The sequence below is a fragment of the Streptomyces sp. NPDC002144 genome, from assembly GCF_053593695.1.
This window is the reverse complement of the sequence record NZ_JBSFDB010000050.1, coordinates 1-54,565: the sequence shown is the minus strand read 5'-3', so window position 1 is coordinate 54,565 and position 54,565 is coordinate 1. Positions and strand designations below refer to the sequence as shown.

Below are 54,565 nucleotides of genomic sequence, written 5' to 3'. Positions count from 1 at the left end.
GCGAGCTTCCAGACCACCCTGTCCAACTTCGCCGCGCTCGGCGTCGACGTACAGATCACCGAACTCGACATCGCCCAGGCACCCGCCACCGCCTACGCGAACACGGTCAAGGCCTGCATGAACGTGGCCCGCTGCACCGGTATCACCGTGTGGGGCATCCGGGACAGCGACTCCTGGCGGAGTGGGGACAACCCCCTGTTGTTCGACGGCGGAGGCAACAAGAAGCCCGCCTACGACTCGGTCCTGACCGCGCTGGGCGGCAGCGGGGGCGGCAACTCGGGCGGCATCGTCTCGGGGACGGTGTACTCCTTGACCGACGTCGCCGCGGGACGGGCGCTGGATGTTCCCGGCGGGCAGACGGCGAACGGCACGTCTGTGCAGGTCTGGGACACCCATGGCGGTGCGAACCAGCAGTGGCGGGCCAGCCAGAACAGTGATGGCTCGTACACGCTGACGAATGTCGGCAGCGGGCGGGTTCTGGACGAGCCGGGTGGTCAGACGGGCAACGGCACGCGGATGGAGATCTGGGACACCAACGGCGGGGCGAACCAGCACTGGCGGGCGAGCCTGAACGGCGACGGTTCGTACACCCTTACCAATGTCGCTTCCGGCAGGGCGCTCGAGGTGCCGGCGGGACAGACAGCCAATGGGAGCCCCGTCCAGGTCTGGGACTCCAACGGTGGCTCGAACCAGCACTGGCGTCTCGGGTGAGGTGATCGGCGCCCGGTAGGGCCCTCGGAGCGGACACCCGCGCCCGGTACGGCGGTCGTAGCGGACGCGGGTTCCGGCATGCCCTCAGACAGTGCGAACAGGCGCTATACATGGGATGTATCAAGTGATGAATCGCCAAGTGCTGTCTATTGACAGTGTGTTGGGCCTGTGAGATCACTATGCGACATGGGATGTATGACTGTTCCCTGTGCGTGCTTGCGGGCGCGCCGACAGGAGCGGTCGACACCCCTTCCCAACGCTCTCGGACAGGCACGGCACTCTCCGTCCCCTTCCCCCGCAGACGCGAGGACACAGAATGCAGCCTTCATCCGCTCCGCCTTGTCACCCCACCGCTCGCGCGTCGCGCTTATCGGCGGCCGCCGCCGTATGCGTGATGGGACTGCTGGCCGTGCTGCTGGTGAACGGGCCGACATGGTCCGCGCCGGCGTCGCCGGCCCCCCTGGTCGGTTCGGCGTCGGGCCGGTGCCTGGACGTCAAGGGCAACGTCGACACACCGGGCACGACCTTGGACATCTGGGACTGCAACGGCCAGGCCAACCAGGCATTCCAGCCGACCTCGGCCGGCGAGCTGAGGACGATGAACGGCACCCGGTGCGTGGACGTCCTGGACGGGCGGACGACGCCCGGAGCCCCCGCGGTCATCCGCTCGTGCGACGGCCGGGCGACCCAGGTGTGGCGGCAGAACCCCGACGGGTCCGTCACTGCTGCCGCGTCCGGTTTCTGCCTCGATGCCGACGGAGCGGGCACGGCCAACGGCACCGCGGTCATCCTGTGGACCTGCAACGGCCAGGGCAACCAGAAGTGGACCACGCCCGCCGCCCCGCCCCCGCCCGGTGGGTCGGGTCCGTGCGACATCTACGCCGCGGGCGGTACCCCGTGCGTCGCCGCGCACAGCACGGTGCGCGCCCTCTACGGCTCGTACAACGGCCCGCTGTACCAGGTGAGGCGTAGTTCGGACAGTGCGACCCGGGACATCGGCGTGCTGGCGCCGGGCGGCTTCGCCGACGCCGCGGCCCAGGACGCGTTCTGCGCAGGCACCAGTTGCGTGATCACGGTCGTCCGCGACCAGTCCGGGCACGGCAACGACCTGTGGTACCAGGGCTCCGCCCAGGTCCCGGGATCGAGCCAGAGCAGCCCCGCGAAGGCGACCTCCGAGTCGCTGACCGCCGGGGGCACCAAGGCGTACTCGCTGTACATCAACCCCGGGAACAGCTACTGGCGCGACGGCCACCTGACGGGCGTGCCGACCGGTGCGGCACCCGAAGGGGCGTACATGGTGACCAGCGGCACCCACGTCAACGGCGGCTGCTGCTTCGACTACGGCAACAGCGAGACGACCCGGAAGGCCGACGCCGCCGGGGCGATGGACGCCATCAACTTCGGCACCGAGTGCTGGTTCGGCGGCTGCTCGGGAAGTGGCCCCTGGGTGCAGGCCGACATCGAATGGGGGCTGTACTCCGGTGGGAGCCAGTCCTGGAACCCCGGTCAGCGGGCGTTCACCGGCAGGTTCGTGACCGCGATGCTGAAGAACAACGGCACGTCGAGGTTCGCTCTCAAGGGTGGCAACGCCCAGTCGGGCGGTCTGACCACCCTGTGGGACGGCGCGCTGCCCGGCGGATACAGCCCCATGAAGAAGCAGGGGGCCATCGTCCTCGGCAGCGGCGGCGACTGCTGCAAGCCCGGTGGTGGCGCCAACCTGAGCGCCGGCACCTTCTACGAGGGAGCCATCGTCGCGGGCTATCCCTCCGACGCGACCGACAACGCGGTGCAGGCCAACGTCACGGCCGCCGGCTACCGCTGAACGCCTGTCAGTTTCCGCCCTCCGGTCCAGGAGTAGATGCCCCATGCCCACTTCCCCTCCGCTGCCCCCATTGCCGTCCCTGCGCAGAATCCTGGCGCTCACCTTCGCGGCCGTGCTGCTCGCCGTGGCAGCACCCCTGCTCGCCCTCGGCACGGCACACCCCGCCGCCGCCCTCGGCAACGGACTCGCGCCGACCCCGCAGATGGGCTTCAACGACTGGAACGCGTACGGCTGCAATGTCTCCGAGTCGCTCATCAAGTCCACCGCCCAGGCGATGCACACCAACGGCATGCAGGCCGCGGGCTATGCGTACGTCAACATCGACGACTGCTGGATGACCCACAACCGTGACTCCGGCGGCCACCTGGTGCCGGACCCGGCCAAGTTCCCCGACGGCATCAAGGGCACCGCCGACTACGTCCACTCCCTGGGCCTGAAGCTGGGAATCTACGAGGACGCGGGCACCGCCACCTGTGCCGGATACCCGGGCAGCCTCGGCCACGAGAGCACGGACGCGCAGTCGTTCGCGTCGTGGGGTGTGGACTACCTGAAGTACGACAACTGCAACAACACCGGAGTGCCGGCCCGGACCCGGTACACCGCGATGCGGGACGCGCTCGCGGCCACCGGCCGACCGATCCTGTACAGCCTGTGCAACTGGGGCCAGGAGAACGTGTGGACCTGGGGCGCCGACGTCGGCAACAGCTGGCGCACCACGGGAGACATCAGCCCGACCTTCTCCAGCATGCTGTCGATCTTCCACAGCAACGTCGGGCTGGCCTCCTACGCAGGCCCCGGCCACTGGAACGACCCGGACATGCTGGAGGTCGGCAACGGCTCGATGACGGCGACCGAGAACCGCAGCGAGTTCAGCCTCTGGGCGGAGATGGCCGCGCCGCTCATCGCCGGCACCAACATCCCCCAGGCGAGCGCCGCGACCCTGGCCACGCTGACCAACTCCCGGGTGATCGCGGTCGACCAGGACCCCCTCGGCAAGCAGGGCACCATGGTGTCGTCCGCCGGCGGACTGGACGTGCTGGCCAAGCCGCTGGCGAACGGGGACGTGTCCGTCGCGCTGTTCAACGAGACCGGCTCCACGGCGACCATCACCACCACCGCGGCCGCGATCGGGAAGACCGGCGCGTCCTCCTACACCCTCACCGACCTCTGGTCGGGCGGATCGTCCACGACCTCCGGCACCATCAGCGCCTCGGTACCGGCCCACGGCACCGTCATGTACCGGGTCGCGGGCGGCACCAGCGGCGGCGGGGGCACCGCCGTGACAGGGGCGCTGCACGCGGTCGGCGCGGGCAAGTGCCTGGACGTACCCAACTCCACCACGACCGCCGGCACCCAGGTGGAGATCTGGAGCTGCAACGGCGGCGCCAACCAGACCTGGACGCACACCGCCTCCGGTCAGCTCACCGTCTACTCCGGCACCGGTCAGATGTGCCTGGACGCCTACAACAACCAGACCACGCCGGGCACGAAGGTGGAGATCTGGCAGTGCAACGGCCAGAGCAACCAGCAGTGGACGCTGAACTCCGACGGCACGATCACCGGTGTCCAGTCCGGCCTGTGTCTGGACGTGACCGGAGGGGCCACGACCGACGGAAGTCTCGTAGAGCTCAGGACCTGCACCGGTAGCAGCAGCCAGCGATGGACGCTGGCATGAACCGCCTCCCGGCCGCCATTCTGATCGCCCTGGTGCTGGCGCTGGCCGCGCTCGGCACACCGGCGTTCGCGACGTCCCCGCGAACCATCGTGCCCGCCGCCGCGGAGCTTCCGTGCGACCTCTACGCCGCGGGCGGCACACCGTGCGTGACCGCGCATTCCACCACCAGGGCGCTCTTCGCCTCGTACAACGGGCCGCTGTACCAGATCCAGCGGTCCTCCGACCACGCCTACCGCGACATCGGGCTGCTCTCCGCCGGCGGGTACGCCGACGCCGCGTCCCAGGTCTCGTTCTGCGCCGGCACCTCGTGCACGATCACGAAGATCTACGACCAGACCACCCGCCACAACGACCTGCCGATCTCGTGGGGCGGCTACTGGAAGGGACCCGGCCCAGGCGGATCCGACGTGGGAGCCGATGCCATGGCCCTGCCGGTGACCGTGGCCGGCCACCAGGTCTTCGGCGTCAAGGTCACACCCGGGGTCGGCTACCGCATCGACCACGCGAGCGGCGTCGCCACCGGCTCCCAGCCCGAGGGCATCTACATGGTGACGTCGTCGAACTACACCAACCAGTGGTGCTGCTTCGACTACGGCAGCGGCGAGAACTCCCACACCGACACCGGCAACGCCACCATGAACGCCATCTACTGGGGCAACGCCTGCTGGTTCAACGGCTGCACGGGTACCGGTCCCTGGGTCGAGGCCGACCTGGAGAACGGCATGTTCCACACCAACACCGGCTCCAACAAGGACCCGAACAACCAGGGCGTGCACTACCCGTTCGTCAGCGCGTGGCTGAAGAACAACGGCACCAGCAACTTCACCCTGAAGTACGGCAACGGCGCCGCCGGAGGCCTGACCACCACCTTCTCCGGCCCCCTTCCCAACGGCTACTCACCCATGAAGGTCGACAGCTCCGTCCTCCTGGGTACCGGCGGGGACAACAGCGTGTCGGGGCAGGGCGAGTTCTTCGAGGGCGCGATGACGGCGGGTTACCCCTCCGACGCCACCGAGAACGCCGTCCAGGCCGGCATCACCGCCGCCGGGTACGGGACGTCGGGCGGCGGGAGCGGTACCACCGGTGCGCTGCATGCGGTGGGCGCGGGCAAGTGCCTGGAGGTACCGGGCAGTTCGACGACACCGGGCACGCAGACGCAGATCCGGGACTGCTCCGGCGGGGCCAACCAGACCTGGTCCGAGAGCACCTCCGGTGAGCTGACCGTCTCCCTCGCAGGCAACCGCCTGTGCCTGGACGCCTCCGGGCAGGGCACCAGCCCCGGCACGAAGGTCATCACCTGGACCTGCAACGGCCAGAGCAACCAGCAATGGACGCTCAACGCGGGCGGCACCGTCACCAGCGCCCTGTCCGGGCTGTGCCTGGACGTGTCGGGCGCCGCCACCGCCAACGGAACGCCCGTGCAGCTGTGGACCTGCAACGGCCAGTCCAACCAGAAATGGACGCTGAACTGACCCCGTGCGCCCATGCGCCCGACTCCGGGGCGGCGGCCTGCCATCGTCGCCCCGACCCAGGAGGACCCGATGAGGATGAGAGCGAGATCCGGCCTTGCGGCACTGGTGAGCGGCATCGTCTTGGCACTCGTCATGGCGCTGCTGGCGACGGCCCCGAGCCAGGCCGCCGCCGGCACGTCGCTGCGCGTCGACCTGGCCTCGCCCCGGGGACCGTCGACCGGCGTGGGGGAGGGGTTCCTCTACGGCATCAGCCAGGACGGCACCCAGCCCGTCGACCAGTTCCTCCAACCGCTGGGCATCAACGCGTTCCGCGGCGGCGGATGGTTCTCCGGCGGCTGGATCAGGGACGGCTACCAGTACGGGTCCGCGACCCGGGCCGACCTCGACTCGATCACCGCCCAGGCCCGGCGACTCACCCGGCCGCCCTACCACGCGCAGTACCAGGTGCTGGTCAGCGACATCTACGGCGTCAACGGCGGCCAGCCCTCGAACACCAGATACCCGTGCGACAACGGCGACTGCTCGAACTGGATCAGCTTCATCGACGCCACGGTGGGGGCCCTTCAGACGTCAGGGCTCACGTTCTCCTACGACATCTGGAACGAGCCGGACATCTCCGTGTTCTGGACCCGGGGTGTCAACAGCGCCCAGTACTTCCAGATGTGGGACACCGCCTACCGGGAGATCCGGCGCATCGCCCCCGGGGCGCGGATCGTGGGGCCGTCGCTGGCGTTCACCCCGCAGCGCAACCCGGCGCAGTGGCAGACCTGGCTCGCGCACGTCAAAGCCGCCGGCACCGTTCCCGACATGATCAGCAACCACAACGAGGGTGACGTCGACGACCCCGTCACCGTCGCCCAGAGTCTGCGCAACGCCCTGAGCTCGGCGGGCATCGGCCCGCTGCCTCTGTCCTCGAACGAGTACCAGCCCGCCGACCGGCAGACCGCCGGTGTGACGGCCTGGTACCTGGCCCGGTTCGCGCAGTCCGGATACACCAACGCCATGCGCGGCAACTGGGTCTGCTGCGTCACGCCGAACCTGACCGGAGTGCTGACCCAGAGCGGAGGCACCTGGCAGCCGACCGGCAACTGGTGGGCGCTTCGGGACTACGCCGACATGACGGGAACCCTGGTCGACACCTCCGGGCAGATCGGCTCCACGGCCGTGGCCGCCTCCGAGGACTCCACCGCCAAACGCGCCGTGGCGCTCATCGGCGACTCCAACGGGTACACCGGCGCCGCGTCCGTGACCTTCGACGGACTGTCCTCGGTGCCCTGGCTGGCGAACGCGGGCAACGTCCACGTCACCGTGCACCGCATCCCGGACCAGGCTCCGCTGAGTGCGCCGCAGACCGTGTACGACCAGACCGTGAGCGCCTCCGGCGGCTCGCTCACCGTGCCGCTCACCTTCCAGGCAACGCACGACGCGTTCGCCGTCTACCTGACCCCGGCCTCCTCCGGCGGCACGGGCTTCCCGGACGGCTACCACCAACTCGTCGTCGCCGACGACAACCTGTGCCTGGACGTCTACGGCAACTCCACCGCCGTGGGCGCCGTGATCGACCAGTGGACCTGCAACGGGCAGGACAACCAGCGGTTCCTGTTCGTGCCGGCCTCCGACGGCTACGGCGAACTGCGTGCCCAGCACTCCGGCCAGGACGTGGCGGTCGCGGCCAGTTCCACGACGGCCGGCACCCCGGACATCGTGCAGCAGGCCCCCGGCACCGCCGCCAACGCCCTCTGGCTGCCCGTGCGCCAGTCGGACGGCTCGTACACCTTCCAGAACCGCAACAGCGGCCTGTGCCTGGACGTCTACGGCGCCGGCAGCACCGCGGGACAGCAACTGGACCAGTGGCAGTGCAAGAACGCGCCGGGCACCAATCAGGACTTCCTCGTCCGCTGATACCGCACCCGACGCGGATCCCACCGACCTGCGAAAGGAACCCCCACCGTGTCAGCACTCAGACGGCTGCTGCGTCGCCTGCGCGCCTCGACGGCCGTGGTCACCGGCCTGCTCCTGGCCGTCGGCGGCCTGGTCGGCACCGTCGCCTCTCCGGCCCACGCCGCCACCTCGATCACCATCAACGGCGCGTCCACGGGGCGGACCTTCGACGGCGTCGGCGCGATCAGCGGAGGCGGAGGCAACAGCAGACTCCTGATCGACTACCCCGAGCCCCAGCGCGGCCAGATCCTCGACTACCTCTTCAGGCCCGGCTACGGGGCCTCGCTGCAGATCCTCAAGGCCGAGATCGGCGGGGACACCAACTCCACCTCCGGCGCCGAGCCGAGCCACCAGCACACCCGTTCCGACCTGAACTGCGACCGGGGCTACGAATGGTGGCTCATGGAGCAGGCCAAGGCCCGCAACCCGGACATCAAGCTCTACGGCCTGGCCTGGGGCGCGCCGGGCTGGATCGGCGGCGGGAACTTCTGGTCCAGCGACATGGTCAACTACCTGGTCTCCTGGCTGGGTTGTGCCAGACAGCACGGCCTCGCCATCGACTACCTCGGTGGCTGGAACGAGCGCGGCTACAACGTGTCCTGGTACGAGCAACTGCGCAGCGCGCTCGACTCCAACGGCTACGGCAGCGTCAAGATCGTCGCGGCCGACTCGGACTGGACCGTCGCCAACGACGTCAACTCCAACTCGGCGTTCGCCGCCGCGGTGAGCGTCATCGGCACGCACTACCCCTGCGGTTACCGCTCCTCCCAGTCCAACTGCTCGGTGCCGTCGGCCGCCACGACGTCCGGCAAGCCCCTGTGGGCCAGTGAGAACGGCTCGGACGACTACAACGCGGGAGCCCCCGCCATGGCCCGCGGCATCAACCGCGGCTACATCGACGGCAGGATGACCGCATACCTCAACTGGCCGGTCGTCGCGGCCATCACACCGAACCTGCCGTACCCCACCATGGGCCTCGCCCTGGCCGCACAGCCCTGGTCCGGACACTACGCGATCGGCAAGAACACCTGGGTCATGGCGCACACCAGCCAGTTCACCGCCCCGGGCTGGAAGTACCTCGACTCCTCCAGCGGCTACATCGGCGGCAACCGGAACAACGGCAGCTACGTCTCGCTGAAGTCCCCGAACAGCTCCGACTACTCCACCGTCATCGAGACGATGGACGCCGGCAACGCCCAGACCCTCGACTTCAACGTCACCGGTGGCCTGTCCGGCGCAACCGTCCACGTCTGGTCGACCGACGTCAACTCCTCCAACCCGGCCGACTACTTCGTGCACACCGCCGACATCACGCCCTCCGGCGGAGGCTTCAGCCTGACCGTGCAGCCCCATCGCCTCTACACCCTGACCACCACCACCGGGCAGGGCAAGGGCACCGCCACCGGCCCCGCCCAGGGCGCCATGAGCCTGCCGTACGGCGACACCTTCGACGGCTACACGGCCGGCACCGAGGCGAAGTACCTCATGGACTGGCAGGGCGCCTTCGAGGTGACGGCCTGCGGCGGCGGCCGCGGCGGCAGGTGCGTGCGCCAGATGAGCCCGCAGAAGCCGATCACCTGGGACGCGCTGTCCGATCCGCACGCCCTGCTCGGTGACGTGGGCTGGAGCAACTACACCGTCTCGTCCGACGTGCTGCTGGAGCAGCCGGGATACGCCGAGCTGATCGGCCGTGCGAACGGCCAGGACTACAGCAGCACCGGCGGTCTGAACGCCTACCACCTGAGGGTGAGCGACACCGGTGCCTGGTCGATCCTGAACTCGGGCGCCAACGGCACCGTCTCCACCCTCGCCCGCGGGACGACCACGGCGCTGGGCACCAACCGGTGGCACACTCTCGCGCTCACCTTCTCCGGAACCACCATCAGCGCGGTCGTGGACGGCTCCACGGTCGGCTCCGCCAACGACCGCACCTGGGCCGGCGGACAGATCGGCTACGCGACCAGCCAGGGGGAGACGGCACAGTTCGACAACCTCTCGCTCACCCCCGGAAGCGGCGGTGCAGGAGGCGGTACGACCGGCCCGATCGTCGGGGCCGCCTCCGGCCGGTGTGTGGACGTGCCCAACCAGTCGCAGACCTCCGGAACCCAGGTGGAGCTGTGGGACTGCAACGGCGGCAGCAACCAGCAGTGGACCAGCACACCGGCCCGTGAACTGCGGGTCTACGGCAACGCCTGCCTGGACGCGGCGGCCAGCGGTACCAGCCCCGGCACCAAGGTCGACATCTCGGGCTGCACCGGCGCCGCCAACCAGCAGTGGACCCTCAACGCCGACGGCACGATCACCGGCGCCCAGTCGGGCCTGTGCCTGGACGCCACCGGCGCGGGAACGGCCAACGGCACCCTGCTGGAGCTGTGGACATGCACCGGCGCCGGCAACCAGAAGTGGACACGCGAGTGACCGGCGCCGGCCGAGACCGCCCACCTCGTCACCTGCCCCTGAAGGACCCCCACATGACTGCCTCCCCCCGCCCGATCGGCCGACGCCGCCTGCTCGCGGCGACCGGCGCGGCCACGGCCGTAGGACTGCTGCGGTTCGCACCCCAGGCGGCCGCCACCGACGGCCCCGCGAGCTACACCGCGAGCTGGTCCTCCGTGGACCAGCACCCCCCGGCACCTGCCTGGTTCAAGGACGCCAAGTTCGGCATCTACTACCACTGGGGCGCCTTCAGCGTCCCCGCCTTCGGCAACGAGTGGTACCCGCGCAACATGTACATCGGCGGCTCGAACGAGAACAAGCACCACATCGCCACCTACGGCGACCCCTCGGTGTGGCCATACCACAACTTCATCGACGGCGCCCGCGACAAGGCCGGCAACTTCGTGCAGTTCGCGCCCAGACCGGCCTCCCAGGGCGGCAGTTGGGACCCCGACGCCTGGGCCCGGCTGTTCAAGTCCGCGGGCGCCAGGTTCGCCGGGCCGGTCGCCGAACACCACGACGGCTTCTCGATGTGGAACAGCCGTGCCAACCCGTGGAACTCCGTCCAGCACGGCCCCCGGCTCGACCTGGTCGCCCTGCACGCCAGGGCCATCCGTGCCCAGGGCCTGAAGTTCATGGCCTCCCTCCACCACGCCTACCACTTCAACGGCTACTACGACCACGTGCCGTCCCAGTCCGACCCGGCCCTGCGCATCCTCTACGGCCAACAGGGAACGGCGGCCGAGAACAAGCTCTGGTACGACAAGCTGATCGAGGTCATCGACGGCTACCAGCCCGACCTGCTCTGGCAGGACTTCGACCTGAACCTGGTACAGGAGTCCTACCGGCTGCAGTTCCTCGCGCACTACTACAACCAGGCGGTCGCCTGGAACACTGATGTGGCCGCGACCTACAAGGACGGCCTCGACAACAAGGGCGAGGTCTTCGACTTCGAACGCGGCGGCCCGGCAGATCTGCTCACGCCCTACTGGCTGACGGACGACAGCATCTCCTCCTCCAGCTGGTGCTACACGGTGGGCATCGGCTACTACTCGACGCAGGCGCTGCTGCACTCGCTGATCGACCGGGTCAGCAAGGGCGGCACCATGCTGCTGAACATCGCCCCCATGGCCGACGGCACCATCCCCTCCGGGCAGCAGTCGATCCTGCTCGCCATGGGGGACTGGCTCGGCCGCTTCGGCGAGGCGGTCTACGGCACCCGCTCCTGGTCCAGCTACGGCGAGGGCCCCACGAAGATGGGCGGCGGCTCCTTCAGCGGACCGGTGGCCGGCAAACCGCAGGACATCCGCTTCACCCGCAGCCAGGACAACAAGGTCCTCTACGCCACCGCGCTGGGCTGGCAGGGCGCCACCATGACCGTCACCACGCTGAACTCCAACCGGATCAACCTCACCACCCTGACCGGCGCGCAGCTGTTGAACAACGCCACCGGCACCTACGTCAACCTGCCGGCACCCACCCAGGACGCCTCCGGCCTGCATCTGACCATGCCCTCGACGAACCCGCCGTTCAACGCCCTCGCCTACACGGTCAAGCTCACCTTCTCCGGCGAGATCCCCGTCCTGGACGCACCCGGCGGTTCCACCACCTGGATGAAGATCGCCAACGTGACCAGCGGTCTGGTCCTGGACAGCGGGGGCAACGTCGCCTCCGGCTCCAACCTCAAGCAGTGGAACTACGACGGCAGCGCCAATCTGCAGTGGCAGCTGATCGACCTCGGTAACGGTTACCACCGGATCATGAACCGCGCCAACGGCCTGGCCGCCGACAGCTGGGGCAACTCCGCCAACGGCGCACCCGCCCGGCAGGAGGCGTGGAACGGCGGCAACAACCAGCAGTGGTCGTTGAACAGCCTCGGCGGCAACCGCTACCAGATCATCAACCGCGGCACCGGCACCGCCCTCGACGGCAGCGGCAGTACCGCGGTGGGGTCGACCACGGTGCTGTGGGCGCCGAACTCCAGCACCAACAACCAATGGACCGTCACTGGCGTGTGAACCACGCCGAGAACCGACGCGCACAGTCATCCCTCGAGAACGGAAGAAGGAGCGCATGAAACCCAAACCGCTCTTACTGCCCGTCGTGGCGGCGATGCTTCTCGTCCTGTCAGTCGCCGGGACCTCGTTCGGCAGAAGCGCCGCCGCACCCCCGTCGGTCACTGCGGCCGCCGGGTCGACGGCGGGCTGCGGGAAGGCCCCGGCCCTGACGAGTGGCAACCACACCATCCAGAGCGGTGGGCAGACCCGTAGCTATATCCTCCGGATCCCCGCCGGCTACGACCCCAACCACCCCTACCGGCTGATCTTCGGCTTCCACTGGCGCGGCGGCACGGCGGGCGACGTCGACTCCGGCGGAACCGACGGATACAACTGGTCCTACTACGGCCTGCGGCGCCTCGCGGACAACGCGAACAACAGCACGATCTTCGTCGCCCCTCAGGGCATCGGCAACGGCTGGGCCAATTCCGGCGGTCAGGACGTGGCCTTCGTCGACGCGATGGTCAGCCAGATCGAAGCGGGCCTGTGCGTCGACACCACCCAGGTGTTCTCCGCGGGCTTCAGCTACGGCGGTGCGATGTCCTATGCCCTCGCCTGCGCACGGGCGACCGTCTTCCGCGCGGTCGCGGTCTACTCCGGCGCGAACCTGAGCGGCTGCAACGGCGGCACCCAGCCCATCGCCTACATGGGCCTGCACGGCCTTCGGGACAACGTGCTGCCCATCCAGTCGGGACGGGACCTGCGCGACACCTTCGTCCGGACGAACGGCTGCACCCCGCAGAACCCGCCCGAACCGGCCTACGGAAGCCTGACCCACATCATCACCACCTACTCCGGATGCCGGTCCGGCTACCCCGTCGTGTGGGCGGCGTTCGACGGAGCGGGCCACGACCCCGGCCCGATAGACGGTTCCACCGGTGACGGCTGGCGCACCTGGACGTCGGCCGCGGTGTGGCAGTTCTTCACCCAGTTCGGCTCCAGCACGCCACCGCCTCCGCCTCCGCCGTCCGGCAGCCAGGAGATCGTCGGCCAGCAGTCGGGGCGCTGCCTCGACATCAACAACTCCACCACCGCCAACGGCACCCAGGCACAGCTGTGGGACTGCAACGGTGGCTCCAACCAGCGGTGGACCTATACCGCCGCCAAGCAATTGATGGTCTACGGCACCAAGTGCCTGGGAGTGGGCCAGTCCGCGGGCAGCGGCACCCCGGCGGCGATCTGGGACTGCAGCGGGCAGGCGGACCAGCAGTGGAACGTCAATGCCGACGGCACGATCACAGCGGCGCAATCGGGACTCTGCCTGGACGCCGGCGGCCAGGCGACCGGCAACGGGACGAAGGTCCAGCTGTGGACCTGCACGGGCGGCGCGAACCAGCACTGGCGCCTGCAGAACTGACAGAAGGGGCCGGGCACGGCACAATCCGGCCCGGCCCCGGCTTCGAACCACTGGGGTGTCACCCTGGTGCGAGCGCGGCTGGAGCGCGGTTTCCTGTGGACATGCCGGGTCAGCACATCCACAGAAGAGAGGCCCAGCCATGACCGTCCCGCTTCCCGTGGTCTTCGTCCACGGGCTCTGGCTGCACAGCACCTCCTGGCAACCCTGGATCGACCTGTTCCGCGAGGAGGGCTACGACCCCTCGGCGCCCGGGTGGCCCGGCGACCCCGACACCGTGGAGGAGGCCCGCCAGAACCCCGAGAGCGTCGCCGGCTACGGCATCGACGACGTCGTGGAACACTACGCGGCCCTGATCGAGACCCTGCCCGCGCGGCCCATCCTGATCGGTCACTCCTTCGGCGGGATGATCGCGCAGAAGCTGCTCGGCCAGGACCGCGCCGCGGCGGCCGTCGCGATCGACGCCGCGCAGATCAAGGGCGTTCTGCCGCTGCCGCTGTCCGCGCTCAAGGCGACGTTCCCGGTCTTCAGGAATCCGACCAACAAGCGCCGGTCGGTCTCCCTGACCCCGGAGCAGTTCCGGTTCGCCTTCGGCAACGCCATCCCGGACGAGGAATCGGCGGCCCTGTACGAGCGCTGGACCATTCCCGCGCCGGGCAAGCCGCTCTACGAGGCCGCCTCCGCCAACTTCAACCCCCACTCGCCCGCGAAGGTCGACACGAAGAACAGCGGACGCGGCCCGCTGCTGCTCATCTCCGGCGGCAAGGATCACACCGTGCCCGAGGTCGTCACCCGGGCCACCCTCAAGCAGTACCGGCACTCCGAGGCCGTCACCGACATCATCAACTTCCCCGACCGCGGGCACTCCCTGACGATCGACGGCGGCTGGCGCGAGGTCGCGGACACCGTGCTGAACTGGCTGCGGAAGCAGAGCCTGGGGACCGGCCGATGACGTCGACCTCCCGGGGCACAGCGAACCCCGGTTCAGACGCCGGCGTGGCCGGGCGGACCGTGGTGGTCACCGGCGCCGGGCGCGGCATCGGACTGGCCGTCGTCGAGGCCTTCCTCGCGGCCGGCTCCCGCGTCGTGGCCGGATCGAGGGAACGTACCGAAGCCCTCGACGCACTCGTGAAGCAGGGCGCCGAGCTCACCGTCGTGGAAGTCGACCTCGCGACCCCCGACGGACCGGCCGCGCTGGTCGCCGAAGCCGTAGCGGTCCACGGCGGTGTCGACGTCCTGGTCAACAACGTCGGCGCGGTACGGCCGCGGATCGACGGCTTCCTGGCCGTGACGGACGAGGACTGGGAGTGGACGTTCACGGTCAACCTCATGGCCGCCGTCCGCACCACCCGGGCCGCCCTGCCGCACCTGCTCGCCACCGGCGAGGGGCGTATCGTCACCGTCTCCTCCGTCAACGCCAGACTGCCGGACCCGCTGGTCATCGACTACGGCGCGGCCAAGGCGGCGTTGACCAACTTCTGCAAGGCCCTGTCCAAGGAGGTGGGGCCGCAGGGCGTGCGGGTGAACACCATCGGCCCCGGCCCGGTGGAGACGGCGCTGTGGCAGGGCGCGGGCGGAGTCGCCGCCACCGTCGGCGAGTCCCGGGGCGTGGACCCCAGTGAGGTGGCGCGCGGCGCGGCGGACCAGTCGGTGACCGGCCGTTTCACCCGCCCGGAAGAGGTGGCCGATCTCGTCCTCTACCTCGCCGGTCCGGCGGCGGCGAACATCACCGGCGCCGACTTCGTCATCGACGGCGGGCTCGTCGAGTCCCTCTGATCCGCCGTCACGGGACGGCCGTCAGCGACATCTCCACTCCTCGCTCACCCCCCACCTCCTCTGGAGTGATCAGTGAGATTACGCCTGCCCCGATCCCGCCGTCTGGCGGCCGGGGTCATCGCCCTGGCCGTCGGCCTCGGCGCGACCACCCTCACGTCCGCGGCCTCCGCCAAGCCGGCACCGTCGGCAGGTGAACGGATGCCCGCCGGCTTCAGCGAGCACAGGACCCGCGTCGCCGGAACCGGCATCAACTACGTGATCGGCGGCCACGGACCGACTCTGGTCCTGATCCACGGCTATCCCCAGACCTGGTACGAGTGGCACGGCGTCATGCCCGCGCTCGCCCGGCACTACACCGTCATCGCCCCGGACCTGCCCGGCGCGGGCCACAGCGACGCCCCGGCGTCCGGATACGACAAGAAGACCATGGCCGCGAAGCTGCACGCACTGCTGGTGTCGCTCGGCAAGGACCATGACGTGAACGTCGTCGGCCACGACATCGGCACGATGGTCGCCTACTCCTACGCCGCGCAGTACCCGCGCAGCGTCAGGAAACTCGTACTCAGCGAGGCACCCATCCCGGACCAGGCCATCTACCAGCACCCCGCGCTGACGGCCCAGGGCCCCGGCGCATGGCACTTCGGCTTCTTCTCCTTGCGAACCGGCCTACCGGAGAGCCTGATCCGGGGCCGGGAGCTGGCCTGGACGACCGGCTTCATGCGCGGCATCGCCGTACACAAGGACGCCCTGGCCCCGGACGACCTCAAGGTCTTCGCCTCCTACCTCCGCGACCACGCGCGCCTCGAAGCGAGCTTCGCGTGGTTCAGGACCTTCCCGCAGGACATCGCCGACAACGCGCGGTTCCGGAAGAAGCCCCTCACCATGCCGGTCCTCGCGATCGGCGCCTCCGCCAGCCTCGGTTCGTCCGTCGCGCACCAGGCAGGCCAGTACGCCACCCATGTCACCCCGGCCGTCGTCCCCGACTCCGGCCACTGGATCTACGAGGAGCACCCGAAAGAGATGACCGAGATACTGCTGCAATTCCTGGGGGAGCACCGATGACGTCAGGAGCGCGAGTGACGGGGTTCTTCCCCACCTTCGCCCCCACGGCCGAACGCGAACCCTTCTGGTTCCTCGGCGGCCAGGCCAGGATCCTGCTTCCCGGCACCGCGACCGACAACCGGCTCAGCCTGATGGAGTTCGCCGACCCGGTCGGCCACGCACCGCCGCACCACGTCCACGAGGACGAGGAGGAGGTCTGGTTCGTCCTCGACGGCGAGGTGACGTTCTTCATCGGTGACCAGCGCCACGACCTGGTCGCCGGCCAGGTCGCCCACGGGCCGCGCGGCATCCCGCACAGCTACCTGGTGCGCTCGCCGGAAGGGGCGCGGATCGCGGTGCTGTTCAGCCCGGCCTGGATCGAGGAGTACTTCAGGGCCAACGGCACCCCCGTCGCCGAAGCGGGAGACCTGCCGCCGGAGTTCGATCTCGGGGCGGTCGTGGCCCCCGCCGAGGCCTTCCACCTGCGGGTCACCGGACCGCCGCCGTCCCTGTGAGGGAGACCGCCCCCTCAAGGGCTGGAAAGACGAGGAGAACGGCCATGGAAGGCAACGAACCCGTCCGAGCCCACCAGGGCGGCAAACGCCGAAGAAAGCGGATGCTCACGACGCTGGCCGTGGGAACGCTGCTGGCGGTCCCGGCGATGTCCGCCGCCACACCCGCCGGCACGGCGTCCACCGCCAACGCCACGAAGGCGTCGGCGGCACCGAAGTCCCCGAAGCCGACCGTGGTCCTGGTCCACGGTGCCTTCGCGGACTCGTCGAGCTGGGACGCGGTCACAGCACGGCTCCAGCGCCAGGGCTATCCCGTCATCGGGGTCGCGAACCCGCTGCGTGGCCTGGCGGACGACTCGGCCTACGTCTCCAGCGTCCTGGACACCGTTCCGGGGCCGGTCGTCCTGGTCGGCCACTCCTACGGAGGCGCCGTCATCACCGACGCGGCGGTCGGCCACCCCCAGGTCAAGGCGCTGGTCTACATCGCCGCGTTCGCCCCCGACCAGGGCGAGTCCGGCCTGGCGATCCTCGCAAAGTACCCCGGCAGCAGTCTCCCGCCGGCGCTGACGGTCCGCCCGTTCCCGGGCGGGCAGGACGCCTACGTCAACCCCGCCGACTTCCGGCAGGTCTTCGCCGCCGACGTCCCGGCCGGCAAGACCCGGCTGATGGCGGCGGGGCAACGGCCGGTGGCGCTGGCCGCCCTCCAACAACCCAGCAGCGCCCCGGCGTGGAAGACCCTTCCCTCCTGGTTCCTGGTCGCAGGCGCCGACCACGCCATCCCACCCGCCGCGGAGCAGGCGATGGCCCTCCGCGCGGGTTCGCACACCGAGGTGATCCCCACCGCCTCGCACGCCGTCCTCGTCTCACACCCCGGCGCCACCGCACGCCTCATCGAAACCGCCGCCCGCGCCACCTCCTGACCCGGCATCAACGCTCTGTCCAGCAATCCCCGAAGGGAAGCCGACATGCCCTACACCACGGTCGGACAAGAGAACAGCACAGACATCGAGCTGTACTACGAGGACCACGGCAGCGGACAACCCGTCGTCCTGATCCACGGCTACCCGCTCGACGGCCACTCCTGGGAGAAGCAGCTCCCTGCCCTGCTCGACGCCGGACACCGGGTCATCACCTACGACCGGCGCGGCTTCGGCCGGTCGTCGCAGCCGACCACGGGCTACGAGCCGCATCAGCGAAGAGGCCGTGCGGGCCGGCTGGAACGTGGCAGCGGGTGCGTCGGCGTACGCGTCGGTGGCGTGCGTGCCCACCTGGCTCACCGACTTCCGCGCCGATGTCGCCAAGATCGACGTACCGACGTTGATCCTGCACGGCACGGGAGACCGGATCCTGCCGGTCGACGCCACCGGGCGGGCCTTCCACGCGCTGCTGCCCTCGGCCCAGTACGTCGAGATCGAGGGCGCCCCGCACGGCCTGCTGTGGACGCACGCCGAGGAGGTGAACGTCGCGCTGCTGGCCTTCCTGAGCAAGTGACACCGCGTCAGTCGACGGCGGTCGCCGGGCCAGGATCGCCGATCGCGCCGGGGATCTGCTTGCGTGAGGTGATGCCGAGCTTGCGGAACACCTTGCTCAGATGGAACTCGACCGTCGAGGCGGTGACGAACAACGTCGTCGCGATCTCCCCGTTGGTCAGTCCGGAGGCCGCCATGGACGCCACCTGCCGTTCCCTCGGTGTGAGATCGAACCGGGTCTCCTCCGACCGCCTGCGGGCCGTCGCCCCGGTGGCGAGCAGTTCGAGCCGGGCCCGCTCGGCGTACGGCACCGCACCGAAGGTGTCGAAGCTCTCGTACGCGGCACGCAACTGCTTCCTGGCCTCGGAGCGCCGCTTGCGGCGACGGAGCCACTCGCCGAACAGCAGCCGCGCGCGGGCCTGTTCCAGGGCCAGCGGACTCTGCTGCAGCAGTTCGACCGACTCCTGGTAGAACTTCCCGGCGTCGTCGCCGTCGGCCGTCAGTGCCCGGCCGACGGCCAGACTGCCCAGTGCCCACGGGGTGGCGGCGAGCGGGGCGCGTTCCTCCAGCCGGGCCAGGGCCGCGTTCGCGCCGGCTCGGTCGCCGGAACGGACACAGGCCTCGACCAGCAGCGGCAGAAAGAGGTTGCCGCAGGCCGGGGGGTCTTCCTCGAAGACCCTTCGGGCGTGCTTCATCGCCTGCCGGTAGCGGCCCCGCCCCAGCTCGAACAGGGTCAGTGCGTGCTGCGCCAGGAGTTGGAGCACGCCGTGGCCCATGCTCCTCATCCCGGCGGCCCGCCGGACCGCCGCACGCAGTTCGGCCTCGTGCCCGGTCAGGGCGAACAGGTGGAGCCGGTTGATGTCTCCGCCACCGAGGAAGCCGGTGGCGGCGGCGATCTCGTCGAACTCGGCGTAGCGGACCTCCGCCTGCGTGAACCGTCCGTCCAAGAGGTCGTGGCGCGCCTGGACGAGCAGCGTGATGCTCAGCGCGTACAGCGCGCCGCTGTCCCGGTCGGCCGCCGCGAGGCGATCGGTGAGTTCGCGCCCGGCCTGGACCTCCCACAGATCGTCGCAGGCCATGGAGAGCATCACCGCGAAGGGGCTGTTCGCGTCACCGATGCCGCCCTCGCGCCGCAGCGAGTCCAGGGCGGCGCGCAGCGCGGGCGCGCCGCGTTCGTAGCCCTCGGCCATGCGACGGGCCAGAGCCTCCATCAGAAGGTCGCGGCCGCCCCCGGTGGGGACCGGGGTGTGCTGCCGCGCGGTGAGGGCGGCGGCCGCGACCTCGGTCGGCGACGTGCCCTGCGTGCAGTCGTGGGCGACCAGTACGGCGTGGAGCGCCTCGCAGAGCAGTTCCCAGGTCAGCCCCGGGTCTTGCGGGCCGAGCCTGGTCACGGCGTCCATGAGCATCGCGGGTACATCGGCGACGGCGATCTGGAACATCTGCGCTGTCGCTCGTGTGCGCAGCTCGCGGGTGCGCAGCACCGGGCCACGGATGTCGGCCCCGGCGAGGTCCAGCGCGGTGTGCGCGGCGGGCGCGTCGCCGGACATCAGATGCGCCTGTGCCGCGTCGAGGAGACGTTCGGCGCGTTTGTCCGGGTCCTTGGTGAGGTCCGCGGCGCGCGAGAGGAGCAGAGCTTGCTGGGAGTATCCGCCGCGGGAGCGGGCCCGTTCGGAGGCGGCTTCCAGGTCGTCGGCGACGGCGTCGTCCGTTGTCTCCGTGGCTTCGGCCCGGTGCCAGGCGCGGCGGTCAGCGTCGCGTACGGGGTCGCAGGCGGCGGCCAGTGCCGCGTGCGCCCGGCGCAGCTCGCCCGGTTCGGCTCCGGCGTGCAGCGTCGAGCGGATCAGGGGATGGCGGAAGGCTGTCGGCGTGTCCCGGCCGAGGATTCCGGCGGCGATCGCGGGCTGCACGGCGCGGGCCGACAGCCCCAGGCGCCCGGCGGCCCGCCACATCATCCCCGTGTCGTCCGAGGGGGCCGTGGCGAGCAGGAGCAACAAGGTCGCGGTCTCGGGCGGCATGGCTTGGACCAGGCGTCGGAAATGGCCCTCGACAAGGCGGCTCACGGGCAGCGGATCGGGCAACGGGGCGACACCGGCCAGTTGTTCGGCGGCGAGGGCGTCGGTCAGCTCCAGCAGGGCGAGCGGATTTCCGCCGGTACCGGCGACGATCCGCTCGGCCACCGCCGAGTCCACCCGGCGGGTGGTGAAGGAGAGCAGGATCCTGGCCTCCGGCTCCGGCAGACCGGTCACGGCGTGCCCGCCCAGCGAGTCGAACAGACCGGTGTCCCCGAGTCCGTCGCGGAGGGCGATGATCATGCCCAGGGAGTCGGCATGCAGCCGCCGAGCGGTGAACGCCAGCGCCTCGGCGGATTCCCGGTCCACCCACTGCGCGTCGTCGAGCAGGAACAGCAGCGGCTGGTCGGCGGCGGCCTCGGACAGCAGTGTCAGCGTGGCGAGCCCGACCAGATACCGGTCCGCGGGCGGACCCGGGACCAGTCCCAGGGCCGCGTCGAGGGCGGTCCTCTGCGGTCCGGGCAACCGGTCCGTCCGGTTCAGGAAGGGCCGCAGCAAGCGGTGCAGTGTACCGAAGCCGAGACCGGTCTCGGACTCGACCGCGGTCAGGCGGACCACGCGAAGTTCCGCGGCCCGCTCCGCGGCGTACTCCAGCAGCCGGGTCTTGCCGATCCCGGGTTCGCCGGTCAGGACCAGGACTCCGCTGAGGCCCTCGCGCACGGCGTCGAGCAGCCCGCCGATGGCCTCCCGTTCGGCCCGGCGGCCGACCATCGGCGGCCCGGGTGCACGGTGGACGCCGTTCCACGCCATGGGACCGATCCCCCCTCGTCGATGTTCTGACGTGGGGAAACGCTACGAGCGCCGCGCCGGCGGAAGCGAGCGTCATGTGACGGTGGTCAGCGCAGTGCGCTGACCACCGTCCGCAGCTCGGCACGCGAGACCACGCCCAGCTTGGGGAAGATCCGGTGCAGATGCGAGCTGACGGTGCGGTGCGACAGATACAGCCGCTGGCCTATCTCGCGGTTGGTCAGCCCGTCCGCGGCGAGCTGGACGATCTGCAGTTCGTGGGCGGTCAGTTGGTCCCGGGCGTCGGGGGCCCGACGGCGGCTGGTCTCGCCCGAGGCGCGCAGTTCGCTGCGGGCCCGCTCCCCCCAGGGGATCGCACCGAGTGCGTCGAACATGTCGCGCGCGGCCCGGAGATGGTCGCGGGACTCGACACTGCGCCGCCGGCGCCGGAGCCATTCCCCGTAGGCCAGGTGGGTACGGGCCCTGATCAGCGGCCAGGCGCCGAGGTCGGCGCTCAGCGCGCCCGTGAAGAGCGGATCGGCGTCCTCGTCGGCGGCCAGCAGCGCCCGCACCAGGCGCAGTTCGGCGTGCAGTACCGGCGCGGAGGTCACCGTGGCGATCTCCTCCAGCTCCGTCACGATCGGCAGCACGGCCTCCAGCCGCCCGCAGTGCGTCGCCGCGTCGACGAGGTCCCCCACGGCGGTCAGCCGCAGGGCGACCTGGAACGCGGGATCGGCCGGATCGTGGAGCCGGCGGAGATGACCGAAGGCCTCCTCGAAGCGTCCCGCCCCCGACGCGGCCAGCCCGCGTGCCATCGACGCGGTGGCCAGCACCGGACGTGCCCCGGCCGGCAGCCCGATGCCCTCCGCCTCCTCGGCCAGCTCCAGGGCGGCATCCCCCTCACCGCGCAGCGCGGCCAGCTTGGCCGCGGTGGCGGTCATCAACGCGTACATCATCGTCTGGCTGGTCTCGCGCGCCAGCCGCCGTGACTCCTCGGTCGCGGCGATCGCCGCGCCGAGATCGCCGACCACGAGCGCGCTCCACGCGTCCGCACCCACCGTCCGGGCCAGCAGCCCCAGACGTCCCTGGGCGCGCAGGGGCGCACTACCGGCCGCGGAGAACGCCCGCGCCAGGTCGAAGCCGCCGACGAGGAGTGAGGCGGTGCTGAGCATGCGGTAGGAGCGGCCGTCGTCGCCCTCCTTCAGGGCGATGTGCCGGGCCCGGTCCAGGACGAAGGTGCCGCGGTCGACCGGGGCGGCGTAGGCGCAGATGGCCAGGCGCCACGGATCGAGTTCGTCCAGCTCCATCCGCTCCACCGCCCGCAGGACCGCTCGGCGGCCCTCCGGGCCCGGGTCGGACCAGAAGCACAGCTGCGCGGCGCTCCACAGGATCCGCAGCGCCAGCGCCCGGTCCTCCACGGCCAGCTCCTCGGCGAGCGCCGTCAGTGAGTTGGCTCCCGAGGCGTGGCTGTGCAGTCCCTCTTCGAAGCTGCCGCGCAGCCAGACGACCGTGGCGTGCTGCCGCCGCGACAGCGGCCCGGTGAGCGCCTGGTCCAGCAGCCGGGTCACCGTCTCGGGCCGGCCGAGTTCGACGGCGAAGTCGGCGGCCCGCAGCAGCCGTTCCGCCCGGCGGTCGGCGTCCTCGCTGAGCACGGCGGCCTGTTCGAGGGCCGTGACGGCTGCCGCGATGCCGCCACGATGCGCCGCGCGGTGAGCGGTGTCCTCCAACGCCGCGGCGACGGCTTCGTCCGGGTCCTCGGCAGCGGCGGCCCGGTGACGCAGCTGCCGGTCGGGGTGCTCGTCGAGTACGGCGGCGAGAGCGGCGTGCGCGGCGTGGCGGACGCCGGTGGGCATGGTCTGGTGGATCGCCGACCGCATCAGCGGATGCCCGAACCGCAGCTCCGTACCGACGACTTGGACGAGCCGAGCCCGTACGGCGGGGTCGAGCTCCGCGGTTCCCGCCGTGACGCCGGTCAACTGCCGGGTTGCGCGGTAGATCTCGGCGAGTGACGGGCTGTCGTTGAGGGCCGCGATCCGCAGCAGACTGCGGGTGATGTCAGGCAGGGTCTCCAGACGGTGGGTGAAGGCCCGCTCCAGCCGCTCGGTGAGCGGCAGCTGCGACAGGTGCGGGTCCGCCGACGCGCCGAGGGTCCGGGAGAGTTCGGTCAGGGCCAAGGGGTTCCCCGCCGCCTCGGCCAGCAGCCGGCGATGCGCGGTCGGGCGCAGCTGCGGGGCGTGGTCCGCCAGGAGCTCCCGCGCCTGGCCGTCCGTGAGCGGCCCCAGGGTCAGGGAGGTGAGCTCGTCGGAGTCCAGACGCGACCGGTAGCCCTCGCGTGCGGCTCCCACGATGACCACCGGCTCCGTGCCGATCCTTCGCGCCACGAAGGCCAGGACACTGGCCGTGGCGTCGTCGAGCCACTGGGCGTCGTCGACGAGGACCAGCACGGGCGCGAGCGCGGCCGCGTCGGCCAGGAGATTGAGAACCGCCAGACCGACCAGGAAGACGTCGGGCACGCCAGCCTCGGCGTGCCCGAGTGCGGTGTCCAGGGCCTGTTGGTGCGGCGCGGACAGCTCGGCGGCCGAGGCGGCCAGCGGACGCAGCACGAGTTGCAGACCGGCATAGGGGATGTCGCTCTCGGCCTCGACTCCGCTGGTGCGCAGCACACGGTAGCCGAGCCCCTCGGCGAGGCGTGCGGCCTCGGCGAGCAGCGCCGTCTTTCCGATACCGGGCGCCCCGCGGACCAGCACCGCGTCCTTGTGGCTCCGCGGCTCGGCCAACAGCCGGCGCAACAGGTCCAGCTGGTCGTCCCGACCGATGAGCTCCACGTTCCCCCCATCAGCCCGGGTCGCCGGACGCGGTCTGTTTGAAAGGTCAGACTACTGTGCCGCGTCCGTGGAGCTGAACGAAAAGGCCAGGCCGCGACGGTGGGTGGCTTCTACCTCGCCGCGCGCAGCGTTGCAGGCGAGATGGATGTGTAGGGAGGTTGTTCAGCCGAGCCTGCGCAGCACGTCGGCGACGGTGACCCGGTACGTCCGCAGCGCCCGCAGCCCCGCGGCATAGCGGTCACGGTGTCCGGCGATGTCCGCGGTCTGTTGCCGTGCCCGGACGGCGTGCCAGAGTTCGGCCGTGTGGTGACGGTGCTTGCAGGTGACGTCAGCGGTGGCGGTGGCCCGCTCCCGCGCCGTATGCCGCGTGTTGCCGTCACTGCCCCGCCACCAGGCGGTATCGGAGTACGCGGCCACGGGGTCGGGATAGCGGGTGAATCCCTGTTCGGCCACACAGCGGGACCACACGTCCCACGCCGCGCGCAGACGCGGGTCGCGCTTGACGGCCTTGTCGACCTCGATCTGCCGGGTCTGCGCGTAGAGCCAGTCCCGCTTCACGTCGATGCCGCGCATCAGCCGCCGGCTCGCCTCCGCGTTGCAGGAGGGGAAGTCCGCATACTCGGCGCTGGTCATCCGGCGGCCCTTCGGTCGCGGAATCGAGGATTTCGCCGGGTCCCAGCCGTAGCCCCAGCGACGGGCGGCGGCAAGGTCCAGGACGCCGTAGAGGGTGCCGACCGCGGTGGCGACGATGGGATCGCTGGGGTACCGGGGGTCGAGCGGGAAGTCCGGATGGCCGTGCCGTGCCATGCACTGCCGGACCAGCAACGCCGAAGCCCGCTGCGATCGCTGGTAGTCCTGGGACGTGAATTCGTAGCGATCAGCTGGGAAGGGGCCCGGGTCGGACCCCGTAAGGATGACGTCGGTTCCCCGTGCGCGGCGGCGTCTCGATCCGTTGACGTGATGGTGCGGTTGGTTCTGGGTGCCCGGCCCCGGCGGGTAGTCGAAACGCAGTAGCTGGACGACTTCAACGCCCACATCGTCGGCGAGATCCAGGTGGTCCACGAGTTCCGCTGAGGCGGGGAGGCCTGCCGACGGGGCACGCTGCGGTGCGATGATCCCGGCGTGGCTGGTTTGATCACGGCGTCGGAGCTGTCCTAGGCAGGCCCGTTCACCGGGCTGAGCCCGCGTGGCTTCGGGAAGCTGGTGGCCATGCTGCCTCGAGGCGACGGGGTCCACCACGCCATGCTCGGCATCGCCCGGATGCACAACTCAAAGATCATTTACGGGACGGCCTTCAGGAGTTATAGCCGGGCACCCGCCCCACGACGCCTCGGCGCGCGACCTTCGCCGGGTCGCGCGCGATATCGGAGGCTACTTGAAATTGCGGACCAGCGGGGCACCGTTCGGGGGCTTCGTCACCTGGAATGTCTTGCTGTACGTATTCTTGTCGTTGTCACTGTCCACGCACGTGATGAGTGCGGTGGCCTTCGTGCCGTTCGTCGGAATTCCGGTGAGTACGACCGTGTAGTCCTCGGTCTCGTCCTCGCCGGGGAGTTCATCCGTGCCGGCCTTTCCCTTGGTGGGCGTTATCTTGATGCTGTCCGGTGTGGAATCCCCGAATCGGGCACAACTCACGGTTCCCTTGACCGTGACCTTCACGGCGGCGTGTGCCGTGCCGGTTGCCACGAGCGGAGCTGCGAGTGCCAGCGAAGCCACGACCGCGACAGAGCCGATGGTCTTCCTCGTGCTGATGCTGAGATTTCGCATGTCAGACTCCCACTGATTTCGGACGGATTTGCCGAAGGCGGGGTGCAAGAAAGCAGGCAGCGGCGTCGGAACGGCGCGAGATGGGTGCTCCCCACCCTTTGTTTCCCCACATATGAAATCGACTGCGCTTCGCACTGGATAGCGCGGCGCGTCCGTGAGAAACCGGTCTATTCCGGCCTCCGACGCCGACAGCGTCTGTATTCGACCCTAGCGAGCGGTGGTCACCATGTCCACTTATGCCCCAGTGCCCTTGATTGACCCGTCAATCAAAGTGACAACGCCGCGAGGACCATAAAACTCCTGACGTTGCCGATGCCGGTCGGGCGGGCTGATGGAAGAGGGCGGGAACGTTCACGCGGCGGTGGCGGCGCACCCCAGGTCCCCCGCACGGCCTGCCGGGGCGCGACAGGCGTCGGGGGAGGGCTTGCCATGGAAGCCGGCGCTCTGGAGCAGACTCACGTGCCGCACATGGTCTCCGAGCCGCCGCACTCGCCCGCGGACAGGACCGGGTTCTACGGGCTTGGCTGGAACGTGAGCTACGACGACCAGGGCAGGCTGAAGCTCGGCCACTCCGGCGGCTTCGCGCTGGGGGCGGCCACCACCGTCACCTTGCTGCCCTCTGAGAAGCTAGGCATCGTCGTCCTGACCAACGGCGAGCCCATCGGTGTGCCCGAGGCGATCTCCGCCACGTTCCTCGACACCGCGCAGACGGGCGGGCCGACCGTCGACTGGCTCAAGTTCCTCGGGCCGTTCTTCCAGCAGACCCTGCAAGGGGAACATTCGCAGGTCGACTACAGCAGGCCCCCGGCCACGCCCGCGCCCGCCAAGGCAAACAGCGCCTACACCGGGACGTACACCAATGAGTACTACGGTCCTTTGACGGTCAGCGCCCAGGGCAACGAACTCACCATGCAGCTCGGGCCCAAGAAGCAACGGTTCGTCTTGGCCCACTACGACGGTGACACCTTCAGCTACCGCACCACGGGCGAATTGGCCGTCGGCCTCACGGGCGTGACCTTCACCGTCGGCTCCGGCGCACGCGCCGAGAAGGTCCGGGTCGAGAACCTCGACACGAGCGGTCTCGGCACCTTCACGAGGAAGGACTAGCCCGCCACCACATCCGGCGGCGGGCCGTGGCCTCAGGCAGACCCGGCAGACCGCCCGTCGCGCACTGAAGACCGTCCTGGACCAGGACGACATCCCCACCGCGTCTCTGCTCTCGTCCGTGCGGTCGTCCAGGCCGGATTCCGCGGTCGGCAGGGCGGCAAGGTTCCGGCAAGGTTCCGGCAAGGCTTCCGGCCCATGGTCGGCATGTGCACCGAGGCGACCACGCCGGCCACCGGAGCGGAAGGTCCCGCCGGCGCACGTTCCTCGTGCATCTGCGCGAGGGACGTGGGACAAGGGAGAGGGAAACCATGCGAACGACACGACGGGCACGCCTGGCTTCGTTGACGGCGGTGGCGGCGCTCGCCGTCCCGGCGCTGGTGGTGGGTGGCACTGGAACGGCGTCGGCGCAGGTGGCGCCGAAGACGGCTGCCGCTGAGGTCGAGTGCACCGGCTTCACCAACGTGAGTGTTGGTGGCGGTTGGTACCTCCATGTGCCGTCGGCGGGCTCGGGAAACTACAACTGCGTAGTGGTCCGGGGGATGAACGGCATCCCCGTACTGGTCGTGCAGGAGAGCCTCAACACCTGCTTCGGCCAGGACATCGCGGAGGACCGGGACTTCGGCGGCAACACTGAGCGAGCAGTGAAGAACGCCCAGACGGCGATCAACGAGACCTGGAGCACCGCCAAGCTGAAGGTAGACGGCCGTTTCGGCCCCAAGACCAGCTCCTGGTTCGTCTTTGAGGCATATGACTACTCCAACGGCCAAAATGGCAGCCACACGGGCTTCTGCTACAGGCGTCCTTGACGTGTCAGCACGGCGGCTTGATGTGCGGACATGCTGCCTGCCATAAGTAGGCGAAGGACGACCTGGGCGACCCCTCACTCAGGATCCGGCCGGCAGGCCGAGTTGGCGCAGCCGGGCGCGGACGCCGTCCGAGTCCGGCACGCCGAGTTCGTCGAGGATGTCCGTCGCGCGGCGCGCGGCACGCTGGGCCGCCGGGGCGTCGCCGGTGGCCCGGTGGCTCTCGCTGAGGTGGGCCAGCACGTCGGCCTCGAAGTAGCGGTCCCCGAGACCGTGGAACAGCGCGACGGCGTTGTCGTAGCAGGCCGCGGCCCGGCGGTGGTCGCCCAGGTGCTGGTGAGCGTAGCCGAGGCTGTCCCAGGTGTCGGCCTGCCCGTCGCGGACGCCGAGTTCGGTGAAGAGCTCCAGCGCCTGCCCGCAGAACGCGAGGCACTGACGGTGGTCGCCGAGCTGCGCGTGGTACCAGCCCACCGAGTTCAGGGCACGGGCCTGACCGCTCCTGTGACCCAAGGAGGTGTACTGGTCAAGTGCCTCCCGGGCACAGGCCAGCGCCTCGGGGTAGGCGTCCCGCCGGGCGTGCAGGCGCGCCAGGTCGAGGTGGGTGTGGGCCAGCTCCGTTCGGTCGCCGAGGGCTTTGTGGAGATCCAGGGCGCGGGTGAGGTGGGTGAGCGCGTCGTCCAGCCGCGTCAGGCGGGTGCACGCGCGGCCGAGACCGCTGTGGGCGTCGGCCTGCCCGGCGGCGGAGGCCGAACGGAGTGCGGAGTGCAGCGCGGCCTCCTGGGCCGTGGCCCAGTCGGACCAGTGGCCGCGTCGCTGCAGGAACGTCGTCAGGGCGCGGGTCAGCTGCCAGGTCGGGGCATCCGGTGCATTGCGCGTGGCGGTTCCCGACCGGTGCACCACCGCCAGCAGCACGGGGTGCTCGGCTGTGAACCAGGCGAGAGCCTCTCCGTGGTCCGCGGCGTGTTCGGGGGAGACGCCGGGGACCACGGGCGGCAGCGCGATCGGATCTCGATGCGGATCCAGCATGCGGTCCGCGCAGTGGGCGGAGTGCAGATAGTGGCCGAACAAGCGGTCTTCGGCCGCTCGCGTCTCGCCGGCCGCGTTCACGGTCTCGGCGAGTTCGGCGGCGTACATCCGCAGCAGGTCGTGGAGTACGTATCTGCCGCGCGAGTGCTCTGTGAGCAGGCAACTGTCGGCCAGTGCGGTCAGTAGTCGGCCGGCGTCCCGGACGGGGATCCCGGCCAGGCTCGCGGCGGCGGGCACGCTGATGTCCGGGCCGGGGTGTACGCCGAGCAGCCGGAACATCCGGGCGGCCTGAGGGCTCAGGGTGCCGTACGACCAGGAGAACACGGCCCGTATGTCCGCCCGCGTGTCCTCGTTGCCGAAGCTGTCCAGCCCGGCGGGGGAGTCCTGCGCGTCCCGGAGTTCGGCGGCGAGCCGTGCCAGGCCGAGCCCCGGCTCGACGGCCGCGCGGGCCGCTACGATCACCAGGGCCAGCGGCAGCCGCGCGCAGCGGCTCACGATCTCGTCGACCGCCAGCGGTTCGGACATCACGCGCTCGGCCCCTATCCGGCGGGCGAGCAGCCGCCGGCACTCCGCCGCGGGCAGCACATCCAGGACAAGACTCCGGGCGCCTTCCAGGGCGATCAAGCCGGAGAGCCGGTTTCGGCTGGTCACCAGGGTGAAGCACCCTGGACTGCCGGGCAGGAACGCCCGTACCTGTTCGGCGTCCCGTGCGTTGTCGAGTATCACCAGCATCCGGCGTCCCGCCAGCATGCTCCGGTACAGCCCGGCCTGGGCCTCCGGGCTGACCGGCATGTGCTGGGGGAGCACGCCCAACGCCTCCAGCAGCCGGGGCAGCGCCTCGGCCGGGGTCACGGGTGCCCGTGAAGGCTCGAAACCATGGAGGTTCACGTAGATCTGGCCGTCCTCGAACCAGTCGGCCACCCGGTGCCCCCAGTGGACGGCCACGGCCGTCTTCCCTACGCCCGCGGTCCCGGAGAGGGTCGAGATCACGGCCACCGTGGGGCTGCCGATGTCGCCCGCGAGGATCTTGTCGAGCTGGGCCAGCTCCTCCTGCCGTCCGGTGAAAGCCGGTACGTCCAGGGGCAGATGGGCCAGAATCGGCGCGGACCGCGGACGTGCCGAAGGCGGCGGATCCGTGGCCTCGGCCGGCCGGGGGGCGCCCTGCAGGATCGTCTGGTGGAGTTGCCGGAGTTCGGTCCCCGGATCGGCGCCCAGTTCGTCGGCCAGCCGTTTCCGGGTCTCGGCGAAGCGCTCCAGCGCCTCGGATCCGCGCCCCGCCTCGTACAGTGCGCGGATCAGCACGGCCACCAACGGCTCCACGAGGGGGTGTTGGTCGACGAGTTCGGGCACCCGGTCGATCACCACAGCGTGGTTGCCCACCGCCGTCTCAGCGTTGGCCCACGCGGTGACCGCGTCCAGCCGCTGCCGTTGCCAGGTGTCGCGCATCCGCGTCGCCCACTCCCCGGACAGTCCGGTGAGGGGCTCCCCGCGCCACAGGTCCAAGGCCTCGCGGAGTATGGTCACCTGCTCGGCGTCGCTCCGGCCGGCTCTGCGGGCGTCGGCGACCAAGCGATGAAACCGGTGGAGGTCCACGGCTTCGGGGTTAGTGTCCAGCACGTAACCGCCGTTACACCGAAGCAGGCCCGGCGTGCGGACGGCCCCGGCGGCCGCCAACCCCCGCCGAAGGCGGGCCACATGCGCGTACAGCGCCTGACGAGCCCCGTCCGGCGGATCCGCACCCCACACCCGCCTCATCAACGTCTCGATCGGCACCGCCCGGCCGGCGTCCACGGCGAGCGCCGCCATCACGTTCCGCCGCTGCGGAGGGCCTATGTCGATCGGACCTTGGGCCCATAACTCGACGGGCCCGAGAAGTCTGAACGTCACCACGACAACCCCCGGCGATCAGACGCGCACACGCTCCGCACCTTCCCCTGGTGACACCCCCCGGTACCAGGCCACGACACACGCTACGCGCGCGTAAGTCAGCCCCACAAGGCTCAGCCCAGCCAGGTCTTCCCGGCAGTCGACCGGCGGACGCTGCTGTTCACCTCGGCGGTGGCGGAGGGCCTCCTCGGCTCCGCCACACCACGTTTCCTGGAGAACGAGTTCGGCTGCACTCGCAGTCAACTCGGGTCAGGTCGGAGTTCCGGCCGAAGCTGTGAGGGATCTGGTCTGCGGGGGCGGATGCGACTTGAAGGCCACCTTTCATCGCCGAAGTGGCCGCTTCCACCGGGTTGGGGTGTTTCCGCCGAGCGAAGTGCACGACGGCCACGTCCCTGAAGTGATCCTCGCAGAGCGTGCGAAGTGTCCCGGTGGGCCGTTGTTCCTCACCTGCGCAGCGGACGCACGGTTCACCGCGTATGAACATAACCTCGGTCATGATCGTTCCGATCCGCCGCTCCGTACGGTCAGTGAAAATCACTAAAAGTCACTGGCGAAACCCGTCACACATCCATGCTGCGCCCGTAGGGGTCACTCGGCTACCCCCGGGGCCGCTACAGGAATGTGCTCCGGCGAGGTGCGGTGTCAGCCCAGGCGGTGTCCCATGCGGCGGGGACTCCGAGGGCTGCTGATGATCAGAGCCTCCACGCTCGGCGCCGCAAGGGACAAGCGCGTAAAAACCGGTTGGTGGACGACCGCGACCGCTGTTACGTTTCCGGCGGCCGTGCGAGTGATTGAGGAGGTGGTACCCGTGAACGCTGTATCGACATGGGTGCTCCCCTCCGGGGTCACGGTCGGGCGATAGGTCGTCCGGGAGCGCCGTTGTGTGCACTCCCGAAAGGGCACGACCATGCATTTCACATCTGAACGGCGCCTCGACGACGGCGTCCTCGAGCGCGAATTCACCCTCGGCGAGATTCCCGGCATCCTGTGGACACCCGGATCCGCTACCGCTCCGGTGCCGCTGATCCTGCTCGGCCACCCCGGCGGACTGCCGAAGATGTACCCCCGGCTGGCGGGGCGGGCCCAGCACTCCGCGGCGGAGGGTTTCGCCACGGCCACCATCGAACTTCCCGGGAGCGGTGACCGGCCCCGTTCGGCCGCCACCGAGCAGGCCCGAGCCGACCTGCGCAGGGCGCTGGAGGCCGGTGAGCCGGTCGGCGACGAGATCATCGACGCCCTCGTCCTCCCGCTGGTTGAGAAAGCGGTCCCGGAATGGCAGGCCGCCCTGGACGCCCTCCTTGCGCTGCCCGAGATCGGCGGCCCGGTCGGGTACTCGGGGGGAGTGATCTCCATCGGCGTCCGGCTGGCGGTGGTCGAGCCGCGCATCGTGGCCGCCGGTCTGTTCGCCGGGAGTTTCATCCCTCGCGTCATGTTCGAGGAGGCCCGCCGGGTCACCATTCCGCTGCACGTCCTGCTCCAGTGGGACGACGAAGGCAACGACCGCCAGGCGGCCCTGAACCTGTTCGACGCCTTCGGCTCCAAGGAGAAGTCCCTGAACGCCAATATGGGTGGCCACACCGGCGTCCCGCAGTTCGCGGGGGACGCCGCGGCCCGGTTCTTCACCCGGCACCTGAAGTGAGACCGGGCCGTCAGGCAACCAGCACACGGTAAGCCGCGCTGACCGGGATGCTGCCCGTCGGGGACAGGCCCCGGCGCTCCCTTGCTGCTCATGCCGCGGGCCTCTGCCAGTTGGGCAGGGGCCCGCGGTGCGGAGAAAGGGCATGCCAATGGACGAAGACGAGCGGCTTGACCGACTGTGCATGCGTCACTCAGGCACTCTCTAAACAGCTGTGGCTGGCCATGCCTCGCGGTCCAACAGGTCCAGGACGAGTGCGGCGATGTTCCAGGCGTCGTCCTCGCCGCGGTGATGGCGTCCCTCGAGCGGCAGTCCGGCGATCTGCAGGGCGTGGTCCATGCCGGGCTTCTTGCGCAGCCCGTAGGCCGTGGCGAATACGGCCTTGGCGTTGGTGTGGGTGCGCTCGGTCGGATAGCCGAAGGGGTAGGCCACTCCGTCGGCCTGACTCTGCCGAGCGAACTGCCGGCGGTCGTACTCGCCCCAGCTCGTCCAGGGGCGCTCCCCGGCCCCGTACTTCTCGACGAGGATCCGGCAGGCCTCGGCGAAGGTGACGCCCCGTTCCACCTCGGCTTGAGTCAGTCCGGTCAGCTCGGTGCAGAAGTCGCTCACCGTCGACCGGGTGGGGCGGACCAGAACACGGTGCCGGGATACCCGGCGCCGTGCCGCCACGTCCACGACGGTGAGACCGATCTCGATGATCTCGTTCACAGATCCGGGCGGCGGCTGCCCATCCCAACAGGTGGCTTCCACATCGATGACGTTCAGCAGGGCGGATTGGTGACGCATGGGGCCGAGGGTAGGGACCCGAGCCCGACCCGGCACCCGAATATCGGCATGCCCCCGTCGTCACCCTCCAGCGGTGCCGCCAGGCACGGATCTCGGTGCACGACGAGAAGGGCTTCCTCTGGCGTCAGTACACGTCACCTTGCCTGCTGGTCGGTCACTTCGCCTGGGCGAGCCAGACCGCGTCGGGACCGGCCGGGAATCGCAGCTGGCCGGTCGTGTCGTGCACGGCTCGCCAGACCGCCTCGGCGACATCGGTCTCCTTGGTGAACAGGTCCTGGGTTGTGAAGGAGTCCATGGCCTTCTTCGCCCACGCCGCATAGGGCGCCGGGACCAGCTCGTCCAGTGAGGTGCCATTCGTCGCCGTGGTGGCGAAGTTCGTCGTGAGGCAGGCGCCCGGCTCGACCGTCTTCGCCTGCACACCGAACGGCGCGAGTTCGAGCGCGAGGGACGAGGTGAACCCCTCGATGGCCATCTTGCTCGCCTTGTAGACGGCTGAGAGCGGCATGTGGCCCAGCACCACGCTGGAGGTCACGTTGACCACCACGCCGGAGCCGCGCTCACGGAACTGGGGCAGCACCGCCTGGGAGGTCGCCATCACACCGAAGGTGTTGGTCTCGAACACCTCCCGTACCTGGGCCATGGGGGTGCCCTCGAACACGCCGATCGAGGGGACGCCCGCGTTGTTGACCAGGACGTCGACGGGGCCCGCCGCCTCAAGCGCGGCCGTGATGCTCGCGGGCTTGGTCACGTCGAGTTCGACGACACGGAGCCGGTCCGACTCGGGCAGGACGCCTGCACGGGGAGTGCGCATCGTGGCGATGACGTTCCACCCCTGCGCGTGGAAGTGGAGGGCGGTCGCCCGGCCGTACCCGGACGAGGTACCCGTGATCAGAACTGTCTTCATGCTGTGCCCCTCGGCGATGTGATGGGAACCGCGGAGCGTAGTCACTTTCCTGCTCCGCAGAAGAACTGGTAATCCCATTGAATCGCTCTGACCTGCGGGAATAGTAGAACTATCCTCGCTCGCCCTTGCATAATCCTCCTCCGCGGTTGCCTGCCCGTTCAGGGCAGGACACCGGCGGGGGCACGCACGGCATCGCGCAGGCGGGCGGCGTCCCTGCTGGGCGGCGCGCCGAACTGGCGGCGGTATTCCCGGCTGAACTGTGACGGGTTGTCATAGCCGACGCGGTGACCGACTCCGGTGACGTCGCCCGGGTGGGTGGCGAGCAGGAGCCGGGCCTCCTGTAGTCGGATCTGCTTCTGGAACTGGATCGGGCTCATCGCGGTCACCGCCTGGAAGTTGCGGTAAAAGGCGGAGACGCTCATGCCGGACAGCCGCGCCACGTCCTCGACCCGGAAGGGCTGGGCGTAGTGCTCGCGGATCCAGCGCACGGCCCGGGAGACGTGGCTGAGGCTGCTGTCGGCCAGGCCGAGCTGGCGAACCGTGGCACCCTGCTCTCCGGTGATCAGGCGCCACAGGATCTCGCGCTTGACCAGCGGGGCCAGTACAGCCCGGTCGCAGGGCTCGTCCAGCAGGCGCAGCAGCCGGACCACCGCGTCGAGCAACGGGGCCGAAGCGTCGCTGACGGCGATCCCCGATGGTGTGCCTCCGCCGGAGCGGGGAGTGTCTCCGGGCCCGGCCTGCAGCAGCAACTCGGCGACGGCGGACGGTTCCAGCACGAGACCGAATCCCAGCGCCGGCAACTCGGCGTCGGCCTGGGTGAACTGTCCGGTGACGGGCAGGTCGACGGAGGCGACCAGGTACTGCCCTGGGCCGTACTCGTACACCCGGTCGCCCAGGGCGAGTCGTTTGGCGCCCTGGGCGATGACCGCCAGCACCGTGCCCGACATCGAGGGCGACGGCGGATCGGACCGGTCGACCTTCGAGATGAGGACGCCGTCGATGGCGGTGGTCCAGTCGGGCCGGGCATGCCGGGCCAGCAGGGTGCGGAGCTCTTCGAGGCACATGCCTTCATTGCAGCATCATTCGGCACCGCGGCTCCCGTGATTGAGAGGATCGTGCAAGTGCGAGCGAGTATCGATCTAACATTTTCGCAGGTCACACGGGTTGAATGGAGTCACCTCACTCCATCACCACAGAAGAAGGATCCCGTGATCGTCAACTACGGCTTCAACGCCACCCTGACCGCCAAGCCCCGGATGGGCGACCGGCTCGTCGACCTGCTGCTGACCGGCCTGAACGAGGGCAGCCCCGGAGCGAGCGAACACTGCGTCGTCTACCTCGTCTCCCGTTCCGCGTCCGACCCCGACGTCGTCCACGTCACCGAGGGCTGGACCAGCGAGGAGGACCATCACCGGATCTTCGCCGGCGAGGCCGCCCAGTCCATCGTGGCGCAGATAGCCGGACTGCTGGCCAAGGAGTCCGAGTACACCGACTACGTGCCGGTCCGCGGAAAGGCCACCTTCTGACCCAGCCGATCGATCCCCTGGTCCTACCTGCCGCCTCGGTCCATGCCGAGCGGAACTCTTCTCGCCCGACCGTCCGCCACCGCCCCACGAAAGGCAGCACCATGACCACGGCACGACCTGCTCTTGACCCCGAACTGCGTGAGCTGCTCGCCGACATGCCCCTCATGTCCCAGCTCAGTCCAGAAGTACTCGCGCATCTGCGCCGACTCCCGTCAACGCCCATTGAGTCCCTTCTCGCCCACCGGCACGTCGACCGGCTCGAGATCACCGTGCCCGCCAAGGACGGTGCACCCATCCCCCTGTCCGTCTTCAGTCCCGCGAACACCGATCGCGCCACCGCCGCACCCTGCATCTACTGGATCCACGGCGGCGGGATGGTCATGGGCGACCGCTTCTCCCAGATCGACATCCCGCTGGAGTGGCTCGACCAGTCCGGCGCGGTCGTGGTCTCCGTGGACTACAGGCTCGCACCCGAGGCCACCGGCGCGACCCTGGTCGAAGACTGCTACCAGGGACTGCTCTGGGTCGCTGATCACGCCGCCGAACTGGGCCTCGACCCCGCCCGGATCGTCGTCGCGGGCGCCAGCGCGGGAGGCGGCCTCGCCGCCGGCGTCACCTTGCTGGCCCGTGACCTCGGCGGCCCGGCGATCGCCGCGCAGATGCTGATCTGCCCCATGCTCGACCACCGCAACACCAGCACCTCCAGCCGCCAGTACTCCGGCGTGCCCGGCGTCTGGACCGGTGAGATGAACGCGTTCGGATGGAACTCGGTCCTCGGCGACCTCGCCGATGCAGAGGTGTCCGAGTACATGTCGCCGGCGCTGGCCGAGGATCTCTCGGGTCTGCCCACCACGTACATCGACACAGGCTCCGCAGAGGTCTTCCGCGACGAGGACACCGACTACGCCACTCGCATCTGGGCGGTGGGTGGCCAGGCCGAACTCCACGTCTGGGCGGGCGGCTTCCACGGCTTCGACGCCCTGTACCCGCAGGCACACATCTCGATCACAGCCCGCCGAACCCGCACGGACTGGCTCGTCCGACTCCTCGAACCGCGCCGCACAGCGCCGCTGACTCCAGCCGACGGTGATCGGCCATAGCTTTCCCCTCCAGGAAAACGCGGCGGCTGCCAGTCCCGCCGCGCGCGTCCGATCGTGCGTCGCCGGGTATCCGGTGACGGATCCCTGCACGCACGCCCGGCCGAAGACCCAGCGTCGGGGCCGGACGGCCGGGCGCAGGGCGTCCGCGGGGGCCGGCTGCATCCTCCCTGCGGGCTCCCCCTTCACGGCCCTATCGCTGCGTGCGTCCGCGTGTCGGTGCTGCCTTCGGGTGCAGTTGCGGTGGATACCGGTTCGTACCCTCCGATCCGGGTACCGGCGGGTGTCATGAAGCACACTCTGCTCGCCGGCTCGTGGGTACTCGGCGGATATGCGGCCGACCGGGTGTCGGAGGGCGATCTCGCGGCGGCCCGTGCGCAGATGGGTTTCTCCCTGGCCTGGCACATCATCGTGGCCTGTCTGGGGGTGGGGCTCCCGGCCCTCACGCTGCTCGCCGAGTGGTACGGCATCCGCACCGGCCGACCGGAAATCCGTCTGCTGGCCCGCCGGTGGGCGCGCGCCATGGGAGTGCTCTTCGCTGTGGGCGCCGTGTCGGGCACGATCCTCAGCTTCGAGATGGGGCTGTTGTGGCCCGGCTTGATGGGACGGTTCGGTCAGGTGATCGGACTGCCCTTCGCGCTGGAGGGCATCGCCTTCTTCCTCGAGGCGATCTTCCTCGGCATCTACCTCTACGCGTGGGACCGGCTGTCGCCCCGCCGCCATCTGCTGACCGGCCTGCCCATCGTGATCGCGGGCACCGCGTCGGCGTTCTTCGTCGTCTGCGCGAACGCCTGGATGAACCAGCCGCGCGGCTTCACCCTGCGCGACGGCAAGGTCGTCGACGTCGATCCGTGGGCGGCGATGCTGAACCCGGCCAGCCCGCCGCAGACCGTGCACATGATCCTGGCCGCTTTCATGGTCGCGTCGTTCCTGACCGCCGCGGTGTATGCCGTGGCCATGCTGCGCGGGCGCCGGGACGCCTACCACCGGGCGGGGCTCTTCATCCCGTTGACGCTGGGCGCGATCGTGACACCGTTCCAGATCGTCGTGGGGGACTGGGCGGCCCGTTTCCTGTCCGATTACCAGCCGGCCAAACTCGCGGCCATCGAGGGCGTCTACCGCACCGGCTCGCACGTCCCGCTGACCCTCGGCGGTGTCTCGGACGGCAAAGGGCTCAAGTACGGCCTGGAGATCCCCAACGGACTGTCCCTTCTGGTCGGTTACCGTCCGGGCACGGTCGTGAAGGGCCTTGACCGGGTACCGCCTGCCCAGCGGCCGCCGGTCACCGGCGTGCACTGGGCGTTCGATCTCATGGTCGCCGTAGGGTTCTTCCTTCTCGCCCTGGGACTGTGGCTGCTGTGGGCGTGGTGGCGCAGGCGCCGCACCGGAGGCGAGATGAACACCGCGCGGCTGTTCCTGGTGTCGGCCGCGGTTGCCGGTCCCGCCGCGGTGGTGGCCCTGGAATGCGGCTGGAGCGTCACCGAACTGGGCCGGCAACCCTGGATCGTGTGGGGTGTGATGAGCGTGCGTGACGCCGTCAACCCGGCTCCCGGCCTGATGACCGGATTGTGGCTGGTGCTGGTCGTGTACGCCGCCATGACCGTCGCGACCGTCTACGTCCTGCGGCGCCTAGCCCGCGGCACCCCGGTGCCCAAGGCACCACAGGAGGAGGACGTCGCCGGCTATCCCGTCGTGTGACCTCCCCATGAACCCCTTGATCGTCCGCCGTACGTCCCTTGGAGGTGACCGTGCTCGCTGACGCGGCGCTCGCGGTGATGTGGGTGGGTCTGACCTGTTACGCCCTGTTCGGAGGAGCCGACTTCGGCGCGGGGGTCTGGGACCTGCTGGCCGGAGGTGCCGAGCGTGGCCGAGCTCGGCGTTCCCTCATCGAACACAGCATCGGACCGGTCTGGGAGGCCAACCACGTGTGGCTGATCTTCGTGATCGTGATGCTGTGGTCGGCGTTCTCGCCCGTGTTCGCGGCGGTGATGTCGACCCTGTACATCCCGCTGACCCTGGCCGCGTTGGGCATCATCGCCCGTGGCGCCGCCTTCGCCTTCCGCAAGGCGAGTACGGAACTGTGGCAGCAGCGGCTGTTCGGCGCGTGTTTCGCGCTGTCGTCCCTGCTCACTCCCTTCTTCCTCGGTACGGTGGCCGGCGCTGTCGCCTCGGGTCGCGTGCCGCCGGGACTCGCCGCGGGTGACGTGGTCACCAGCTGGCTCAACCCGACCTCGCTGCTGGGCGGCGTGCTGGCGGTGGTGACCTGCGCGCATCTGGCGGCGGTGTACCTGTGCGCCGACGCCAGCCGCGCAGGGCGCACCGAACTGACCGCAGCGTTCACCCGCGACGCGGTCGCCAGCGGCCTGGTGGCGGGTGTCGTCGCCCTCGCGGGCATCGCGGTGCTGCACGCGGACGCCCCCGAACTGTTCCACGGACTGACCCACCGCGCGCTGCCACTGGTGATCACCAGCGCGGTGGCCGGTCTGGCCGGCCTCGGCCTGCTGCTCCGACGGCGCTACGTGACCGCCCGGGGCGCGGCGGCACTGGCGGTCGCCGCGATCCTGTGGGCGTGGGGCGCAGCCCAGTACCCGGCCCTGCTGGTCGGCAGCACCACGGTGACCGCGGCCGCGGCCAACTCCTCCGTGTTGTCAGCGATCCTCGTCGCGCTCGGGGCGGGAGCGCTGGTGCTCGTGCCCTCCCTGTGGCTGCTGTACACCACCTTCCAACGAGAAACGGCGGACCAGCGGTCGTCCCAGTAAAGCCCGCCTTCTCGCGTCGCGTACCCCGGAGTCGCCACAGAATTTGACGACTGCTCAGATCGCAGGTGATGTGCACGGGTGCTGAGGTGTGCCCGGTGCGTGGTCGACGTTTCCACGTGATCCGTACGTTTCAACGCGATCCGTGTGGTTCCCCACTGGCCTGTGTGAGACCTTGCAGGATCCGTCGTTCCGAGGGCTGTAGCGGGGGTTCGTTTGTCCGGGGCAGCGGTGGTCCGTTGAGGGTGGCGAGCAGGGCTGCTGGGCGCAGCAGCCGCGATGCGGGGGCCTTCAAGCTGGTCACGTCCCACAGGGCCGCCGCGGCGTTGAAGGAACCGGTCGCGGCGCGGGTCAGTCGGCGTGCGTAACCGGCGGCGAGCCGGTCGGCGATCGTTGCCTTCTCACCTCTGACGTCCGGGTACAGGACGTCCATGGCCACGGCGGTGGACCATGCGGTGTCGACGTGGCGGGCGGCGCTCACCAGGACGCGGCGGGACAGGCCGGGGGTGGAGATATCGCTTCGGACCAGTTCCTGGAACAGGTCATGCGCTCCCAGAGCGGCGACGGACATTCCCTGCCCGTAGGCCGGGTTGAAGGTGGCCAACGCGTCGCCAAGAACAAGGAATCGCTCTGGCCACACCGGGGATTTCTCGAAGTAGCGCCGGACGTTGCTGGTGCTGCGGCTGACCGCCACGTCGGTGAGGGGCTCGGCGCCGGAGATCAGCTGGCTGACAATCGGATGCGGAAGGCCGGCAATGTAGTCGAGGAAGCCCTGGGGGTCGTTCGGAGGCTCGCCACCTCGGGTGCCGCCGGCACTGACCATCCACCGGTTGCCCTCGATCGGCAGAACCATGGCGCTTCTGCCGGGCCGGCCGCTGTAGGGGTCTGCCTGGATCATGGTCAGGGGGAAGGACTCGGCACCCGGTGGTGTGCGGTAGATGCGGGTGGCATTGGTGAGGCCGGAGTCGATTTTCCTCTGTTGCACACCGCTGACGCCGATGGCGGTGAGCCATTCGATGTTGCGGGAACCGCGTCCGCTAGCGTCGATGACGAGGTCTGCCTCCACCTCGCTGCCCAGGGCCGGGTCGTCCCCGCTGATGCGGACGCCGCGAATGCGCCGCGTGTCGCCCAGCAGCCCCTCCACCACCGCCTGATGGACGGAGACCTTGGTCGTCTGCTGCAGCAGCGTTTCGCGGACCACCCAGTCCAGCAGGCCCCGCGTACAGGTGATCATGCGGGAGCCGTCCCACCGGTACCGGCGGAACCATCCGGCGTCGGGAGAGAAGGCCAGCATGCCGTTGGCGAGCGAGATCTCGTGCGCGCCTGCCTCGAAGAGGCGCTTGCGAACGTCTTCCCTGAACAGACTCTCCATCGCCATCCACCCGCCGGCCATGAGCAGGTGGGCATGCTGTCCCTGGGGAACCCCTCGGCGGTTCGCGGGGCCGGAAGGAAGCACGTCCCTGTCGAGGAGCACGATTTCCGCCTCGGGGACCGCACGGGACACTGCTGCTGCAGCGAGCAGCCCGGCTATGCCCGCTCCGATCACGACAGCTCTTTGCGACACAGGTTCTCCTTGTTGCGGTCGTACGTGTTCACTGTGCCCGTACGTGATCCGGTGCCGCATGCTGCGTTCCGCTCACGGCGTTTGCGAGTTCGACCAGGTCTATGGTGAGGCGGAGTTTCTCCGGCGGATCGGCAGGACCGCGGATCCGCCCCGATGCGCGGAGTATGCCATCCGTGATCATCGCTTTCTCCGCGGCGATGCGGGCCCTGTCGGGGCTTTCACCACGACCCACCGCGGCCGCATAAGCGGTCTCGCCGACGCGCTGGTCGACCTGAGCCGCCAACTGCAGCAGGGCGTCGCGGATGCGCGCTTCGAGCAGGTAAAGGCGGCGGCTGGGCAGTTGCCACCAGAACTGCCACCAGCGAGGGGCGGCCTGGGGGGTAGTGGTGACATCTTTGACCGCGGTCCACAGGGGCAGCAGGGCACGGTAGTTGACCAGGCTCTGCTTCTCCGATGCCGCCGCCGAAAGGCGCGGGAGGACGAATCCGGCGGAGTAGATGAGCGCGCCGAGGGAAGCAGCGGGCGGGGCCACCGTCGTCGACAGGAAATCGAGGTTGTAGCCGCACCACCGGGCCACGACCGCCGTGACTTTGGTCAGCTCGAATCCGAGGACGTCCAGGAGCAGGCCGGCCAGGATCAGCCGGAGTCCGACACGGAGTAGACCGGTGACTTCATCGCGCGCCCACTTCAGACACACCACGCTCAGAACTATGGTGCTGGCCAGGTGCCCCAGGAGGTAGAGGACGATCATCTCCCGCATGTACGGGGTGTTGGCGTAATAGGTGTCCAGGTCGGTGAGGCGCTCGGTGTCCGCGTCCGCGAGACTGAACAACACGATGATGGCGAAGATGAGCATGGCGTAGACCGCGATGCTGATCCGCACCATCCGCCGTATCTGCTGGGCGGGTCCGCCCCTCCAGTGGATCAGCAGGATGATCAGTGAGCAGCTGAAGGCCGAGATGGAGCTGTAGGTCAGCGGCGCACCGACGTTCGGGATCCCGGTGACGCGGTTGACGGCGGCCAGCGTCGCCGGAGCCGCGCAGATGAAACAGACGGCGCCGAGAAACGCGGTCGCCCGGGTAGGAACCGTCAGCGAGGTGGGAGCGGTCGTGGGGGATCGGCGGATCACCATCGCGGCCACCACTAACAGCAGCGCCGCCAGATAGACGACAAGGCTCATACCGGGGGCTCCGTTCCGCCGACTGTGGGGTACGGGAGGTGGCGCGCGTCATGCCGATCCGGCCCGGGCGGGGCCGGTTGCGGCGTAGTGAGACTCACGCTCGGATCTCCTTATGGCGTCGGCGATCAGGACCAGCATCCGTGGATTGCGCGGCAGTGCCAATGGGGCCGGTTCACCGGGTGGCTCCGCCGGCAGGATGCTCTGCTGTGCCGCCGCGGCGATGGTGGCCGCCCATGCGGCGGAAGTGGCCAGTTCATGAGCGGTAACTGAGCGGCCGCGTCGGCCACCCCGCTCCTGCAGCCTCCTGAACTCCGTTTCCACGACGTGGTCGTAGAGCCCTCTGTCGAAGAGCGTTTCGATCTCGTGGAGGCCGTTGAGGATGGTGCTACGGCGCCAGGTGGCCCACAAGAAGGGGGAGCGAGGCCGCTCCAGTCGCAGGGCGCGATCCGTCAGCACCGGATCGAGCACGGCATCGAGCGGGGCGAGACGAACGAAGTCGCCCCAGGAGGAAAAGTGATGCCCAGCCAGCGGCAGCAAGACACCGGTCACCGTCAACAACGCACCCAACCCCGCAAAGAGCGGAGGGATGGAGATCCCCAACTGGGGCCAGTCCCTGCCGGACCAACGTGCCCCGACGGCAGCCAGTTTGGAGATGCTGTAGCCGGCGCTGAGCACGGTGCCGGTGCCGATCGTCAAGAGGCTGGCCCGAAGCCAGGGACGCTGTCGAACCTCCTTCTCGCGTGCCCAGCGCAGCGCCCATGTGGCGCTGACCGTCACCGCCGTCAGGTGCGCCAGCAGATACAGCACGATCATCTCGGCGACCCAGGGAGTCGTCGCGAAATAGGTGTCGAAGTCGGTGCGCCGTTCCTCGGCCGGACTGCCCGCGGCGAAGAGGACGGCGATACCCGCAAGCACAACCGCGTAGCCGTAGATCCATTTTCGGGTGGTACGACGCATGGTCGGCCCGTCCCGCCAGCAAGCGATCAGGATCAGCAAAGCCGCGCTGTACGCGGTGATCGCCCCGTAGGTGAGCGGCGCGGCGATATTGGGCACACCGGTCAGCCGGTTGATGAGCGCCACTGTCGGGGGAGCCCCGAACAGGAAGCACAGCGAGGCGAATCCCAGCACGGCGACGATGGCACGCAAGGACGGATCGATCCGGCGTCTGGCCAGATCGGGCAGGCGGAACAGGAGCGCGATCCACAGCAGAGCACAACTGATGTAGTTGATCGCCCCGCTCATCTGCGGTTCCTCTGGTAACCGAGGGAATCCGCGATCCGGCGGGCCGTGTCGCCGGCGATCACATCGCGATCCATCAGCGATCGCATCTGCTGCCCCACGAGAATCCCGAACAACTCGGCTTCTTTCTCGGGATCTTCGTCGAAGCGGGACCGCGCGGCCGCCGGCTGGGTGGCGTGCAGATGCCCCGATCCGGTTGGGGAACAGGCTTCGTTCGCCAGCTGCTCGGGCGTCAGCCCGTCCTTCTGTCTCATATGCCAGAGTTCATGGCCGAGGATCTGCGCCTGGTGCCAGACTTCGGCATCCGCCTCGATGATCACGTCGTCCTGATCCTGCCGCTCCACCCACATGCCAGTAGCGCCGAACTTGCGCGGAATGCGGACTCGGTGCACCTCAAGCGGACGATCACCGCGCCATCGCCTCGCGGACTCGACAAGGGCCTGGAACAGGGCTTCCGGGTCAGCCGGACGCTGCCCGCCCGACGCGTCGGCCTGCTCACCGGCCAGACGCTCGCGGATGGGACCGATGAGTTCGTCGGCGAACTGCTGCATGTCCCTGTCGCGGCGCCGCATCTGTCGCCACTCGCGCAACCCGGTCAGAGGATTCATCTCAGCTCTTGCGGTTCGAGGGGAGGGCGATGACGCACGTCACGGCGTCCGGAAGGGTGATGTGCCAGTGAGGGGACAGCGCGGCTCGAGCTGGCTCAAAGGCCTCACCACACAAGGAATCCACCCTCCCTGGTTACGTCGCCCTGACCTTACCGGAGCGTTTACCGGCGTGGGACGGCAAAGAGGCCACCGCACGAAACCCCTGCCCACTTCTTCCAAGGATGTGAGTGTTGTGCGGTGCCAGGCAGGGGCAGAGGAAGAGATTCGAGGTGGGCGGCCCCATAGGCTGAGCGCCCGTCCGTACCGTCTGGGGGAGAAATGACCAGTAGGTTCACCGAGTTGGTCGTCGACTGCCATGATCCGGAGCGGCTCGCGGCCTTCTGGTGCGCCGTCCTGGGCTTCCAGGTGATCGACCGGAGCGAGGGCAAGGTCGAAATCGCCTCCTGGGAGCCGACCGTCGAGGAGGTCAGGGCCCGCCAGATGCCGCCCACTTTGGCGTTCATCCGGGTGCCCGAGCGCAAGGCTGTGAAGAACCGGCTGCACCTCGACGTCAGCCCGATCGACGGCAGTACGGACGACGAGGTGGCCAGGCTGCTCGGCCTCGGCGCGGCCAAGGTGGACGTCGGCCAGGGCCCCGGCCGGAGCTGGGTGGTCATGGCCGATCCCGAGGGCAACGAGTTCGATGTCCTGCGCACCCTGGCGCCGTCCGATTCGTGAGTCGCCTTCTGGCTCTCCGGGCTGCGAGCTTCATGGGCGCCCTAGTGTTGAGGGCGCGGCTTGGCCTTGGTGGCGTGACGGGCGGCCTTGTACGTCTCGGGCAGGAAGCGGTGTTCAAGGGCAGTGCGCTTGGTGGCGGCGTCCCCGCCGACGACCTCGGCGCGGCCGTTCATCAGGGCGAGGAAGCCCTGGCGGGCGACTTCCTTGCGGCTGTTCTTCTTCATGCCGGGGCCGAAGGCGGTGTTGTTCATGCCGGCGTTGGCGTGGAAGTTGCTGTCGGTGGCTCCGGGCATGAGGCAGGTGACGGTGACCCCGTGTTCCTTGAGCTCCTCGCGCAGGCCGGGGGCGAACATGTGGGTGAACGCGCGGGAGGGCCCGTACACGGTCTCGTAGGGGGTGGGCAGGGTCGCCGACAGCGAAGAGGTGATCAGGATGCGTCCGCGGCCGTTGTCGGCCATGTGCCGGGCGACGTGCCTGGCCAGGTGGACGACGGAGGCCACGTTCAGCCGGATGAGGGAGAGTTCGTCGTCGAGGTCGGTGTCGAGGAAGGCACCGCCGATGCTCCGGCCGGCGTTGAGGACTGCGGCGTCGTGTGGCCGGCCGGTTTCCTGCACCGCCCGCCACACCGCCTCGACGCCCTCGCTCTGGGAGAGGTCGGCGCGTACGGGTGTGACGTGGACGCCGTGTCGCGCGAGGTCGGCCGCTGCCTGGTCGGTCTGCTCGCTGCGGCCGGTGGCGATCAGGTCGAAGCCGTTGATGGCGAACAGCGTCGCGAGTTCGCGGCCGATGCCCGCGGAGGCCCAGGTGATCAGGGCGAGCGGGCGGTGGGAGGCGGTGCTGCTCATGAGTGGTGCTCCTGTTCCGTTTGCTGGGGTTACCAGTCCTGGCGGGTGGGTGGAGGACGATGTCGTTGACGGTGACCTCGGCGGTCCGGGTGGACCGCGCCCTTGTTGAGGCCCTGGGCAATGGAGAACTTGGTGGCGCTGTACACGCCGCTGGCATGTCCGACGCGGATTCCGGCCACCGAGCCGAGGTTGAGGATGTGGCCGGGCCGACGGGCGATCATGTCGGGCAGGACGGCACTGACGCCTGCGATCGCGTCAGGCTGGTGGGTCAGGTCGTCGAGACACCGTGTGCCGTGCCGACGTGCCGACGTGCCGACGTGCCGACGTGCCCGGCCGTGGCCGGCCAGCGAGAGGCCGTACCGCCTCGTCACCGGCCGGCACGTGCGCCCGACTGGAGGTCAGGCAGCGGGGGCGTCGAAGTCGGCCGACTTCGTCAACGCCTCGTTCGCGCGGATCTCGGCGAGCATCGACTCCAGCTGCTCGATCGCCATGCCGTACGCCGGGGCGCCCAGCAGCAGACGCTGGGGGTGGTTGTCGGCGGCGAGGGCGGTGATGATCGCCCGGGCGGCGGCGTGGGGATCGCCGGGCTCCTTGCCGCTGTCCGCGCGGAACGCGGCCCGCTGCGCGCCGACCGTGTCGGCATAGTCCGCGATCTCCCGCTCGGGCAGCGTCTCGTTGGCGGACCGGCCGGCCCAGTCGGTGCGGAAGGGGCCGGGCTCCACGAGCAGCGTGGTGATACCCAGCGGGGCGACCTCCTGGCGCAGGGCGTCGGTCAGGCCCTCGACGGCGAACTTCGTGGCGGCGTAGTAGCCGACGGCCGGGAAGGCGCGCAGTCCTCCGATGGAGGAGAAGTTCACGATCACTCCCGAGCGGCGGGCGCGCATGCCCGGCAGGACGGCGCGGATGACGTCGGACAGGCCGAAGACGTTGATGTCGAAGATCCGGCGGATCTCGTCGTCCGTGCTCTCCTCCACGGCGGCGAAGTAGCCGATGCCGGCGTTGTTGACCAGCACATCGATGGCGCCGAAGTGCCTCTCCGCCGCCTCGACGGCCTCCTTGACCCGGACGGCGTCGGTGACGTCGAGGGGCAGGGCGAGCGACCGGTGGTTGCCCTCGACGAGATCCTTGACCTGGGTGACGTCGCGAGCGGTGACGACCGCTTTGTGGCCGGCGGCAAGGACCTCCTGGGCCAGGGCGCGGCCGAAGCCGGTCGAGCAGCCGGTGATGAACCAGACCTTCTGCGAAGCAGTCACGATACGGATCTTCCTCGGAACGGGCGCACCCCTCCCACGCCGATCACAACGGATGACGGCGAAGGGGGCGCTGTGTACGGGGGAAAGGCGGCGCCCGCCCCGGCCGGTGCGACACACACGGCAGGCGGGCCGCGAACCCTCAGGGTCGCTGCGGTGGCCGCCCCACCATTGATGCACGCCGTAACGCGGCAGACCAAGCCGTGAACGGGGGCCGTTGCTGCCGGGGAAAGGCCTTCCCCCCTTCGCCGGTGGATCCCCGACACGAGCCGGGGAACACTGGCGGACATGGCGAACAATGCCGAGGAGATCAAGAAGTTCCTGCGCACCCGGCGTGACGCGGTCCGCCCCACCCAGGTCGGCCTGGCGAACTACCCGGGCCGACGGGTACCCGGCCTGCGCCGTGAAGAGGTCGCGCAGCTCGCCGGGGTGAGCGTGGACTACTACACCCGCCTGGAGCAGGGACGGCTGACCAGCGCCTCCGAGGGTGTCATCCTCTCCATCGCCGAGGCCCTGCACCTCACCCAGGCCGAGACCCAGTACCTGCGCGACCTGTTGCGCCCCCAGCCCCGCCGCGGTGCGCAACAGGCGCCACCCCAGCAGGTGCGCCCCGATCTGCTGCGCATGCTGAACGGGCTACACGACCGGCCCGCCTTCGTCCTGGGCCGCCGCAACGAGGTCCTGGCCTCCAACGACCTCCTCGACGCCCTGCTCACCCCGTTCAACCACCGCCCACCCGGCGATCGCAACCTGCTGCGCTGGATGCTCCTCGACCCCGCCGCCCGCTCCCTGTACCTCGACTGGGCGCAGGTCACCTCCGAAGTCGTCGGCGTGCTGCGCGCCGAGGCCGGACGCAACCCCCACGACCCGCAGATCGCCGCGTTCGTCGCCGAACTACGTTCCGCATCCCCCGAGTTCCGCACCTGGTGGGCCGAGCGAACCGTCGTCGAACGCACCTGGGGCACCAAGCGGTTCGATCATCCCGTCGTCGGCCGCCTCGACATCACTTACGAAGCCCTTTCCCTGCCTGGCGACCCCGACCAGATCCTCTTCGTCTACGCCGGCAAAACCGACGACGACCTCGAAAAACTACGCATCCTCGCCAGCTGGTACGCCCAGTCGACCCCCCGCCCCGCCACCACCGAAAAGGGCACGGCCCAGCAGCAACAGGACGGGGCGGGCGAACAGGATCCGATCCCCGACACGCGTAAAACCCACCCCGGCGTTTGGAGCCGCATCTCCTGGCGCCCATGCGACGGGCGGCCTCGGGCTCAGCCCGGTGAGGTGGGCAGCCGTTCCGTGGGAACCCTGGTGCCCAGCAGGTCCTCCAGCGCCGCTGTCATCCGGGCCGCGAGGTCGCGCGGGGGATCGATGAGCGAGCCACTGGAGTTGGAGACCGTCCCAGAGGGCGACCAGGGACTGCGCGATCTGGTGGTGGTCTCTGCTGTTGGAGATGCGGCCCATGTCCTGGTCCCGGCGGATGGCGTTCGCGACGCCGGCGACGACCCGTTCGTACCTGTCGCGGAACCACTGGTGTGCGGGATGGTCCGGAGCGTGTGACTCCGCCGCCACGAGGGCGAGCAGGCGCAGCATATCCGGCCGTTGGAGGTTGCGGCGGACGTAGCGGAGGACCGCGAACCCGACAATGTCCAGCCCGAAGCCCGCGACTACTTCACACCACTGGCAGCCGAAGCCCGCCGTCTGGACTCCACCCGGCCCATCGCCTACCTCAACGTGCTGATGGGATCACCGGACCAGTGCGCGGTCACCGACCTCTTCGACGTCGTCCTGCTCAACCGTTACTACGGCTGGTACTTCGGCCCCGACGACCTGGCGACGGCCGAGACGGAGCTGGAAGCCGAACTGCGCCAGTGGGCCGAGCGGCACGACAAACCCATCGTCATCACCGAGTACGGCGCCGACACCTACCCCGGCCTGCGCAGCACCGTACCGAGCCCGTGGACGGAGGAATACCAGACCGAGCTGCTCGACGTGTACCACCGCGTGTTCGACCGGGTCGACGCCGCGGTCGGTGAACAGGTCTGGCACTTCGCCGACTTCGCCACCGCACCCGGCGTCTTCCTCGTCGACGGCAATAAGAAGGGCGTCTTCACCCGCGAACGACGCCCGAAGAGCGCCGCGTTCAGCCTGCGGACGCGCTGGCGCAAGGACGACTGAGCATCGGCGGCGCCCACCCGGCGCCGCCGATGGGTGCGCTACCGGCGTGTGCCGCATCCGGGGCAGAACGCCGCGCCGTCCGGTACGACGGCCGAGCAGGAGGAGCAGTGGTCGGACTGGGCCAGGTGGTAGCCGCAGCCGGAGCAGTACGCGGCTCCGTGGGTCTCGGTACGGCACTGGGGGCAGACCAGTTGGCGGGGTGTGGTGGGGTCGTAGTTCTGTCCCACCTGCTGCCCGGCGGCGTAGGCCCGTTGTGAGGCCATGTCGTTCAGGCCACGCTGCTGGGCCGCCATGGCCTCGGCCGCGGTGTCGGGGGCGCAGTTCAGACACAGCCCCTGCGCCGCGTTCCAGCAGCGACCGCAGACATAGTTCGTGCAGCGGGCGCAGCGGTTGAAGTGCCCCTGTGCGTGGCTGATCGCCCGCTGGAAGGCTTGGTCGCGGGCCTGTCCCCAGCCGGCCCCGGCGAGCCCGTCGGCCGCCGACGTCACACCCCGCCCCGTGTTGCCGAGGAGGCTCCAGGCCAGGTCCGTCCCCTTCCGGAGCCAACTGGCCGCGCGCTCACCCGTGTACGCCTCGAAGGGCGACCGCCAGGTGTCATAGCAGCGCGAGCAGGAGAACTCGAACTGGAAACCCGCTCCAGTGCCGGTGCGCTCACACAGGTCCCGGTAGTTGTTGCTGAAGTAGATCTCGCTGCTCACGTGGTCCCCCCACAGGCCAAGCCGTCGGCACACTGCCCTACGACGCAAGCGGAAGAGTACTGGTTCTGTGTGGCCGAAAAGTCACCCCCATGGTCCTGCCCGGCTGCTGGCCGCGTCATGCTCGGCGCCGGCGCGCGTGGCCGAATGAGGGCCGGTGGCGAGGGTGGCCGCTGCGTCGGTCAGGTGGAGAACGAGGTCGGCCTGCGCGGTCAGGCGGAGGTCGCCGGCCGTCGGCTCGTCGAGGATCAGGACGGGTGCGGTCCGCAGCATGGCCCGGGCCAGGGCGATTATTCGAGGAGATCCGGCATCATGAACTTTTCCACTGGTCAGGGCCGCCACCGCGCCATTCGATGAGGGCGGACCCTGCGACGTCCATCTCGTCCCAGTCCTGCAGGCCGGCCTCCTGAAGGAGAACGGCTACGTCCAGGAGTCCATAGGCGATACCGACGAAGTGATCGCCGATGCGGACACGCCGGCCGCCGTCTTCCGTCGGCGGATAGATGATGACGCTCTGGTCAGTGGGCATGTTTCCAGCGTGCGGGGTGTGCCTGTTTCGCGCATATGGGGCTGGTGCCGGTCGTGCGCAGGGTGGCGGGATTGGGAAGGAGGCGGCGCCGAACGCTCCGGCGGAGTGCTGCGCCATGAGGGTGACGCCCCCGGTGCCCAGGTGGTGGGTGTGCCGGAGATCAGGCCGGTCCTTCGTCGGCATTGCACACGCATCTCATTTGGCTCGATAGGCTCCGGTCGTGGTCTCGATCGTTGAGCGGCTGGTGCCGGACGAGTTGTGGCAACTGTTCCAGCGGGTGGTTCCCGAGCCCCCGTCGCGACCTCAAGGCGGCGGCAGACGGCGGCACGGTGACCGGGAAGTGCTGGCCGCGATCGTCTTCGTGGCGACATCGGGCTGTACGTGGCAACAGTTGCCATCCGCTTCGTTCGGTCCTTCGGGGGCCACCGTTCACCGGCGCTTCGTCGAGTGGTCGAAGGCCGGGGTGTGGACCGAGCTCCGTCGCCTGCTCCGCAAAGAACTCGGCATCCGTGACGAGCAGGAGTGGTCCCGTTGCGCGATCGACTCGGTGAACGCGAGGGCCCTCAACGCGCGGGCCCTCAACGCGGGGCGGCGCCCTCGCTGACCCATCGAGCGCCTCACCGCCGTCGCCTGCGCCCTGCTCCGCTGCAGCGGACTCCACCAAATGAGATCGGATCTGGTCGGGCGGCCGCTCATCGCCGCACTCGTGCAACGCGCGGTTCAACCTCTTGACGCGGATGGGGTGTTCGCCGATAGTCATGGCTTGATCCGGCCGACCAAGGGCGGTCTGATCGCTCCTCAAATTGTGAGCGCTAACAATCCGGGGTCGCCCGCGATTTGGTTCGCTCACCATACATGTCCACCCACCTGAAAGGATCGACCGACACCCCAGTCCGGCCAGGATTGTTAGCGCTAACAATTTCAGTGCGTGTTCCGCTGCCTGTCCCCGGTCGCCGGACACGTTTGCCCACCTCAGCCCCCCATCGGCCCGCTCTCCAGAGCCCACCGCGAAGTCGGTTGGGGGCGCGGCCTGCCGCTCAGTACCGACGAACAAGGGAGTTCAAGGTGCCTGCCCTGTTCCATTTCCGCCGACTGCGCCGCAGAGTGAGCGTCTCCCTGGCCTCGATCGCGCTCGCCTTCGCCGGCCTGGTCGCCTTCAGCGGCACATCGCACGCCACCACACAGGAGCCTTGCGACATCTACGCGGCGGGGGGCACCCCGTGCGTCGCCGCGCACAGCACCACGCGCGCGCTCTTCGCCGCCTACGACGGCCCCCTCTACCAGGTGCAGCGAGCATCGGACAGCGCGTCGCGGAACATCGGGGTACTGACCGCCGGAGGAGTCGCCGACGCCGCCGCACAGGACTCCTTCTGCGCCGGCACCACCTGCACCATCACGCGCGTCTACGACCAGACCGGCGCCGGCAACGCCCTGGTCTACCAGGGACCCGGCGGCACCGGTGGCGCCGACACGGCGGCCAACGCAACCACCGAAGCGGTCAGTGTGGGCGGCCAGAAGGCCTACGCGCTGTACATCAACCCCGGCAACAGCTACTTCGCCTACAACTCCACCGGGGGCGTGCCGACCGGCAGCTCACCCGAGGGCGAGTACATGATCACCAGCGGCACCCACGTCAACAACGGCTGCTGTTTCGACTACGGCAACACCGAGACCGACCACCACGCCGACGGCAACGGCGCCATGGACGCCATCAACTTCAGCACGGAATGCTGGTTCGGCGGCTGCAGCGGAACCGGCCCGTGGGTGCAGGCGGACCTCGAGAACGGCCTGTTCACCGGCGGCAGCAAGGCGTGGAACCCCAACCAGGTCTCCGAGACCAGCCACTTCGTCACCGCGATGCTCAAGAACAACGGCACCACCCAGATGGCCCTCAAAGGCGCGGCCGCCCAGTCCGCGAGCCTGACCCAGTTCTACAGCGGCGCACTGCCCAGCGGATACAACCCGATGCACAAACAGGGCGCCATCATCCTGGGCAGCGGTGGCGACTGCTGCCAGACCAACCACAACGCAAGCGCGGGCACCTTCTACGAAGGCGCCATGGTGAGCGGCTATCCCTCCGACACCACCGAGGCGGCGGTCCAGGCCAACATCGCAGCCGTCGGCTACAGCACCAGCACCCCCTTCATCCCCGGCGCCAAACTGTCCCTGCAGGCCACCACCTCCTGCTGCACCGGCGACTACCTGCAGCACGACACCAGTGACGACAAGGTCGTCATCGCGCCGGTGACCACCTCCAGTTCCGCCACCGACAAGGGCGATGCGACCTGGATCGTGCGCGCCGGCCTGGCCAACGGCAACTGCGTCTCCTTCGAGTCGGCCAACGCATCCGGCAGATACCTCAGGCACTACGCGTTCCAGCTCCACCTCCAACCCAATGACGGCACGAGCCAGTTCGCCGCCGACGCCACCTTCTGCCCCACCTCGGGCAACAGCGGCACGGGCTACTCGCTGAGATCTTTCAACTACCCGACCAAGTACATCCGCCACTACGGCTTCACCGGCTACATCGCGAGCGACGGCGGCACCAACACCTGGGACACCGCCTCGATGTGGGCCCAGGACACCAGCTGGCTCGCAGCCTCCCCCTGGAGCTGACGAGCAACAAGCCCCGGGTCCGGTGCCGAAGAGAGCCGAAGCCACGCCGAACCCGGTAGGTGTCCACGCGAGCCGCACCGTCCGCGCAGCCGGACACCGGGAAGCGCCAACCCGCACATCACCCACCCAGTGAAGGAGTCTCCGCATGTTCAAACCACCGTGGATACGCAGCGTCAGACGCGCACTCCTCGCGGCCGGTGCCACAGCCGCCCTGGCCGCCGGTCTCCTCACCGCCACAGCAGCCCCCTCCCAGGCCGCCGCCCAGGGGCCGTGTGACATCTACGCCGCCGGCGGCACCCCCTGCGTCGCCGCGCACAGCACCACACGCGCCCTGTACGCGGCGTACAACGGCTCGCTCTACCAGGTCAGGCGCGCCTCGGACAACGCCACCCTGAACATCGGCCTGTTGAGTGCCGGCGGATACGCGAACGCCGCCGCCCAGGACTCCTTCTGCGCCAACACCAGCTGCGTCATCACCGTCATCTACGACCAGTCGGGCAAGGGCAACAACCTCACCCAGGCACCCGCGGGCGGCGCAGCCGGCGGACCGGACAACCTCGCCAACGCCTTCGAGGCGCCGGTCACCGTCGGCGGACACGAGGCGTACGGCGTGTACGTCGCCCCCGGCACCGGCTACCGCAACAACAACACCAACGGCATCGCCACCGGAGACCAGGCCGAGGGCGAGTACGCGATCTTCGACGGCACCCACTTCAACGGCGGCTGCTGCTTCGACTACGGCAACGCCGAGACCAGCAGCACCGACACCGGCAACGGCCACATGGAGGCCATCTACTTCGGCAACAGCAAGTCCTGGGGCTACGGCAGCGGCAACGGCCCCTGGATCATGGCCGACCTCGAGAACGGTCTGTTCTCTGGCGTCAACCAGCACCTCAACTCGGGCGACCCCACCGTCACCAACCGATTCGTGACCGCCATGGTCAAGGGCGGCCCGAACCAGTGGGCCATCCGCGGCGGCGACGCACAGTCCGGCAGCCTGTCCACCTACTACAGCGGCGTACGCCCCAACGTCTCCGGCTACAACCCGATGCACAAGGAAGGCGCGATCATCCTCGGCATCGGGGGCGACAACAGCAAGGGCGCCCAAGGCACCTTCTACGAGGGCGTCATGACCTCGGGCTATCCCTCGGACGCCACCGAGAACGCCGTACAGGCCAACATCACCGCAGCCGGCTACAACAGCGGCTCGACCAGCACCGGTTCGCTGACCCCCGGTTCCCGGATCTCCCTGCAGGCCACCACCTCACCCTGCTGCACCACCGACTACCTCCGCCATGACGACGCCGACACCAAGGTCGTCATCTCCAACATCAGCTCCTCCAGCTCGGCCACCGACAAGGCCGACGCCACCTGGATCGTGCGCGCGGGCCTGGCCAACAGCTCCTGCCTGTCCTTCGAGTCCGCCAACGACCCCGGTCAGTACCTGCGCCACTACAACTACGAGCTCTACCTCAACACGGACAACGGCGGCAGCACATTCGCACAGGACGCCACCTTCTGCCCCACCACTGGCAACAGCGGGGTCGGCCACTCCTTCCAGTCCGTCAACTACCCGACGAAGTACATCCGCCACTACAACTACACGGCCTACATCGCCAGCAACGGCGGCTCCAACGCCTGGGACTCCACATCCTCGTGGACCCAGGACACCAGCTGGCTCACCGCCTCCCCCTGGAACTAGCAGGCAACCGTCCCTCCCTCTGAACACCCCCGGCGAGCACGGCAGCCCTACAGAAGCCAGGGAAGCCGTGCTCGCTCCCTCGTGTGAGGGCTGCAGTGGCGATCAGAGGGTCCTACCTTGTTGGTGGGTTGGACGGGCCGTCGTAAGGTCCAGAGGCCCAGAGACACCGGGTATTTGTGTCCTGAACATGAATGGAGCTGGTTGTAGGAGCAGTTCTTGAAATGGTGCTGTGCGGAAGATGAAGGTTGTTGGCCCTTCGGA

Annotated in this window: 43 protein-coding genes and 3 pseudogenes; 27 read left to right on the top strand and 19 right to left on the bottom strand. The window is 69.4% G+C overall.

Annotated elements, in window-relative coordinates:
• From ACWCQ1_RS42765 to ACWCQ1_RS42700, 14 genes and pseudogenes are all read left to right on the top strand, one after another.
• A partial coding sequence (locus ACWCQ1_RS42765) for an RICIN domain-containing protein (protein WP_451028964.1) occupies positions 1-711 on the top strand: 711 nt, incomplete at its 5' end.
• 394 nt (positions 712-1,105) lie between these two features.
• Complete coding sequence (locus ACWCQ1_RS42760) at positions 1,106-2,533, top strand: arabinofuranosidase catalytic domain-containing protein (protein ID WP_451028963.1); 1,428 nt, start codon at positions 1,106-1,108, stop codon at positions 2,531-2,533.
• Positions 2,534-2,576: 43 nt separating this feature from the next.
• Entirely contained in the window at positions 2,577-4,208 is a 1,632-nt protein-coding gene (locus ACWCQ1_RS42755) for a glycoside hydrolase family 27 protein (RefSeq protein WP_358608838.1), read from the top strand.
• Positions 4,205-5,680 (top strand): arabinofuranosidase catalytic domain-containing protein, encoded by a 1,476-nt coding sequence (locus tag ACWCQ1_RS42750; protein ID WP_451028962.1) that lies wholly within the window; start codon positions 4,205-4,207, stop codon positions 5,678-5,680. Before ACWCQ1_RS42755 ends, ACWCQ1_RS42750 begins: the two co-directional genes overlap by 4 nt.
• A gap of 69 nt (positions 5,681-5,749) precedes the next feature.
• The gene (locus ACWCQ1_RS42745) at positions 5,750-7,582 is read left to right on the top strand and encodes an RICIN domain-containing protein (RefSeq protein ID WP_451028961.1); all 1,833 of its coding nucleotides are present in this window, start codon (positions 5,750-5,752) and stop codon (positions 7,580-7,582) included.
• Positions 7,583-7,630: 48 nt separating this feature from the next.
• Entirely contained in the window at positions 7,631-10,039 is a 2,409-nt protein-coding gene (locus ACWCQ1_RS42740; protein WP_451028960.1) for a ricin-type beta-trefoil lectin domain protein, read from the top strand.
• Between the two features lie 53 nt (positions 10,040-10,092).
• Positions 10,093-12,075, top strand: a complete 1,983-nt coding sequence (locus ACWCQ1_RS42735) for an alpha-L-fucosidase (protein WP_451028959.1) — start codon at positions 10,093-10,095, stop codon at positions 12,073-12,075.
• A 55-nt stretch (positions 12,076-12,130) separates the two neighbouring features.
• Positions 12,131-13,471: a ricin-type beta-trefoil lectin domain protein gene (locus ACWCQ1_RS42730; RefSeq protein WP_358608824.1), complete on the top strand. Its 1,341-nt coding sequence runs from the start codon at positions 12,131-12,133 to the stop codon at positions 13,469-13,471.
• Between the two features lie 139 nt (positions 13,472-13,610).
• A complete protein-coding gene (locus ACWCQ1_RS42725) occupies positions 13,611-14,420 on the top strand; it encodes an alpha/beta hydrolase (protein WP_133047127.1) in 810 nt (269 codons plus the stop codon).
• Entirely contained in the window at positions 14,417-15,244 is an 828-nt protein-coding gene (locus ACWCQ1_RS42720; RefSeq protein ID WP_358608821.1) for an SDR family NAD(P)-dependent oxidoreductase, read from the top strand. The genes ACWCQ1_RS42725 and ACWCQ1_RS42720 overlap by 4 nt, the downstream gene beginning before the upstream one ends.
• Before the next feature lie 72 nt (positions 15,245-15,316).
• The gene (locus ACWCQ1_RS42715) at positions 15,317-16,306 is read left to right on the top strand and encodes an alpha/beta fold hydrolase (protein WP_451028958.1); all 990 of its coding nucleotides are present in this window, start codon (positions 15,317-15,319) and stop codon (positions 16,304-16,306) included.
• A gap of 14 nt (positions 16,307-16,320) precedes the next feature.
• Positions 16,321-16,800, top strand: a complete 480-nt coding sequence (locus ACWCQ1_RS42710) for a cupin domain-containing protein (RefSeq protein WP_451028957.1) — start codon at positions 16,321-16,323, stop codon at positions 16,798-16,800.
• A gap of 44 nt (positions 16,801-16,844) precedes the next feature.
• A complete protein-coding gene (locus ACWCQ1_RS42705; protein WP_451028956.1) occupies positions 16,845-17,717 on the top strand; it encodes an alpha/beta fold hydrolase in 873 nt (290 codons plus the stop codon).
• A 45-nt stretch (positions 17,718-17,762) separates the two neighbouring features.
• A pseudogene (locus tag ACWCQ1_RS42700) lies at positions 17,763-18,288 on the top strand (alpha/beta fold hydrolase).
• A gap of 7 nt (positions 18,289-18,295) precedes the next feature.
• On the opposite strand, the gene ACWCQ1_RS42695 reads toward ACWCQ1_RS42700, so the two are convergent.
• The 4 genes from ACWCQ1_RS42695 to ACWCQ1_RS42680 all read right to left on the bottom strand — a co-directional run bounded on the left by ACWCQ1_RS42695 (position 18,296) and on the right by ACWCQ1_RS42680 (position 25,602).
• Complete coding sequence (locus ACWCQ1_RS42695; protein WP_451028955.1) at positions 18,296-21,085, bottom strand: AAA family ATPase; 2,790 nt, start codon at positions 21,083-21,085, stop codon at positions 18,296-18,298.
• An 86-nt stretch (positions 21,086-21,171) separates the two neighbouring features.
• Positions 21,172-23,886: an AAA family ATPase gene (locus ACWCQ1_RS42690; RefSeq protein ID WP_358608806.1), complete on the bottom strand. Its 2,715-nt coding sequence runs from the start codon at positions 23,884-23,886 to the stop codon at positions 21,172-21,174.
• A gap of 162 nt (positions 23,887-24,048) precedes the next feature.
• Positions 24,049-24,693 carry a hypothetical protein gene (locus tag ACWCQ1_RS42685; RefSeq protein WP_451028954.1) on the bottom strand — a complete coding sequence of 215 codons (645 nt, stop codon included), beginning with the start codon at positions 24,691-24,693 and terminating at the stop codon, positions 24,049-24,051.
• Between the two features lie 564 nt (positions 24,694-25,257).
• The gene (locus ACWCQ1_RS42680; RefSeq protein WP_451028953.1) at positions 25,258-25,602 is read right to left on the bottom strand and encodes a hypothetical protein; all 345 of its coding nucleotides are present in this window, start codon (positions 25,600-25,602) and stop codon (positions 25,258-25,260) included.
• 363 nt (positions 25,603-25,965) lie between these two features.
• Here ACWCQ1_RS42680 and ACWCQ1_RS42675 point away from each other — a divergent pair, with 363 nt between their 5' ends.
• Together ACWCQ1_RS42675 and ACWCQ1_RS42670 are read left to right on the top strand one after the other, a co-directional pair.
• Positions 25,966-26,760 carry a DUF3471 domain-containing protein gene (locus ACWCQ1_RS42675; RefSeq protein WP_451028966.1) on the top strand — a complete coding sequence of 265 codons (795 nt, stop codon included), beginning with the start codon at positions 25,966-25,968 and terminating at the stop codon, positions 26,758-26,760.
• 308 nt (positions 26,761-27,068) lie between these two features.
• Positions 27,069-27,566 (top strand): peptidoglycan-binding domain-containing protein, encoded by a 498-nt coding sequence (locus tag ACWCQ1_RS42670; protein WP_358608797.1) that lies wholly within the window; start codon positions 27,069-27,071, stop codon positions 27,564-27,566.
• Positions 27,567-27,644: 78 nt separating this feature from the next.
• Here the strand turns inward: ACWCQ1_RS42670 and ACWCQ1_RS42665 are convergent, their stop codons facing one another.
• A complete protein-coding gene (locus ACWCQ1_RS42665; RefSeq protein WP_451028952.1) occupies positions 27,645-30,476 on the bottom strand; it encodes an AfsR/SARP family transcriptional regulator in 2,832 nt (943 codons plus the stop codon).
• 907 nt (positions 30,477-31,383) lie between these two features.
• Between ACWCQ1_RS42665 and ACWCQ1_RS42660 the strand changes: the two genes are divergently transcribed.
• The gene (locus tag ACWCQ1_RS42660) at positions 31,384-32,115 is read left to right on the top strand and encodes an alpha/beta hydrolase (RefSeq protein ID WP_133047117.1); all 732 of its coding nucleotides are present in this window, start codon (positions 31,384-31,386) and stop codon (positions 32,113-32,115) included.
• A 201-nt stretch (positions 32,116-32,316) separates the two neighbouring features.
• Here ACWCQ1_RS42660 and ACWCQ1_RS42655 read toward each other — a convergent pair whose 3' ends face one another.
• The 3 genes from ACWCQ1_RS42655 to ACWCQ1_RS42645 form a co-directional block, all read right to left on the bottom strand.
• The gene (locus ACWCQ1_RS42655) at positions 32,317-32,898 is read right to left on the bottom strand and encodes a 3'-5' exonuclease (protein ID WP_207929913.1); all 582 of its coding nucleotides are present in this window, start codon (positions 32,896-32,898) and stop codon (positions 32,317-32,319) included.
• A 154-nt stretch (positions 32,899-33,052) separates the two neighbouring features.
• A complete protein-coding gene (locus tag ACWCQ1_RS42650) occupies positions 33,053-33,802 on the bottom strand; it encodes an SDR family oxidoreductase (protein ID WP_451028951.1) in 750 nt (249 codons plus the stop codon).
• 158 nt (positions 33,803-33,960) lie between these two features.
• Positions 33,961-34,866: an AraC family transcriptional regulator gene (locus ACWCQ1_RS42645; RefSeq protein ID WP_358607735.1), complete on the bottom strand. Its 906-nt coding sequence runs from the start codon at positions 34,864-34,866 to the stop codon at positions 33,961-33,963.
• 144 nt (positions 34,867-35,010) lie between these two features.
• On the opposite strand from ACWCQ1_RS42645, the gene ACWCQ1_RS42640 reads away from it, so the two are divergent.
• From ACWCQ1_RS42640 to ACWCQ1_RS42625, 4 genes are all read left to right on the top strand, one after another.
• Positions 35,011-35,328 (top strand): putative quinol monooxygenase, encoded by a 318-nt coding sequence (locus tag ACWCQ1_RS42640; RefSeq protein WP_358607732.1) that lies wholly within the window; start codon positions 35,011-35,013, stop codon positions 35,326-35,328.
• Between the two features lie 101 nt (positions 35,329-35,429).
• Positions 35,430-36,428, top strand: a complete 999-nt coding sequence (locus ACWCQ1_RS42635) for an alpha/beta hydrolase (protein ID WP_358607729.1) — start codon at positions 35,430-35,432, stop codon at positions 36,426-36,428.
• 285 nt (positions 36,429-36,713) lie between these two features.
• On the top strand, positions 36,714-38,123 hold the full coding sequence (locus ACWCQ1_RS42630) for a cytochrome ubiquinol oxidase subunit I (RefSeq protein ID WP_358607726.1): 1,410 nt from the start codon (positions 36,714-36,716) through the stop codon (positions 38,121-38,123).
• A gap of 50 nt (positions 38,124-38,173) precedes the next feature.
• Positions 38,174-39,184 (top strand): cytochrome d ubiquinol oxidase subunit II, encoded by a 1,011-nt coding sequence (locus tag ACWCQ1_RS42625; RefSeq protein ID WP_358607723.1) that lies wholly within the window; start codon positions 38,174-38,176, stop codon positions 39,182-39,184.
• Between the two features lie 130 nt (positions 39,185-39,314).
• On the opposite strand, the gene ACWCQ1_RS42620 is transcribed toward ACWCQ1_RS42625, so the two are convergent.
• Genes ACWCQ1_RS42620 through ACWCQ1_RS42605 form a run of 4 tightly spaced genes read right to left on the bottom strand, consistent with a single transcriptional unit; the run spans position 39,315 to position 43,772 of the window.
• Positions 39,315-40,745, bottom strand: coding sequence for an FAD-dependent oxidoreductase (locus ACWCQ1_RS42620; RefSeq protein WP_358607721.1), 1,431 nt, complete (start codon positions 40,743-40,745; stop codon positions 39,315-39,317).
• Positions 40,746-40,773: 28 nt separating this feature from the next.
• Entirely contained in the window at positions 40,774-41,925 is a 1,152-nt protein-coding gene (locus ACWCQ1_RS42615; protein ID WP_358607718.1) for a DUF6545 domain-containing protein, read from the bottom strand.
• 48 nt (positions 41,926-41,973) lie between these two features.
• Positions 41,974-43,167 carry an MAB_1171c family putative transporter gene (locus tag ACWCQ1_RS42610; RefSeq protein WP_451028950.1) on the bottom strand — a complete coding sequence of 398 codons (1,194 nt, stop codon included), beginning with the start codon at positions 43,165-43,167 and terminating at the stop codon, positions 41,974-41,976.
• The gene (locus ACWCQ1_RS42605) at positions 43,164-43,772 is read right to left on the bottom strand and encodes a toxin (RefSeq protein ID WP_358607713.1); all 609 of its coding nucleotides are present in this window, start codon (positions 43,770-43,772) and stop codon (positions 43,164-43,166) included. Before ACWCQ1_RS42605 ends, ACWCQ1_RS42610 begins: the two co-directional genes overlap by 4 nt.
• A 318-nt stretch (positions 43,773-44,090) precedes the next feature.
• Here ACWCQ1_RS42605 and ACWCQ1_RS42600 point away from each other — a divergent pair, with 318 nt between their 5' ends.
• Positions 44,091-44,489 carry a VOC family protein gene (locus tag ACWCQ1_RS42600; RefSeq protein WP_358607710.1) on the top strand — a complete coding sequence of 133 codons (399 nt, stop codon included), beginning with the start codon at positions 44,091-44,093 and terminating at the stop codon, positions 44,487-44,489.
• A 41-nt stretch (positions 44,490-44,530) separates the two neighbouring features.
• On the opposite strand, the gene ACWCQ1_RS42595 is transcribed toward ACWCQ1_RS42600, so the two are convergent.
• The 3 genes from ACWCQ1_RS42595 to ACWCQ1_RS42585 are packed head-to-tail and all read right to left on the bottom strand — an operon-like array spanning position 44,531 to position 46,587.
• Positions 44,531-45,334: an SDR family NAD(P)-dependent oxidoreductase gene (locus ACWCQ1_RS42595; RefSeq protein ID WP_451028949.1), complete on the bottom strand. Its 804-nt coding sequence runs from the start codon at positions 45,332-45,334 to the stop codon at positions 44,531-44,533.
• 29 nt (positions 45,335-45,363) lie between these two features.
• Positions 45,364-45,705 (bottom strand): SDR family NAD(P)-dependent oxidoreductase, encoded by a 342-nt coding sequence (locus ACWCQ1_RS42590; RefSeq protein ID WP_358607705.1) that lies wholly within the window; start codon positions 45,703-45,705, stop codon positions 45,364-45,366.
• Positions 45,706-45,732: 27 nt separating this feature from the next.
• A complete protein-coding gene (locus ACWCQ1_RS42585; protein ID WP_451028948.1) occupies positions 45,733-46,587 on the bottom strand; it encodes an oxidoreductase in 855 nt (284 codons plus the stop codon).
• A gap of 285 nt (positions 46,588-46,872) precedes the next feature.
• Here ACWCQ1_RS42585 and ACWCQ1_RS42580 point away from each other — a divergent pair.
• Positions 46,873-47,667: pseudogene (locus ACWCQ1_RS42580) on the top strand (helix-turn-helix transcriptional regulator); the annotation flags it as partial.
• A gap of 6 nt (positions 47,668-47,673) precedes the next feature.
• On the opposite strand, the gene ACWCQ1_RS42575 reads toward ACWCQ1_RS42580, so the two are convergent.
• Positions 47,674-48,177, bottom strand: coding sequence for a TetR family transcriptional regulator C-terminal domain-containing protein (locus tag ACWCQ1_RS42575; RefSeq protein ID WP_451028965.1), 504 nt, complete (start codon positions 48,175-48,177; stop codon positions 47,674-47,676).
• Positions 48,178-48,186: 9 nt separating this feature from the next.
• Here ACWCQ1_RS42575 and ACWCQ1_RS42570 point away from each other — a divergent pair, with 9 nt between their 5' ends.
• Entirely contained in the window at positions 48,187-48,762 is a 576-nt protein-coding gene (locus tag ACWCQ1_RS42570) for a glycoside hydrolase family 2 TIM barrel-domain containing protein (RefSeq protein ID WP_358607696.1), read from the top strand.
• Positions 48,763-48,800: 38 nt separating this feature from the next.
• Here the strand turns inward: ACWCQ1_RS42570 and ACWCQ1_RS42565 are convergent, their stop codons facing one another.
• The 3 genes from ACWCQ1_RS42565 to ACWCQ1_RS42555 form a co-directional block, all read right to left on the bottom strand.
• On the bottom strand, positions 48,801-49,460 hold the full coding sequence (locus ACWCQ1_RS42565) for a zinc ribbon domain-containing protein (RefSeq protein ID WP_358607693.1): 660 nt from the start codon (positions 49,458-49,460) through the stop codon (positions 48,801-48,803).
• A gap of 81 nt (positions 49,461-49,541) precedes the next feature.
• The gene (locus ACWCQ1_RS42560; RefSeq protein WP_165955014.1) at positions 49,542-49,730 is read right to left on the bottom strand and encodes a hypothetical protein; all 189 of its coding nucleotides are present in this window, start codon (positions 49,728-49,730) and stop codon (positions 49,542-49,544) included.
• A gap of 37 nt (positions 49,731-49,767) precedes the next feature.
• The gene (locus ACWCQ1_RS42555; RefSeq protein ID WP_133047103.1) at positions 49,768-49,986 is read right to left on the bottom strand and encodes a hypothetical protein; all 219 of its coding nucleotides are present in this window, start codon (positions 49,984-49,986) and stop codon (positions 49,768-49,770) included.
• Positions 49,987-50,206: 220 nt separating this feature from the next.
• Between ACWCQ1_RS42555 and ACWCQ1_RS42550 the strand changes: the two are divergent.
• From ACWCQ1_RS42550 to ACWCQ1_RS42540, 3 genes and pseudogenes are all read left to right on the top strand, one after another.
• Positions 50,207-50,560: pseudogene (locus ACWCQ1_RS42550) on the top strand (transposase); the annotation flags it as partial.
• Between the two features lie 491 nt (positions 50,561-51,051).
• A complete protein-coding gene (locus tag ACWCQ1_RS42545; RefSeq protein WP_451028947.1) occupies positions 51,052-52,602 on the top strand; it encodes an alpha-L-arabinofuranosidase B in 1,551 nt (516 codons plus the stop codon).
• Positions 52,603-52,747: 145 nt separating this feature from the next.
• Entirely contained in the window at positions 52,748-54,304 is a 1,557-nt protein-coding gene (locus ACWCQ1_RS42540) for an alpha-L-arabinofuranosidase B (RefSeq protein WP_451028946.1), read from the top strand.
• The last annotated feature ends 261 nt before the right edge of the window (positions 54,305-54,565 follow it).

Excerpts from the sequence above, each read along its gene's own strand:
- ACWCQ1_RS42760 (WP_451028963.1), top strand. The coding sequence starts at position 1,106 with ATGGGACTGCTGGCCGTGCTGCTGGTGAACGGGCCGACATGGTCCGCG.
- ACWCQ1_RS42755 (WP_358608838.1), top strand. The coding sequence starts at position 2,577 with ATGCCCACTTCCCCTCCGCTGCCCCCATTGCCGTCCCTGCGCAGAATC.
- ACWCQ1_RS42750 (WP_451028962.1), top strand. The coding sequence starts at position 4,205 with ATGAACCGCCTCCCGGCCGCCATTCTGATCGCCCTGGTGCTGGCGCTG.
- ACWCQ1_RS42745 (WP_451028961.1), top strand. The coding sequence starts at position 5,750 with ATGAGGATGAGAGCGAGATCCGGCCTTGCGGCACTGGTGAGCGGCATC.
- ACWCQ1_RS42735 (WP_451028959.1), top strand. The coding sequence starts at position 10,093 with ATGACTGCCTCCCCCCGCCCGATCGGCCGACGCCGCCTGCTCGCGGCG.
- ACWCQ1_RS42730 (WP_358608824.1), top strand. The coding sequence starts at position 12,131 with ATGAAACCCAAACCGCTCTTACTGCCCGTCGTGGCGGCGATGCTTCTC.
- ACWCQ1_RS42725 (WP_133047127.1), top strand. The coding sequence starts at position 13,611 with ATGACCGTCCCGCTTCCCGTGGTCTTCGTCCACGGGCTCTGGCTGCAC.
- ACWCQ1_RS42720 (WP_358608821.1), top strand. The coding sequence starts at position 14,417 with ATGACGTCGACCTCCCGGGGCACAGCGAACCCCGGTTCAGACGCCGGC.
- ACWCQ1_RS42705 (WP_451028956.1), top strand. The coding sequence starts at position 16,845 with ATGGAAGGCAACGAACCCGTCCGAGCCCACCAGGGCGGCAAACGCCGA.
- ACWCQ1_RS42695 (WP_451028955.1), bottom strand. The coding sequence starts at position 21,085 with ATGGCGTGGAACGGCGTCCACCGTGCACCCGGGCCGCCGATGGTCGGC.
- ACWCQ1_RS42685 (WP_451028954.1), bottom strand. The coding sequence starts at position 24,693 with ATGGCACGGCACGGCCATCCGGACTTCCCGCTCGACCCCCGGTACCCC.
- ACWCQ1_RS42675 (WP_451028966.1), top strand. The coding sequence starts at position 25,966 with ATGCCGGTCGGGCGGGCTGATGGAAGAGGGCGGGAACGTTCACGCGGC.
- ACWCQ1_RS42670 (WP_358608797.1), top strand. The coding sequence starts at position 27,069 with ATGCGAACGACACGACGGGCACGCCTGGCTTCGTTGACGGCGGTGGCG.
- ACWCQ1_RS42660 (WP_133047117.1), top strand. The coding sequence starts at position 31,384 with ATGCATTTCACATCTGAACGGCGCCTCGACGACGGCGTCCTCGAGCGC.
- ACWCQ1_RS42655 (WP_207929913.1), bottom strand. The coding sequence starts at position 32,898 with ATGCGTCACCAATCCGCCCTGCTGAACGTCATCGATGTGGAAGCCACC.
- ACWCQ1_RS42650 (WP_451028951.1), bottom strand. The coding sequence starts at position 33,802 with ATGAAGACAGTTCTGATCACGGGTACCTCGTCCGGGTACGGCCGGGCG.
- ACWCQ1_RS42645 (WP_358607735.1), bottom strand. The coding sequence starts at position 34,866 with ATGTGCCTCGAAGAGCTCCGCACCCTGCTGGCCCGGCATGCCCGGCCC.
- ACWCQ1_RS42635 (WP_358607729.1), top strand. The coding sequence starts at position 35,430 with ATGACCACGGCACGACCTGCTCTTGACCCCGAACTGCGTGAGCTGCTC.
- ACWCQ1_RS42630 (WP_358607726.1), top strand. The coding sequence starts at position 36,714 with ATGAAGCACACTCTGCTCGCCGGCTCGTGGGTACTCGGCGGATATGCG.
- ACWCQ1_RS42615 (WP_358607718.1), bottom strand. The coding sequence starts at position 41,925 with ATGAGCCTTGTCGTCTATCTGGCGGCGCTGCTGTTAGTGGTGGCCGCG.
- ACWCQ1_RS42610 (WP_451028950.1), bottom strand. The coding sequence starts at position 43,167 with ATGAGCGGGGCGATCAACTACATCAGTTGTGCTCTGCTGTGGATCGCG.
- ACWCQ1_RS42605 (WP_358607713.1), bottom strand. The coding sequence starts at position 43,772 with ATGAATCCTCTGACCGGGTTGCGCGAGTGGCGACAGATGCGGCGCCGC.
- ACWCQ1_RS42600 (WP_358607710.1), top strand. The coding sequence starts at position 44,091 with ATGACCAGTAGGTTCACCGAGTTGGTCGTCGACTGCCATGATCCGGAG.
- ACWCQ1_RS42595 (WP_451028949.1), bottom strand. The coding sequence starts at position 45,334 with ATGAGCAGCACCGCCTCCCACCGCCCGCTCGCCCTGATCACCTGGGCC.
- ACWCQ1_RS42575 (WP_451028965.1), bottom strand. The coding sequence starts at position 48,177 with ATGCTGCGCCTGCTCGCCCTCGTGGCGGCGGAGTCACACGCTCCGGAC.
- ACWCQ1_RS42560 (WP_165955014.1), bottom strand. The coding sequence starts at position 49,730 with ATGCTGCGGACCGCACCCGTCCTGATCCTCGACGAGCCGACGGCCGGC.
- ACWCQ1_RS42555 (WP_133047103.1), bottom strand. The coding sequence starts at position 49,986 with ATGCCCACTGACCAGAGCGTCATCATCTATCCGCCGACGGAAGACGGC.
- ACWCQ1_RS42540 (WP_451028946.1), top strand. The coding sequence starts at position 52,748 with ATGTTCAAACCACCGTGGATACGCAGCGTCAGACGCGCACTCCTCGCG.